Annotated in this window: 46 protein-coding genes and 2 pseudogenes; 25 read left to right on the top strand and 23 right to left on the bottom strand. The window is 43.0% G+C overall.

Annotated elements, in window-relative coordinates; genetic code table 11:
- The first annotated feature begins 475 nt into the window (after positions 1–475).
- The 9 genes from AB4482_RS02860 to AB4482_RS02820 all read left to right on the top strand — a co-directional run bounded on the left by AB4482_RS02860 (position 476) and on the right by AB4482_RS02820 (position 9,103).
- Positions 476–844 (top strand): late competence development ComFB family protein, encoded by a 369-nt coding sequence (locus tag AB4482_RS02860; protein WP_017060104.1) that lies wholly within the window; start codon positions 476–478, stop codon positions 842–844.
- A 40-nt stretch (positions 845–884) separates the two neighbouring features.
- On the top strand, positions 885–1,166 hold the full coding sequence (locus AB4482_RS02855; protein WP_004731023.1) for an HlyU family transcriptional regulator: 282 nt from the start codon (positions 885–887) through the stop codon (positions 1,164–1,166).
- Between the two features lie 300 nt (positions 1,167–1,466).
- Positions 1,467–3,014 (top strand): Re/Si-specific NAD(P)(+) transhydrogenase subunit alpha, encoded by a 1,548-nt coding sequence (gene pntA, locus AB4482_RS02850; protein ID WP_136974587.1) that lies wholly within the window; start codon positions 1,467–1,469, stop codon positions 3,012–3,014.
- A 10-nt stretch (positions 3,015–3,024) separates the two neighbouring features.
- Positions 3,025–4,422, top strand: a complete 1,398-nt coding sequence (gene pntB, locus AB4482_RS02845) for a Re/Si-specific NAD(P)(+) transhydrogenase subunit beta (RefSeq protein WP_017064580.1) — start codon at positions 3,025–3,027, stop codon at positions 4,420–4,422.
- 288 nt (positions 4,423–4,710) lie between these two features.
- Positions 4,711–6,183, top strand: coding sequence for a sensor histidine kinase VxrA (vxrA, locus tag AB4482_RS02840; protein ID WP_017065947.1), 1,473 nt, complete (start codon positions 4,711–4,713; stop codon positions 6,181–6,183).
- Positions 6,158–6,817 carry a response regulator transcription factor VxrB gene (gene vxrB, locus AB4482_RS02835; protein WP_017060099.1) on the top strand — a complete coding sequence of 220 codons (660 nt, stop codon included), beginning with the start codon at positions 6,158–6,160 and terminating at the stop codon, positions 6,815–6,817. The genes vxrA and vxrB overlap by 26 nt, the downstream gene beginning before the upstream one ends.
- Positions 6,817–7,704: a DUF2861 family protein gene (locus AB4482_RS02830; protein WP_029235234.1), complete on the top strand. Its 888-nt coding sequence runs from the start codon at positions 6,817–6,819 to the stop codon at positions 7,702–7,704. Before vxrB ends, AB4482_RS02830 begins: the two co-directional genes overlap by 1 nt.
- Positions 7,705–7,754: 50 nt before the next feature.
- Complete coding sequence (locus AB4482_RS02825; protein WP_017069084.1) at positions 7,755–8,909, top strand: conjugal transfer protein TraF; 1,155 nt, start codon at positions 7,755–7,757, stop codon at positions 8,907–8,909.
- A gap of 41 nt (positions 8,910–8,950) precedes the next feature.
- Entirely contained in the window at positions 8,951–9,103 is a 153-nt protein-coding gene (locus AB4482_RS02820) for a YoaH family protein (protein ID WP_004731009.1), read from the top strand.
- 545 nt (positions 9,104–9,648) lie between these two features.
- Here AB4482_RS02820 and AB4482_RS02815 read toward each other — a convergent pair.
- The 3 genes and pseudogenes from AB4482_RS02815 to AB4482_RS02805 all read right to left on the bottom strand — a co-directional run.
- A pseudogene (locus AB4482_RS02815) lies at positions 9,649–10,137 on the bottom strand (GGDEF domain-containing protein); the annotation flags it as partial.
- A gap of 1,030 nt (positions 10,138–11,167) precedes the next feature.
- Positions 11,168–11,479: a stress response translation initiation inhibitor YciH gene (yciH, locus tag AB4482_RS02810; RefSeq protein WP_008221404.1), complete on the bottom strand. Its 312-nt coding sequence runs from the start codon at positions 11,477–11,479 to the stop codon at positions 11,168–11,170.
- Positions 11,480–11,482: 3 nt separating this feature from the next.
- Positions 11,483–11,851 (bottom strand): DUF3319 domain-containing protein, encoded by a 369-nt coding sequence (locus AB4482_RS02805; RefSeq protein WP_017060095.1) that lies wholly within the window; start codon positions 11,849–11,851, stop codon positions 11,483–11,485.
- A gap of 100 nt (positions 11,852–11,951) precedes the next feature.
- Here AB4482_RS02805 and AB4482_RS02800 point away from each other — a divergent pair, with 100 nt between their 5' ends.
- Positions 11,952–12,920 (top strand): tyrosine-type recombinase/integrase, encoded by a 969-nt coding sequence (locus tag AB4482_RS02800; RefSeq protein WP_102320805.1) that lies wholly within the window; start codon positions 11,952–11,954, stop codon positions 12,918–12,920.
- A gap of 143 nt (positions 12,921–13,063) precedes the next feature.
- Here the strand turns inward: AB4482_RS02800 and AB4482_RS02795 are convergent, their stop codons facing one another.
- Together AB4482_RS02795 and AB4482_RS02790 are read right to left on the bottom strand one after the other, a co-directional pair.
- Complete coding sequence (locus tag AB4482_RS02795) at positions 13,064–14,059, bottom strand: D-alanine--D-alanine ligase (RefSeq protein ID WP_102320806.1); 996 nt, start codon at positions 14,057–14,059, stop codon at positions 13,064–13,066.
- A 179-nt stretch (positions 14,060–14,238) separates the two neighbouring features.
- Complete coding sequence (locus tag AB4482_RS02790; RefSeq protein WP_017069919.1) at positions 14,239–14,802, bottom strand: SPOR domain-containing protein; 564 nt, start codon at positions 14,800–14,802, stop codon at positions 14,239–14,241.
- A gap of 216 nt (positions 14,803–15,018) precedes the next feature.
- Here AB4482_RS02790 and AB4482_RS02785 point away from each other — a divergent pair, with 216 nt between their 5' ends.
- Positions 15,019–17,700: a bifunctional acetate--CoA ligase family protein/GNAT family N-acetyltransferase gene (locus AB4482_RS02785; protein WP_017069918.1), complete on the top strand. Its 2,682-nt coding sequence runs from the start codon at positions 15,019–15,021 to the stop codon at positions 17,698–17,700.
- On the opposite strand, the gene AB4482_RS02780 is transcribed toward AB4482_RS02785, so the two are convergent.
- A complete protein-coding gene (locus AB4482_RS02780) occupies positions 17,692–18,579 on the bottom strand; it encodes a LysR family transcriptional regulator (protein WP_372170522.1) in 888 nt (295 codons plus the stop codon). The two genes, AB4482_RS02785 and AB4482_RS02780, sit on opposite strands and share 9 nt — an antisense overlap.
- A 224-nt stretch (positions 18,580–18,803) precedes the next feature.
- Here AB4482_RS02780 and AB4482_RS02775 point away from each other — a divergent pair, with 224 nt between their 5' ends.
- The gene (locus tag AB4482_RS02775) at positions 18,804–20,951 is read left to right on the top strand and encodes a TonB-dependent hemoglobin/transferrin/lactoferrin family receptor (protein ID WP_010429656.1); all 2,148 of its coding nucleotides are present in this window, start codon (positions 18,804–18,806) and stop codon (positions 20,949–20,951) included.
- Positions 20,952–21,309: 358 nt separating this feature from the next.
- Here AB4482_RS02775 and galE read toward each other — a convergent pair whose 3' ends face one another.
- The 4 genes and pseudogenes from galE to AB4482_RS02755 all read right to left on the bottom strand — a co-directional run.
- A complete protein-coding gene (gene galE, locus AB4482_RS02770) occupies positions 21,310–22,323 on the bottom strand; it encodes a UDP-glucose 4-epimerase GalE (RefSeq protein WP_372169982.1) in 1,014 nt (337 codons plus the stop codon).
- An 82-nt stretch (positions 22,324–22,405) separates the two neighbouring features.
- Positions 22,406–24,388: a diguanylate cyclase domain-containing protein gene (locus tag AB4482_RS02765; RefSeq protein WP_372180514.1), complete on the bottom strand. Its 1,983-nt coding sequence runs from the start codon at positions 24,386–24,388 to the stop codon at positions 22,406–22,408.
- Positions 24,388–24,924, bottom strand: a complete 537-nt coding sequence (locus AB4482_RS02760; protein ID WP_017071502.1) for a YfiR family protein — start codon at positions 24,922–24,924, stop codon at positions 24,388–24,390. The genes AB4482_RS02765 and AB4482_RS02760 overlap by 1 nt, the downstream gene beginning before the upstream one ends.
- A gap of 10 nt (positions 24,925–24,934) precedes the next feature.
- Positions 24,935–25,129: pseudogene (locus AB4482_RS02755) on the bottom strand (hypothetical protein); the annotation flags it as partial.
- A 170-nt stretch (positions 25,130–25,299) separates the two neighbouring features.
- Here AB4482_RS02755 and AB4482_RS02750 point away from each other — a divergent pair.
- The 3 genes from AB4482_RS02750 to AB4482_RS02740 all read left to right on the top strand — a co-directional run bounded on the left by AB4482_RS02750 (position 25,300) and on the right by AB4482_RS02740 (position 27,859).
- A complete protein-coding gene (locus AB4482_RS02750; protein WP_017060084.1) occupies positions 25,300–26,043 on the top strand; it encodes a 5-oxoprolinase subunit PxpA in 744 nt (247 codons plus the stop codon).
- 120 nt (positions 26,044–26,163) lie between these two features.
- Positions 26,164–26,916 carry an allophanate hydrolase subunit 1 gene (locus AB4482_RS02745; RefSeq protein WP_372133276.1) on the top strand — a complete coding sequence of 251 codons (753 nt, stop codon included), beginning with the start codon at positions 26,164–26,166 and terminating at the stop codon, positions 26,914–26,916.
- The gene (locus AB4482_RS02740) at positions 26,909–27,859 is read left to right on the top strand and encodes a biotin-dependent carboxyltransferase family protein (RefSeq protein WP_171732626.1); all 951 of its coding nucleotides are present in this window, start codon (positions 26,909–26,911) and stop codon (positions 27,857–27,859) included. The genes AB4482_RS02745 and AB4482_RS02740 overlap by 8 nt, the downstream gene beginning before the upstream one ends.
- A 180-nt stretch (positions 27,860–28,039) precedes the next feature.
- On the opposite strand, the gene AB4482_RS02735 is transcribed toward AB4482_RS02740, so the two are convergent.
- The 3 genes from AB4482_RS02735 to AB4482_RS02725 all read right to left on the bottom strand — a co-directional run bounded on the left by AB4482_RS02735 (position 28,040) and on the right by AB4482_RS02725 (position 33,141).
- Positions 28,040–29,494, bottom strand: coding sequence for an FAD-dependent oxidoreductase (locus AB4482_RS02735; RefSeq protein WP_017060081.1), 1,455 nt, complete (start codon positions 29,492–29,494; stop codon positions 28,040–28,042).
- A gap of 532 nt (positions 29,495–30,026) precedes the next feature.
- Positions 30,027–32,465, bottom strand: coding sequence for an ABC transporter permease (locus AB4482_RS02730; protein ID WP_372133279.1), 2,439 nt, complete (start codon positions 32,463–32,465; stop codon positions 30,027–30,029).
- Between the two features lies 1 nt (position 32,466).
- Positions 32,467–33,141 carry an ABC transporter ATP-binding protein gene (locus AB4482_RS02725; RefSeq protein WP_372133282.1) on the bottom strand — a complete coding sequence of 225 codons (675 nt, stop codon included), beginning with the start codon at positions 33,139–33,141 and terminating at the stop codon, positions 32,467–32,469.
- Here AB4482_RS02725 and AB4482_RS02720 point away from each other — a divergent pair.
- The 5 genes from AB4482_RS02720 (at position 33,140) to mrdA (ending at position 41,182) form a co-directional block, all read left to right on the top strand.
- The gene (locus AB4482_RS02720; protein WP_017069908.1) at positions 33,140–33,763 is read left to right on the top strand and encodes an arylesterase; all 624 of its coding nucleotides are present in this window, start codon (positions 33,140–33,142) and stop codon (positions 33,761–33,763) included. The genes AB4482_RS02725 and AB4482_RS02720 overlap by 2 nt on opposite strands.
- A gap of 81 nt (positions 33,764–33,844) precedes the next feature.
- Positions 33,845–35,044, top strand: coding sequence for an enoyl-ACP reductase FabV (fabV, locus tag AB4482_RS02715; protein WP_372133286.1), 1,200 nt, complete (start codon positions 33,845–33,847; stop codon positions 35,042–35,044).
- Positions 35,045–35,223: 179 nt separating this feature from the next.
- Positions 35,224–37,131 (top strand): GGDEF and EAL domain-containing protein, encoded by a 1,908-nt coding sequence (locus AB4482_RS02710; RefSeq protein WP_017060077.1) that lies wholly within the window; start codon positions 35,224–35,226, stop codon positions 37,129–37,131.
- Positions 37,132–37,251: 120 nt separating this feature from the next.
- Positions 37,252–38,907 carry an ABC-ATPase domain-containing protein gene (locus tag AB4482_RS02705; protein WP_017060076.1) on the top strand — a complete coding sequence of 552 codons (1,656 nt, stop codon included), beginning with the start codon at positions 37,252–37,254 and terminating at the stop codon, positions 38,905–38,907.
- A 376-nt stretch (positions 38,908–39,283) separates the two neighbouring features.
- Complete coding sequence (gene mrdA, locus AB4482_RS02700) at positions 39,284–41,182, top strand: penicillin-binding protein 2 (protein ID WP_136981853.1); 1,899 nt, start codon at positions 39,284–39,286, stop codon at positions 41,180–41,182.
- A 145-nt stretch (positions 41,183–41,327) separates the two neighbouring features.
- Here the strand turns inward: mrdA and AB4482_RS02695 are convergent, their stop codons facing one another.
- Positions 41,328–41,948 carry a DNA-J related domain-containing protein gene (locus AB4482_RS02695; protein ID WP_372169973.1) on the bottom strand — a complete coding sequence of 207 codons (621 nt, stop codon included), beginning with the start codon at positions 41,946–41,948 and terminating at the stop codon, positions 41,328–41,330.
- Between the two features lie 575 nt (positions 41,949–42,523).
- Complete coding sequence (locus AB4482_RS02690; RefSeq protein ID WP_372169971.1) at positions 42,524–43,363, bottom strand: isopenicillin N synthase family dioxygenase; 840 nt, start codon at positions 43,361–43,363, stop codon at positions 42,524–42,526.
- A gap of 201 nt (positions 43,364–43,564) precedes the next feature.
- Here AB4482_RS02690 and AB4482_RS02685 point away from each other — a divergent pair, with 201 nt between their 5' ends.
- Entirely contained in the window at positions 43,565–44,173 is a 609-nt protein-coding gene (locus tag AB4482_RS02685) for a DUF2238 domain-containing protein (protein WP_372169969.1), read from the top strand.
- 107 nt (positions 44,174–44,280) lie between these two features.
- Here AB4482_RS02685 and AB4482_RS02680 read toward each other — a convergent pair whose 3' ends face one another.
- From AB4482_RS02680 to AB4482_RS02660, 5 genes are all read right to left on the bottom strand, one after another.
- Entirely contained in the window at positions 44,281–44,532 is a 252-nt protein-coding gene (locus tag AB4482_RS02680) for a hypothetical protein (protein ID WP_017067298.1), read from the bottom strand.
- Positions 44,533–44,553: 21 nt separating this feature from the next.
- Positions 44,554–45,459 carry a DMT family transporter gene (locus AB4482_RS02675; RefSeq protein ID WP_372169967.1) on the bottom strand — a complete coding sequence of 302 codons (906 nt, stop codon included), beginning with the start codon at positions 45,457–45,459 and terminating at the stop codon, positions 44,554–44,556.
- Positions 45,460–45,508: 49 nt separating this feature from the next.
- A complete protein-coding gene (locus tag AB4482_RS02670) occupies positions 45,509–47,200 on the bottom strand; it encodes an SgrR family transcriptional regulator (RefSeq protein WP_372169965.1) in 1,692 nt (563 codons plus the stop codon).
- A gap of 153 nt (positions 47,201–47,353) precedes the next feature.
- The gene (locus AB4482_RS02665; RefSeq protein ID WP_048660191.1) at positions 47,354–47,587 is read right to left on the bottom strand and encodes a DUF3389 domain-containing protein; all 234 of its coding nucleotides are present in this window, start codon (positions 47,585–47,587) and stop codon (positions 47,354–47,356) included.
- Between the two features lie 95 nt (positions 47,588–47,682).
- Positions 47,683–48,108, bottom strand: coding sequence for a hotdog fold thioesterase (locus AB4482_RS02660; protein WP_017060067.1), 426 nt, complete (start codon positions 48,106–48,108; stop codon positions 47,683–47,685).
- 139 nt (positions 48,109–48,247) lie between these two features.
- Here AB4482_RS02660 and AB4482_RS02655 point away from each other — a divergent pair, with 139 nt between their 5' ends.
- A complete protein-coding gene (locus AB4482_RS02655) occupies positions 48,248–49,036 on the top strand; it encodes a M48 family metallopeptidase (protein ID WP_136974604.1) in 789 nt (262 codons plus the stop codon).
- 136 nt (positions 49,037–49,172) lie between these two features.
- Here AB4482_RS02655 and AB4482_RS02650 read toward each other — a convergent pair whose 3' ends face one another.
- A complete protein-coding gene (locus AB4482_RS02650) occupies positions 49,173–50,255 on the bottom strand; it encodes a site-2 protease family protein (protein WP_372180510.1) in 1,083 nt (360 codons plus the stop codon).
- Between the two features lie 358 nt (positions 50,256–50,613).
- Between AB4482_RS02650 and AB4482_RS02645 the strand changes: the two genes are divergently transcribed.
- The 3 genes from AB4482_RS02645 (at position 50,614) to AB4482_RS02635 (ending at position 55,083) form a co-directional block, all read left to right on the top strand.
- A complete protein-coding gene (locus AB4482_RS02645) occupies positions 50,614–51,861 on the top strand; it encodes a porin (protein WP_372180509.1) in 1,248 nt (415 codons plus the stop codon).
- A 14-nt stretch (positions 51,862–51,875) separates the two neighbouring features.
- Entirely contained in the window at positions 51,876–54,296 is a 2,421-nt protein-coding gene (locus AB4482_RS02640; RefSeq protein WP_372180508.1) for a VolA/Pla-1 family phospholipase, read from the top strand.
- A 229-nt stretch (positions 54,297–54,525) separates the two neighbouring features.
- The gene (locus AB4482_RS02635) at positions 54,526–55,083 is read left to right on the top strand and encodes a PhnA domain-containing protein (RefSeq protein WP_017060062.1); all 558 of its coding nucleotides are present in this window, start codon (positions 54,526–54,528) and stop codon (positions 55,081–55,083) included.
- A gap of 83 nt (positions 55,084–55,166) precedes the next feature.
- Here AB4482_RS02635 and AB4482_RS02630 read toward each other — a convergent pair whose 3' ends face one another.
- Positions 55,167–56,318, bottom strand: a complete 1,152-nt coding sequence (locus tag AB4482_RS02630; RefSeq protein ID WP_017069662.1) for a BamA/TamA family outer membrane protein — start codon at positions 56,316–56,318, stop codon at positions 55,167–55,169.
- Between the two features lie 261 nt (positions 56,319–56,579).
- Complete coding sequence (locus AB4482_RS02625) at positions 56,580–57,485, bottom strand: LysR family transcriptional regulator (protein ID WP_017060060.1); 906 nt, start codon at positions 57,483–57,485, stop codon at positions 56,580–56,582.
- Positions 57,486–57,671: the final 186 nt, after the last annotated feature.

Genomic DNA, 57,671 nt, shown 5'->3' with positions numbered 1-57,671 from the left:
TATGTGGTGAGCCTAACTATATTGATGATCTTATTATTTAATACTATGCGTAGGATACGGTTAAACAAGCGATTGCCAAGCTTTTTGCCTAAATTAGAGCAAAAACATAGTCATAGGTCGCTATTGGTGCAATCATTTTTATATGTATTTTGAGTTGCTATTAACCTTAGAACGAACTACACAGTATATATGAGAAATTAATTAGTCGTTATAGATACTTAACAAAATCTGCTCTGCTGCTCTTACGTTGGCGCTGTCACTTAAAGGGCTTGATGATCAGTTATCATTGAGTGACCTTTTCATTAAGCGACGAAGATCTGTAATGAAGTCAGAGTAAGATTAAATAATGCCTAAGTTTCAACTATGGACAGTAAAACCTATAACTGAGTTATAGAAAGCTATTAGGAATTGCATGGTTTCAAGTGACTTTAGAAACGACTGCGACTAGAAAAACCGCTACAAATGGAGGTGTGGTATGCAAATTAGTGTTGATGTACATAACTATATGGAAACTCTGGTCGGTCATGTATTGGCTACCGAGGAATATGTGTCTAGTTATACCAACGAACAGTTGGCCGATCTCGCGTGCTTGGCTTTGGGCCAGCTAAAACCTATCTATATTCGTTTTGATATCGATTTTCTGTCAGCATTGCCAGAAGACAAATTGGTGCTCTATAAACGCAATAGTGAGATCGCGGTCAAAAATGCAGAAAGTATGATTATTGACGATCGAAGACGTGAACGTGACGACAATGTGCCTGTTATATTTAGTCAACACAATTTTGACGATGACGTAGAATTGCAATGGTATGAAAAGCCGTTGTTGAACCGTAAACAGTCATGATAGTTTAGGGTGAATACGGTCATTTAAGGAGTAAAAAAACGTGGGATTCTTTTCTAGATTATTTGGTGGCAAAGAAAAAACCGAACAAAAAGTAGAGATTGAGCCAGTCGAATATAAGGGTTTCAATATCTATCAAGATGCCATTGCAGAATCTGGTCAATACCGTGTTGCTGGGCGAATCGAGAAAGAATTCGATGGTGAAATCAAAACTCACCGTTTTATTCGTTCAGATGTTGTTTCAAACAAACAAGATGCCGATGAATTGATGCTCAAAAAATCGCAGATGTTCATCGACCAAATGGGCGACAATATATTTAGCTAACCAATTAGGGTTAGAATTGATGTTGGTCATAATTTAGAGAGCTTTCAGTGTATATGCTGAAAGCTCTTTTTAGTTTTATGGATAAAGAACAGCTAGTGAGTTGTTATTAAAAGGATTATTTGCAAGTGGTTTGACCTCTTGGTTCGAGACGGTCGTCATTTATCCGAATGAAGCGCTCAAATTCCGTCCAAATCGTTATAAGTAATAACTTTTCCTGTTCTTTGAACAAAACGCTTGAAGTATTAGTTGTCGTTAGATACAAACGAATAAGTCATTCGTGCCAATAGTCAAGGAATAGCTATGCAAATTGGTGTACCAAGAGAAACGCTCGCAGGTGAAACGCGAGTCGCTGCTTCGCCGAAATCGGTAGAACAGCTTCTAAAATTAGGATTTGAAGTTTGTGTTGAATCACAAGCAGGTGCGTTAGCAAGTTTTGAAGATGCAGCTTATGAACAAGCTGGAGCAAAAGTTGTCACCGCAGATGAAGCTTGGAAATCCGATATTATCTTTAAAGTTAACGCTCCGATCGTTGACGAGTCTAAAAATGAAATCGATCTTCTTAAAGATGGCGCAACATTGGTCAGCTTTATTTGGCCTGCTCAAAATCCAGAGTTAATGGAACAATTGTCCAGTCGTAACATCAACGTGATGGCGATGGATTCTGTACCACGAATTTCAAGAGCTCAGGCGTTAGATGCATTGAGTTCTATGGCAAACATCGCGGGTTATCGTGCTGTTGTTGAAGCGGCGCATGAGTTTGGTCGATTCTTCACGGGCCAGATTACGGCTGCGGGTAAAGTTCCACCAGCAAAAGTACTGGTTGCAGGTGCTGGTGTTGCTGGACTAGCGGCAATCGGCGCTGCGGGTAGCTTAGGTGCGATCGTTCGTTCATTCGATGTTCGTCCTGAAGTTAAAGAACAAGTTGAGTCGATGGGCGCTGAATTCTTGGAAGTGGATTTCAAGGAAGACACCAGTGCTGGTGACGGCTACGCAAAAGAGATGTCTGAAGCATTCAATAAGAAAGCGGAAGAGCTTTATGCAGCTCAAGCAAAAGACGTTGATATCATCATTACTACGGCGCTGATTCCAGGTCGCCCGGCTCCGAAGCTGATTACCAAAGAGATGGTAGACAGCATGAGTGCAGGTAGTGTGATTGTAGACCTTGCGGCGGCCAATGGCGGTAACTGTGAATACACGGTTGCGGATCAAGTCATTACAACGGCTAATGGTGTGAAGGTGGTTGGTTACACTGATATGGTTGGTCGACTGCCGACTCAATCATCTCAACTGTATGCAACGAACCTAGTTAACCTTCTGAAACTGCTTTGCAAAGAGAAAGATGGCAACATCAAAATCGACTTTGAAGATGTTGTTCTGCGTGGTGTTACTGTGGTTAAAGAGGGCGAGGTCACTTGGCCAGCTCCACCAATTCAAGTTTCAGCTCAACCACAACAAGCTAAGCCAAAAGCGGCCAAACCAGAGCCTAAAGTTGAAGAACCTGTTTCTCCAATTAAGAAAGTGGCGGGTATGGCGGTAGCTGTTGGTGCATTCGCTTGGGTAGCTTCGGTTGCTCCAGCTGCGTTCTTATCTCACTTTACCGTTTTTGTTCTCGCTTGTGTGGTGGGTTATTACGTAGTTTGGAATGTAAGCCATTCTCTGCATACGCCTTTGATGTCCGTGACTAACGCGATTTCAGGCATCATTGTAGTAGGTGCACTGTTACAGATCGGACAAGGAAGTGGCGTCGTCACGTTCTTATCATTTATTGCCGTATTAATTGCAAGTATCAATATCTTTGGTGGCTTTACCGTGACCAAACGTATGCTTGAAATGTTCCGTAAAGACTAAGGAGTAACAGATGTCTGAAGGATTAGTACAAGCAGCTTATATTGTTGCTGCTGTATTTTTTATTATGAGCTTGGCTGGGTTATCGAAACAGGAATCTGCGCGTGCAGGTAACTATTACGGTATCACGGGTATGGCAATCGCGTTGATCGCAACGATCTTTGGCCCTCACTCTGCTGGTATTGTGTGGATCATCATTGCTATGGTGATCGGTGGTGGTATTGGTATCCACTACGCAAGAAAAGTAGAAATGACTGAAATGCCAGAGCTGGTTGCAATTCTGCACAGCTTCGTAGGTATGGCTGCAGTACTTGTAGGTTACAACAGCTACATCGATCCACCTGCTGCTGTTTCTATCAACCCTGCAGATATTCATGCAGAGCACGTTATCCATCTAGTGGAAGTGTTCCTTGGCGTGTTTATCGGTGCGGTGACGTTCACGGGTTCTATTGTTGCGTTTGGTAAGCTTCGTGGCGTGATCTCTTCGTCTGCATTGAACATCCCTCATAAGCACAAGTGGAATCTAGCGGCTATCGTAGTTTCTACACTGCTGATGATCATGTTCGTTAAAGCAGACGGCAGCATGTTCGCACTAATGGTGATGACACTTATCGCATTCGCATTCGGTTACCACCTAGTGGCATCGATTGGCGGTGCAGATATGCCAGTAGTTGTCTCTATGCTGAACTCGTACTCTGGTTGGGCAGCAGCAGCGGCAGGTTTCATGCTTGCAAACGATCTGCTTATCGTAACTGGTGCATTGGTTGGTTCGTCGGGTGCGATTCTGTCTTACATTATGTGTAAGGCGATGAACCGCTCTTTCATCAGCGTTATTGCTGGTGGATTCGGCCAAGAAGTGGTTGTGTCTGATGGCGATGAAGAGCAAGGTGAACACCGCGAAACATCAGCTGAAGATGTGGCTGATATGCTGAAAAACTCTAAGTCAGTAATCATCACTCCTGGATACGGCATGGCAGTAGCTCAAGCACAATACCCAGTGCATGAAATCACTGAGAAGCTACGAGCGCAGGGCATTAATGTTCGATTTGGTATCCACCCAGTTGCTGGTAGGTTACCGGGTCACATGAACGTACTGCTTGCTGAAGCGAAAGTGCCTTACGATATCGTTCTAGAAATGGACGAAATCAACGATGACTTCGATGAGACAGATACTGTATTGGTAATTGGTGCGAATGACACCGTAAACCCTGCAGCACTTGAAGATCCAAACAGCCCAATTGCTGGTATGCCAGTACTTGAAGTTTGGAACGCTCAGAATGTTATCGTATTCAAGCGTTCGATGAACACAGGTTACGCCGGTGTGCAAAACCCACTGTTCTTCAAAGAGAACACGCAGATGCTGTTTGGCGATGCTAAAAAGAGTTGTCTAAGTATCTTAGAACATCTATAGAGATCACCTCTAAACAATATGTAACAACTCGATAAGGAGCTCATTTGAGCTCCTTTTTTATCTTACGAAAGCGACTCTATGTGTGATCTCAGTTGATACGAAGTTGACGAAGCCTGATGCAAAACTTGTCGCAATTGAGGTTTGGCTTGCCAATCAGCCTACTAGTACGTATGTACAATGTGGCCGTAATATATTGGCCTTTATCTCTGTAGCTCGCCATTCTCAAAGTTTTTCATGCGGTTAAAAATTTATCTTTGATAGCGAATGGTATATATTTGGTTGATCTATATGAATTTGCGTTGGTTTGTGATCATCAAAAGAACATTTACTCTTCTTATCGCTACGTTGTCTGTGTCTGCAAACGCATTTGCTGACTCTTTACCTGAGCGTATCGATAATTTCACCAAACTCTTTGATCATGAAACGGCAATCGAATCTTACGATATTCGAGTGCTACAGGCTGATTATCCAACACGTTTGATCATGCCGTCTTCTATGCTGCCACAAACAGCAGAGTACCCGTTAAAAGACATTCAGCGCTTGTACCAGTTATCAAAAACCTGTAGTGGTAAACTGCCGTTAAGCCCTTTGATTACTGAGCCTTTAGTTTTTACTCGTGCAATGTGTAAAGGCACCAAGCTTTCTGACCGTTGGTTTAGCCGTAGTGGTTTGATTCACCCTGGCGGCGGTTCTTATGCGGCACGATACGTTGAGAAGTACCCAGAAAAATTCGACTCTCTGAAGCGCTTTATGCATATTCAAGAGCGACCAAACACCGAACACGATGAACTACTGTCTCGCTTGCAACAAATGGATAGCGAAGCAATCACCGCGCTGTTAGCGGGTGCCAGTATGTTTGTTGAGCTTGATGAGATGTGGGTAAAACGCGGCGACAGATATTACCTGTATAAAAAATCAGTCTGGAACGAAAATGCCACGCTTGCTGGGTTATCGTTTAGCTTGTCTTCAGAAGGTAAAAGCTGTTTTGTCCAGCGTGGTAATGTGTGTTGGGAAATAGAAGATCATTCAGAGCTTCTGCAAGTCGCCATGTTTATCTTGGTTATTGCCAACATCATGCTTGTCTTAGGTTGGGCGATTTACCGCTGGAACAGCAAGAAACAAGAGATGAAGAGTCGCATGCTGGTTCTTCAAATCCTAACGCACGAATTAAGAACGCCGATTGCGAGTTTGTCATTGACGGTGGAAGGGTTCAGGCGTGAGTTCGAACACTTACCAGAATCGGTATATGATGAGTTCCGTAGGCTGTGTGAAGATACACGCCGTTTAAGACAGTTGGCGGAAGCAAGTAAAGATTACCTGCAATCAGATAATCAACCGCTCGCAACAGAGTGGGTGCCAAGTGTTGAAGAGTGGCTCCAATACAAAGTTGAAGAAGACTTTGCGCCGGGGATTGAACTCCGTGTAAACAAAGATATAGCTGCAAAAGTGAACGTATATTGGTTGGGAACGTGCATCGATAACCTAATCAGAAATGCCGTGAAATACGGTGTGGCTCCAGTAATTCTAGAACTGAATACTTCTGACAAGAAGCTGACATTCAAAGTTATAGATAATGGAGACTTGTCTCGCAAAGATTGGGGGCAACTAAGAAAGCCATTCGTAAGTAAGAGTGGACTCGGTTTAGGTCTGACGATAGTGGAATCTATGGTTGGAAAAATGGGCGGTCACATGACGCTTATCGGCCCCCCAACAACATTTATTTTGGAGATACCTTGTGAAACAGACATTGCTTCTCGTTGAAGATGATAAAAATTTAGCTGACGGTTTATTAGTTAGCCTTGAGCAAGCTGGATATGAATGTTTGCATGCAGAACTGATCTCTGAAGTTGAAGGCTACTGGGAACAAGCGGATCTAGTGATTCTAGACCGTCAACTTCCTGATGGCGACTCAGTAGATTCACTTCCAGGTTGGAAGAAAAAGAAAGATATCCCAGTTATTTTGCTGACGGCTCTCGTGACAGTAAAAGACAAAGTAGCGGGCCTAGATTCAGGTGCAAACGACTACTTAACAAAGCCATTCGCAGAGGCTGAGCTATTTGCTCGAATTCGTGCTCAACTTCGCCTGCCAGATTCTGAAGAACAAGATGCATCAAAAGTTATCGCTCAGAATCTTGTTATCGATAAAGCGACACGTGAAGTGTTTTTCAATGAACAGGAAGTAACGTTAACGCGCACTGAATTTGACCTTCTACTGTTCTTGGCAAGTAACCTTGGACGTGTGTTTACACGTGATGAACTGCTTGACCATGTATGGGGTTACAACCATTTCCCAACAACACGTACGGTAGACACGCACGTTCTGCAACTAAGACAGAAACTGCCGGGTCTAGAAATTGAAACGCTGCGTGGCGTTGGTTACAAGATGAAAGCGTAATGAGAATAGCCTTACTTCCACTATTAATGTTTTCTTGCGTAGCGAATACCGCGCAAGCAACGGATTGGTTTAAGAGCAGCGATGCTCTGACTCAAGTTCATAAACATCTGCTAGATAATGATTTACCTCAGATGTTTGACTCATTAGTGGAAGTTTGGCAAATCAACTCGTCTCAATCACGAGAAGATCACCTCAATGAACTGTTCGATCAAGCATTGAACAAAGATTGTGGTAAAACTCTCACCAGAAAAACACTCCCAGATTGGATTAGTTCAGTCGTCGTTAAAAGACACATCATTCAAAGCCCTGGCCGAGATACCTTTCGTGTATCGATTAATGTTGAATCCGAAAACAACATTCAAGACATTACCTTCGAGAAGTGGGTCGATAAGATCGTTTCTTCGGACAGTGAGTTAACCAAAGACAGTGAAGTGGTTAACAACGCATCGGTGAGTCTATACCGCAAGCGTTACAATTTAGCCTCTCAACTTGAATCCGGTTTATACCGTTTAAGCGTTAAAGGTGATGGCGGAAAGTCTTGGAGCACTTGGGTTGTTTTGGGTGAAGTTGCCATGCGTCAACAAGTTCGCTGGGCATCAAAAGACACGTGGCGAATCGATAAAAAAGAACTACTCAATCCTTATTGTCCGCTCCCTAAGCTCGAAATCGGTTTGTACGATTACGTTGATGAACACTATGAACAGGTCTGGGGCAAGAGCTACGAATCTGATTATCCAATGAACCTTACTGGTGAAGAACTTCCTAATGATCGCTATGTTTTAGCGGTTTCAATGGTGCATTCACGCTGGCAAGGCGACATAGCGATAGAACAAGCACAAACTATCAGTAAAACTTATGATATTTCTAGCGAAGAAGAGTTAAAGTAATTTAAAATTGTGCCGTTAACTATGTAAGGGATCTAACAAAGATAAACGGCATGAAAAAAACTACAAAACTACTCGCAGCGTCAATTGCATTCGCCAGTCTTCCTCTTTCAGCAGCAAACTACGCCATTGAAGCGCGTGGTGATGCGATGGGTGGTGTTGGTGTTGTTTCAGCAAACTTCCTAACTGCTCCATTCTATAACCCAGCACTTGTTGCGATTTATCGTCGTAATGATGACATGGGAATGATCACGCCAAGTTTTGGCGGTAATTATAATGACCCTAATAACTTAGTTGATGATATCGATAATTTAGTTGACAGCATTGAGTCAGGTACTGTGACTGGTTCTGATCTAGATGCTCTTAATGGTGATAGCCTGAATGTTGATTTAGGTGGTGTTGTAGCATTCGCTCTACCAAATCAGTATATTGCAGCAAACGTATTTGCAAAAGCATACACTGAATCATTTGTAACCCCTGATACATCTAGTGACGCTGCTAATAGTGACTTGGTTAATGCTGAGTTAACTGCTGTTAAAGCTGTTTCTATTGGCATTATGGAAGCTGGTATATCATTAGCAAAATATCAAACGTTCATGGGACAACATTTGTCGTTTGGTATTTCTCCAAAACTCCAAAGAATCTATACGTATAACTACATTGCCTCGGCACAAAACTACGATCTAAGTGATGTTCGAGAAAACGACACCGCGGAAACTACATTTAATATTGATGCAGGTGCGCTTTGGTTTTACGGCCCATTTAGAGTGGGTTTTTCTGCAACGAATATTATAGACCGTGAGATTGAAACTAAATCCGTTAGCCAACAGCTAACAAGCAGCACAGGGGCTACAAGAACAGTAACATCGAGTCATTCTTATAACCTGGGGCCTGTCTACACTGTTGGTGCGGGGATCGTTTCTGATTACTTTACGTTGAGTGTTGATTATGATTTGAATGAAGCAGAGAAGTTTACTTCGTTCGAAGACAACGAACAGATGATTCGTGTTGGTACTGAAGTCGACCTGTTACGTCAGCTTAAGCTAAGGGGAGGGTATTACAAGAACCTGGCTTACTCTGATTCAGAAGGAACAGTGACAGCTGGTGTTGGTATCTCGCCATTGAACTTGTTTCAGCTAGATCTAAGTGCTAACTACACAAATGAAAATGCAATGGGTGCATCAATCAATTTCCTTGCTAGTTACTAACAGTCCTTATATAGTTCTGCTCCTAAATAAAGGAGCAGAGCATGCTAAACGACTTACCAACCCTTTCTCACGAAGAACAACAGAAAGCTGTTGAACGAATTCAAGAAATGATGACCCAAGGCATCAGCACAGCGCAAGCTATCAAAATCGTTGCTGAGCAAATCCGTGAAGAAATGAGTAATAAAGAAGAGTAGGGCATCAGCCCTTCTTTTTTAATACGGTAGTGCACTATAACTAAATATATTACCCTCTAGTATATTATCTCGTACATACCTACTCTTTAGTTTCTCTAAATCCCGACCTGTCCAAACTCTTAAATACTTTTTATTCAACAAGTTACGTCAGAGTAATTAACTTATCAGGCTTTACTTGGCTTTGAGTTGTAATTAAATTACAGCAAGATCTGAAAGTAAAACAATCGCCACTTTAGGTGTCAGTATTTGTGTCACCATGTCTAAATGGCTAAATATATGGTGTTTTTACGGCTAGTGACGTTGTGACTTGTATTTTGAACGGATGAGAATCCATGAATGTTCAGAAGCAGACAAATGAGGATTTTATCTAAAAACAGTGCGAGATAAGTAGCGACGGTAATATTCAAAACCGATACCGCGAATGGCTTACCACCGCTTAGAGCAAGCTTCGTTGCCACATATGTGCTTTACAGAATAAGTATTTAAAAAGCTTACGAGGCGTAAGGTGTTGTGTAGAAGTCGATTAAGGAATGCGGCGCGTATCAATTTGAGAATGCTAAATTGATGTGTTTTCTATTGGGGAATGATAAGTCTAAGCGATAGGACTTGTTAGAAATAGGGTCGCTTTGAGCGCTGTAGTTGTCGTCGTGGTTACGTATGTAGAATCGAAACCTTGGCTCCTCTTGACCTTCATATTCTATATTGATGGTGACCGAATCGAACGTTGAGAGATCGAGCCCTTTATTTTGGGTCGATATAACGAACTCAATTTCACAGAAGGGTAAGCTATAGGTTTGTTCAAAGTCACACTGTAACTCAATTCCATCTTCTGACTTATGTAATGAGCCTACGGTGCCACCATCGTAGTCTCTGTCTGTATTTACGCGCGTAGGTTATCTGTCAGGTGTGATGATGTAGTTCTTATCCATGAGCGTATTAAAAGAGATCAACGACACTAGCGTGATTGCTAGGCAAAAATACGCGCCCAGCGACAGATATATGCCTAAATAGCGTTGTTTTTGTTCGGTATTTATACGAAAGGTAACGTTTTAAGGGGATAATAATTTAACTGTGTAAATATACAGTTGTTATTTGGGTTCTTTATTTTGTGTTTCCATAGGACCAAGCTTTACCTGTACAGCTAGCTACAGTGTCACTTTACTTATTGATTACATGTGTCGATAAACATTATAAGCTTTCTAATCTCAGGCGGTAACACCATTGCGACTTCAAAGCAGGCATATCAGTTAGAGAAAACAAGTAAAGAAAAACTAAGCGCAATGGGTTTAAAGTAACTCTTAGGTTTATTACCAAAGCTACCTAAGTCCAATTGAACGTAATTTCAGGGCAAACCGTGATTATGGATCTCCCAAGTATCGGTGTTGTGTACCAGCAATAAGTGTAATGAATCTATGCAAACTGAACACAAAGTACTAACTCTAGAGAGAATCGTTAAGAAGGTTTGAAAAATCTGTGTGCGGGTCTACATAAGACACACGAACTTTATTAGTTGATGGATTTAAACGAGAGCTAAGCATGTGCAGTTGATAAGAAACATTGGTCGCGTGTGTGAAATCTGGAATAGAAACAACAGCAATGCTTACAAGAATTGCACACAGCGCAGCGAACCGTTAGTGCAAACAGAGAAGTGGCATATAAGTTAAACCAGACGGACAAAGTTTCGCGTCAATTAGATTTTCTGAATGAAGATTGAATTGTGTAGACGCTGGCCGTACATATAATTATTAGATTTCAAATGCGATAAGAAAACTCTGAACGGCGCAAGAAGCGTGAGAGTCAGTTGGAACAAAGATTTTAAGGACAAAAGATGAGAATACTACCTTTAGAATTAACTACACGTATTATTAACTGCGTATTATGTACGTTATGTTAAATGGATTTTGATGTTTATAAGGCAGGTATCTTTGTGTGATGCCCTGCCTTTGTATTGTGCCGATATTCTCTAATTTATACTGTGTATTTAACCATACTAGCTATTTACCATAAAATACCTAATAACCAGTGATAATAATCTTCGATTTTAACCCTGGTATTAGTTAGAGATTAACCGCCAGCAAATTTAACTTTGTAGCCTTTCTTTTCAAGGTGCGCTTTGATCTTGTCGCGCGCGTCACCTTGAATTTCGATGTTGCCATCTTTTACTGAGCCACCGCAGCCGCAAACTTTCTTGAGTTCTGCTGCCATTAGTTTTAATGGTGCGTCATCTAGGTCTAAGCCAGTTACGACAGAAACGCCTTTGCCTTTACGGCCTTTGGTTTCTTTTTGGATTCGAACGATACCATCGCCTTTAGGACGTTGGACTTTCTCTTCTTCAGGCTTAATGCGACCTGTTTCTGTTGAATATACTAGGCTCATAATTTACTTCTTTTGTTGCTCTGCTTTTTGTTTTGCGAGTAAGTAAGCTTCTATATGGCGTTGGATTGCAACCTTGCCGCCTTTGATTAAGCGACCGTTAAACATGCAATACCACGCATTAGGCTCACCGGTGTCATTCTTGATTTGGTAGCCGTTGAAGTTTTCAGTCGAGCCACCAGTTCCTCTCGACTTATTTAATGACATGAATTCTTTTGGATCAATAATAGATGCGGTATCAATCCACCAATCAATACTCTTTTTCACGGCAGCTAGGTTGCCCTGAATAACGTTGTTTTTTAACTTAGCACGCCAAACTGTGTTGTTAGCATCTATCGATTGAAGATGGACGCTTCGGTAAATTGAATTAGCCATATCTATTAATCATCTTTCTGTTTTCACTGCATTAATCATAAGTATACTAATAATGATATCAAGCATAATATGGTAAAAACACCTGTCGAGGTATGGTAATTTGAGAAAAAAAGTCCCTATTTTAACTGACTCTGTGATAATTAATTCATTTGTTGAAAAATTAAACAGCAACGCGACAATAGAAATTATAGATGAGTTGACAGGATTTCAATACTCTCGCAATTCACTGTTGGGCATTTACAGTGATTGGAATCGCTATCATGCGTTCTGTACCAAACATCGTATTAACACACTTCCCGCATCTATAACCGCTGTTCGTCGTTTTCTTGAAACGGAGTCTAACGATAGAAAATACGCATCGCTAAAACGTTACACTGCAACGCTTAGCATGTTACATACTGTGTTGAGCTTTGCTAACCCGATCAAGCACAGGCAAGTTCGCTTTACCCTACTCCACTTACAATCTCAAATGGCCGGTGACGCTAAACAAACCAATGCTATGACATCTGTGCATCTCACTGATTTGAATACGTTACTCTCCCATGAGAAAGCAAACCTGAAAGAGATCAGAGACATTGCTATTTATAACGTGATGTTCGAGTGTGCTTTAAAGCGCTCAGAGCTTAAGTTGTTATCGATGAGTGATGTTGAGTACGTTGAAGATCATTACCAAGTAACAGTCAAAGATTCGGCTTATCAGTTGTCACAAATAGCCAGTGTTGCACTTCAACGTTGGCTTTCGTTTACTGGTATACAAGATGACTTGCCAGTATTTCGTGCGATAGACAAGCATGAGAATATTGGTTTGCAGCCTTTAGATGATTCGTCCATCTATAGGATATTGAGAAGAGCTAGCGACTTACTTCAACTGCCAGAAAATCACCATTTCTCTGGAAATTCGATTCGTGTTGGTGCTGCACAAGAGTTGTCGAAACAAGGTCTTAAGGTTAGAGAGATTCAGGACTTTGGTCGCTGGCTTAGCCCTGCCATGCCAGCCCAATATGTGGGTTTCACGGGAACGGCTGAGAGTGAGAAGATGAAGTTTAAGGCGCTAATACCTTGGCAATAAACGGTTCGTAATTACTTGGATATAAGTTGTGGCTAAATGATAGATTCGTAAAAAACGGCTAGCTTTAAAAACAAAAAGTGCCTTGGCGAAAGCTTAAGGCACTTTTGGGTTCAGCTCTAAGTGAACGAAAACGAGTTAGAAACCTAAGAAAGGCTTGTTCTCACGCAGTTTTCTAAGAACTGGCTGAATTTGTGGCCGTCATGCTCAACCATTTTAGGGAACATGGAGATTGGCGTCATACCTGGGAAGGTGTTGACTTCGTTCAGGTAGATCTCGTTGTCTTGCGTTAAAAAGAAGTCGATACGAGACAAGTGACGAAGCTTCATCTGGGTGAAGACTTTTCGTGCGCTGTCTGCAATCAATTCACGCTGTTCGTCAGTTAAATTACTTGCTTCAACTTCAGTGATCGAGTGGCTGTCTGCACTGTACTTCTCTTCGTAAGAGTAAAATGCGCCATTCGGTGCAATCACCTCACCCGGCTTGCTGATGTGTAGCTCGCCATCGATTTCATAAGCAGCAATTTCTAGCTCTCTAGGCACCACTGATTTCTCAACCAATACTTGGTCCGAGAAAGTGAACGCCTTGTTGATAGCCTCGCTTAAATCTTCTACTTGGTTAACTTGGTAACAACCTACAGAAGAACCTTGACGAGCCGCTTTCACAAACACTTTACCCCAGTTTTCAAATGCTTGAGTTGCTTGTGAGTGAGCTTGATCATTGTTGTCTGATAAGAACAGGTACGGCGTGTTTGGAATACCAAGTGCGTCGTACCAAAGCTTTGACGTGATTTTGTTAAAGCTGTTGTTGCTTGCTTCTGGACCACAACCTAGGTATGGAATTTTAGCCATTTCAAACAGTGATTGAATGTCACCTGTTTCACCAGGGAAACCGTGTATGCAAGGCACAATGAAATCGACTTTAGATGCTAAATTGTCACCGCGTAAGGTTTGGTCGTTAATATCAAGATAAACCAATTCACCTGAATCAAGACACCAGCCTTCGTTCTTAATTTCAACTCTTACAACGTTAAAATCTGCAACGCTATTAAGTTGATCAAAAAGGTAATTGGCTGAAACTAAAGATACTTCATGCTCTGAAGATCCACCGCCGCAAAGTAGAAGGATGTTTGTGGTGTTCATGGGTAAATTCGGTCCTTGAAACTAGGAGTACTGACTTCAATGATAAACAAAAGTCGAGATAGGTACAGTGTTTTGATTGTTAAAATTGCGTTCGAAAGATCGAGCGATTAACTATTAAACAAAACAGCGAGTCTTAAAACAAAAGAAGGAGCATTTGCCCCTTCTTTATGAATCAAAACTTAGTTCAACTTGTTAAGCGTTGGGTATTCAGAGTTCTTGATGTCATCAATGCTCTTAACGAACGGCTTCAAGTTTTGGAAAGTGTTCGGCAGTGTTGAGATTGCCTTTTTAGCTTCTAAGCGTGTTGCGTAGTCACCATAAAGTACCGTGAACCACTTAGTGCCGTTAACCATTTTGTAGTTTTCCCAAACTGGTTGAGAAGTCGTAGGTAGCATTTTCACGAAAGAATCGACTTTACTTTGGCTGCCAACAGCAACAACTTGAACTGTGTAACCAAAACGTTGGTTCATGTCTTGTTGTTTCTTGGTTGGGCCTGTCACTACTGCAACTGGCTTAGCTTGAGTCGTTTGAGCGACTTTCTGTTCAACAGGTTCGGTTCTGATAACGTTGACAACATTTTCTTCAACAACGCTTGTTTGCTCAGATTGAGATACAACTGGAGCTTCAACTTTTGCCGTTTTGTACTCTTCTTGATAACTATCTGAAGTGACATTGGTAACGTAGTCGTCAGATACACATGCAGCCAAGAGCAGTGGCAAAGTCACAATTGCAAATTTTTTCATGGAAAGCTCTATATCCTTAATAATAATTACTATAAATCATGCCGATACGTCGGTTTAGAATCAAGTTAACTTTGGGATTATATACCATTAGTGGGTGACCTATTTCACAAACTTTATGCAGGGTTTGCTTATTCATCTGAATTCGGTGAATTTGCCATCAACCTGTGAGTGCAAAGTAAGTTACGATGAACTTACGTGCATTGCTAGGATATGTCTATGAATCATCTTGATCCCCTACTTAAACCCCGTTCAATCGCTGTTGTTGGTGCTTCTCAACGAGAAACACGCGCAGGATATATTGTTATGAACAATTTGTTGCATGGGGATTTTAAAGGTGCGGTGATGCCGGTTACGCCGAAATATGATTCAGTGGCCGGTGTGCTTTCTTACAAGAACATTTTGTCGTTACCGATTGTTCCTGACCTCGCAATCTTGTGTACCAATGCGACCCGTAATGTCGCTATTTTTGAAGAACTGGCTGAGAAAGGTATAGCCTCTGTCATTGTCCTTTCTTCAGACATGCAGCAAGAAAGCGATAATGGTGAGACGTATGATGAACGATGCCTAGCGATTGCCAAAAAGCACAACATTCGAGTGTTGGGTTCCAATAGTTTGGGGGTGATTGTTCCTTGGTTAAATTTGAACGCCTCATTCTCTCCAGTGACAGCATTACCCGGTAAGATCGCCTTTGTTTCTCAGTCGGCAGCTGTGTGTACCACTATTCTCGATTGGGCTAATGACAAAGAGATCGGTTTTTCGGCGTTTATCTCTATAGGCAATGGTAGCGATATCGAATTCTCGGAGTTATTGGATTATCTCAGTACCGACTCTCACACCGAAGCGATATTGCTTTATGTAGACAGCATTACTGATGCGAGGCGCTTTATTTCTGCAGCGCGTGCGGCTTCGCGTAACCGACGAATTTTGGTGTTGAAAGGCGGTCGAACGGCGAAAGGCAGAGCCGCAGCAATGGCTCACACTGGCGGTGCCGACACATTAGATATTATTTATGATTCCGCAATCCGACGCAGCGGCATGCTACGAGTTAAGAACTTACATGAACTGTTTGCTGCGGTAGAAACACTGACTCATTCAGTACCATTGCGAGGCGAGCGCTTGGCTATTGTTACTAATGGTGGCGGCCCTGCGATTATGGCTGTGGACACCCTATTTGACCGCGGTGGTAAGCTCGCAGAGTTTTCAGAAGAGACACTTGATAAGTTGAACAAGGTTTTGCCATCGAGTTGGTCTCATAGCAATCCTATCGATATTGTCGGCGACGCTGGTGATCAACGTTATATCGACACTATAAACATCTTACTCGATGGCGATGAAGCAGACGCGATTCTTATCATGCACAGCCCTTCAGCGGTCGCACATTCCGCTAAAACGGCAGAACGAATTATTGAAGCGATTAAGAAGCACCCTCGCCACAAGCGCTTTAACATCCTGACGAATTGGTCTGGTGAGCTAACAGCAAGGCCCGCACGAAAGCTGTTTACCGAAGCGGGTTTCCCAACTTATCGGACCCCTGAAAGCTCTGTGGTCGCATTCATGCACCTAGTCGAGTACAGACGTAACCAACGTCAGTTAATGGAAACGCCGACCACTGCAGAAAAAGTACACATTGAAGATCTAGCAGATGCGAAAGGTTGGATAGAAAGAAAACTACTGGATAAAGATACAGTTAGCCTTGATACTCACCAAAACAGTCAGTTTTTCAAGAGCTTCAACCTCGATGTGTTACCAACTTGGATCGCTTCTGACCCAAGTGAAGCGGTACACATCGCTGAAACGATCGGTTATCCCGTCGCAGTAAAATTACGTTCGCCGGATATTGCACATAAGTCAGACGTACAAGGCGTGATGCTCAATTTGCGAAACAGCAGTGAAGTTGCCAATGCGGCTCAGGCAATTCTCGATCGTTCTCAATTATCCTTCCCTACAGCAAACATCCACGGCTTGTTAATTCAAGGTATGGCTAAGCTCGCGGGCGGCCAAGAGTTGCGTATTAAGGTTACAACAGACGAAACCTTCGGCCCAATCATATTACTTGGACAAGGTGGTTCGGAGTGGGATGAGTCGATTGATGCCGCAGCTGCTTTTCCACCGCTCAACATGACACTGGCGCGTTACTTGATTATTCGAGCGATAAAAAGCGGCAAGATTCGTCTACAAAAACTCCCTAACCCCATCGATATAGAAGGTTTGTCTGAGTTATTGGTACGTATATCGCAAATGGTAGTGGATTGCCCTGAAATACATGATTTGGATATCCATCCAGTACTGGCCAATGGTGACAAGTTCACGATATTAGATGCCGATATCATCTTGAAAGCGTACGAAGGCGATCCTCAGGAACGTCTTGCGATTCGCCCTTATCCGGTCGAGCTTGAAGAACGTATCCAGCTAAAAGATGGAACCGAAGTGTTGTTACGCCCTATTCTTCCCGAAGATGAACCGCTTCATGCTGACTTCATTAACCGTGTGTCTAAGGAAGATCTCTATAAGCGTTTCTTTAGTGATGTCGGTGAATTCAATCATGAGGCGTTGGCGAATTTCACTCAGATTGATTTCGATAGAGAAATCGCCTTTGTGGTCGTTCGCGAGGAACAAGGCGTTCCAGCGATCATCGGCGTGTCCCGTGCGCTGATTAACCCTGAGAACACAGACGCCGAATTCGCAATATTGATTCGTTCTGACCTTAAAGGTGTTGGTCTAGGTCGCATTCTTATGACCAAGGTTATCGATTACTGCCGTGCGAAGCAGACCAAGCAGATGTCGGGTATGACGATGCCAACCAATAGAGGGATGCTGACACTAGCTCAAAAGCTCGGTTTTAAGCTAGATATCAGTTTTGAAGATGGTACTGCAGATATGGTGTTACCGTTACTTTAACGCCCATGTCTTTTTAAGATGTTGGATACACCAAGACTTGGCGTCGCCCATTTTGTTGCGTCGCCAAGCCATAACAATATCGATCGGTTGTGGTTCTGTACCGGAGATCTGCTGTAGTACGCCAGATTCAATCAAAGGTTTAGCGACACTATTCGGTAAGGTGCCAATCCCTAGTCCTGATGTCAAAGCCTCTACTTTCGCAGGAAAGCTTGTCACGGTTAAACGAGGCTGTTTCTCTAGAATATTGATGCTTAGTGCTGGCTGATCGCGTGCGGTGTCTGCAATGGCAATAACCCTGTAACTTTCTCTCGCCTTCTGATCGAATTCACCAGAACGCTTGTGAACATAGTGGCTTGATGCCGCGACCCACACCATCTCCATTTTACCAATTACGTCACTTTTCATATCGTTTGGAATTGTCTCGAGCTTAGGGCATATCAATAAGTCAGCACGACCATCTGTGAGAGATTCCCAACAACCCGCTAAGATTTCCTCTTGCAAACGAACGCGTGTTTTACTGATTTTTCCTAGTTCATCTACCAGTGGGAAAAAGTTAGCAATCGGGATAATGCCATCAAAGGCGATAGTTAGATCTAGCTCCCAACCATTAGCAAGAATACTCGCATCGTTAACGAGTTGTTCAGTCGCACCAAGAATTATCCTGCCTTGTTCTAGTATTAACTGCCCCGCTTCCGTGAAATTTGCACGATGCCCAGACCGATCAAAAATCATGATGTCTAGCTCTTGCTCCAACTTCTGAATTTGGTAACTCAATGATGATGGCGCTCGGTCCATTTCATTCGCTGCTGCGGCGAAACTTCCACGACGATCGATAGCATCTAGTATGTGTAATGCTTCAAGTGTTATTGGGCTATGCATAGCTTTCCTACTTTATAAATGAGACTTGAATCACAAAAACAGAAGCATTCAGGCTGTGAATGGAACTGTAAAAGTCTTTTTAATACAGATATTTAAGAGTATTAATTATGAGTTAGTTGATAAAATTGAAAATTATTTAAATGCAAATAATAGTAATTATCATTTAGATCCAATATTATATTTCGCAAATCAAGATAATACTATGGAACTAAGGTAACTATCAGATGTATAAGCAATCCCTGCTCTCTGCTTCAATCGTTTTAGCGCTTTCATCAACGTCAGCCTTTGCTGAAGATTATGCCCTATTTGATGAGGTTGTTGTATCCTCGACGCGCACGAATCAAACACTTATCAATACAGCGGCTTCTGTTGCAGTCATCTCCGATGAGCAAATCGAAGAGAACATGGCAAAAAATGTTAACGAAATCTTCGAATACACTCCAGGTGTAACGATGAACTCGAGCTCTCGACAAGGTGCACAAACCATCAACATTCGTGGCATGGAAGGTAAGCGCGTAAAGATTTTAGTGGATGGCTCATCGCAACCAGGTTCATTTGATGGTGGCCCTTACGCATTTATTAACTCTAGCGGTATTTCAATCGATCCCGATATGCTGAAAAGTGTCGAAATTATCAAAGGTGCGGCTTCAAGTTTACACGGAAGCGACGCTATTGGTGGTGTTGTCGCCTTTGAAACTAAAGACCCTTCTGATTTCTTAAAAGATGGAGAAGACTTTGGCGGTCAAGCGAAACTGTCTTACTCTTCAGAAGATAACTCTTTCAGTGAGCACGTTGCATTAGCTAATCGATTCGATGACCTAGAAACATTGGTAGCCTACACTCGTCGAGATGGTGAAGAGTTGCAAAACTTCCGTAACCCTAACGACTTAGAGAACTACGCTGTAGAAGGTCAAGATACTTCAGCAGATAATCTTTTGGTTAAGTTGCAATATCAGTTAAACGAAAGTCATCGTATCGAGTTTTTAGCTGAGCTAATCAAAGATACTTCAGACTCTGACATCTACCACTCAAGCTACGATAGCTATACAGGTGCTGATGACACAACGCAAAATCGATTCGCTATTAAGCACATTTGGTTCGCTGATGGCACAATTGCCGATACTGTAACGAGTAAAGTATCGTACATTTCTAAAGAAGAGAATGGTGTAACTAAGCGCTTTAAACCTGCAGGCCCAGGTATGCCACCTTGGGTACCAGCTAACAACGACAACTTACAAACAAAAGACTACGAGTACACTGAAGATAAGCTTGAAATCGAGACTCAGCTAGATAAAGAAATTAACAACCATTACCTAGTGTATGGTGCAACTTATACACATAGTGACATCAGCAACACCAATATGGAGTATAACTCTGATCCTGCTACTGATAACCAACTTTATGTATATACTCCAGATGCTAAGGAGCAAAAATTTGGCTTGTTTATTCAAGACGAAATTAGCTTAGTGAATGACAAACTTATTGTTACCCCTGGTGTACGCTTTGACTATTTCTCAACTGATCCTGGTAACAACACCACTGAGACGTTGAGTGATTTCTCAGATTCTGCGGTAACTGGTCGTTTAGGTTCAACATACAAACTTACAGATACAGGCACTATTTTTGGCCAAATTAGCCAAGGCTTTAGAGCCCCTTCTTTTGATGAACTTTACTATACATATGATAACCCTGGACATGGGTACGTAAATGATCCAAATCCAGATCTTAAATCAGAAACCAGTATTTCATACGAGCTAGGCTATCGTCACAACACTCAAGCTTCATCATCTGAAATCGCGGCCTACTACAGTGACTACGATGACTTTATCGAGACAGTGGTTACGAAAAAGGTTGGTGGAACAACGCACTATTCTAACGTTAACTTGGATTCGGCAACGATAAAGGGGATTGAATTCTCGAACACGTTACTTTGGGATGTCTTGGTTGGTGCGCCTAAGGGTATTTCAACTCACTTCGTAGCTTCATACACAGAGGGTGAGGACGGAAACGGAAATGCACTAAATAGTGTTAACCCTTGGAATGCGGTGTTAGGTCTTAACTATGATGCGCCAAACCAAAATTGGGGTACTAGCGTTAAGTTAAACTACACAGCTGACAAATCTGGTTCAGACATCAACTTCGATGACGAAAGTGGCGGTAACGCAGGCCAGGCTGAGCTTCCAAGCGCAACAGTTGTTGATTTAACAGCTTACTACAAACCAATGAAGGATCTGACGATTCGTGGTGGTGTGTTCAACTTAACTAACGAAGAGTACTACCGTTGGAATGATATTCGCGGTGATGATGAACTTTACAAAGAGAACACTCAAGCGGAAAGAAACTACGGTATTTCAGCTAAATACGAATTCTAACTCGTTAGAAAACTTAACGACAGAATCTGATACAGCAGAAACTAAAAAGCCAGCTTAATTGCTGGCTTTTAATTTATTTCACTAAAAAATTGTATAAAAAAGGTAATAAGTGAAATTACTTCTCTGCCATCTCTTTTTTAACCATTACTGCAGCAGCAACGATGAAAGTGATGATTAGGCCTAGTTCCATGATTAACTCCAAAGAAAATTAACATTAAACATATAATTCGCGTGGATAATAACACAACAGATACAGAATGATACTTTTTAACCACTAATTTACTTTTTATTCGATTAAGATCAAAAAAGATGCCCGAAAGCATCTTTTAATTTTTGAATCATTCACGAAACCACTAGGTTAACCAGGGAATCCATTCGGGTTTGTTGACTGCCAGCGCCATGTATCTTCGGTCATTTCAGCCAATGTGCGGCTTGCATTCCAGCCCAGTTCTTTCTGAGCTTTAGCTGGATCTGCCCAACACTCTGCGATGTCACCAGGACGGCGTTCAACTAGCTTGTAAGGGATCTCTTTACCGCTTGCTTGTTCGAATGCTTTAACCATGTCTAACACACTTGAACCGTTACCCGTACCAAGGTTGTAGATATGAAGACCGTCTTTGCACCCTACTTTCTCAAGCGCTGCGATGTGGCCATCAGACAGATCCATTACGTGGATGTAATCGCGAACGCCAGTCCCGTCTTTTGTTGGATAATCGCTACCAAATACAGATAGGAATTCACGGCGGCCCACTGCTACTTGAGAGACAAATGGCATTAGGTTATTTGGAATACCTTGCGGGTCTTCACCTAGCTCACCACTTGGGTGTGAACCTACTGGGTTAAAGTAACGCAGCAGCGTAATGCTCCAATCTGGATTGGCTTTTTGGAAATCGGTTAAGCACTCTTCAACCATTAGCTTACTACGACCGTAAGGATTGGTTGCGCTTGTTGGAAAATCTTCTGTGATAGGCACACTCGCAGGATCGCCGTAGACCGTTGCTGAAGAGCTGAATACTAAGGTTTTCACACCAGCGTCACGCATTGCATCAACAAGAACTAACGTGCCGTTCACGTTATTGTCATAGTATTCAAGAGGCTTAGCCACAGATTCACCAACCGCCTTTAGGCCAGCGAAATGAATAACGGCTTCAATGTTGTGTTGCTTCATAGTTTCAGTCAAAAGTGCTTTATCACGAACGTCACCTTCAATGAAATTAGGGCGAACACCTGATACTTTTTCGATACGCTCTAGCACGCTTGGTTTACTGTTATACAAGCTATCAAAAAGTACAGGTGTCATACCTGCGTTGATCATCTGGATACTTGTATGGCTACCAATGTAACCCATGCCACCTGTAACTAAAACATTCATGTTTAGCAGACCTTTTAATTAAAAATATTCAACCTATCACTTATGATACAACAATTTAGGGTGAGCTCACAAACACCGGTGCCTATTTACCCTCACGAGCGAACACAAACTGACCTTTTCCTTTGCGTTTCGCTTGGTACATAGCCTCATCAGCAACCTTTAGAATCACGTCAATATCACGCTCTGAGCCATCAACTAAATTGATACCTAAGCTCGCCCCAACATGAAGTGAACGCTGTTTATAATTCACTTCTTGCCCGATCAGATCCAACAATCGCTCGGCTAACTTCGCTAATAAGACTTTGTTTGTCTGTTTAATAATAAGAACAAATTCATCACCCGACAAACGTGCAACCAAATCCCCCGCTCTTACCTGAGATAATAACCGGTTTGACACTTCTTTAAGGATTTCGTCACCCGCATCGTGACCATAGTTGTCATTCACTTCTTTGAAGCCATCCAAATCCAAGTAAATAACCGCAAAATGCTGATTTGAATAGTGGCTCGACGTGACAACATCATCCATAACCTTATACAGCTGCGCTCTATTCGCTAACCCGGTTAATGCATCGTGATGAGCCAAGTGTTCGAGTCTTTCCATCTCTTTAACGTTGGATAAATCAGACAGCGTTAATACCATATCAAACTCGTCTTTCTCGTTGTCTGAGGCAATTCGATTCACTTTGACAAACATTGGAACTAACGTGCCGGACGCGCTTTTCTCCCACACTTCGCCTTGCCATTGACCATAGTTTTCTAACGAACTGCGAATTGTCGGCATCAATGATGAAAATTGCTGCCACGAAAATACTTCAAATGGTGTTTTGCCCACCAGCAGATCAGAGTGATAACCGAGAAGTTGTGTGATCGCCGGGTTAACCATGGTTATCACATTGGATGAGTTGAGCACGATCAAGCCGTCTTTACTGTTTTCGAAAACACCCGCAGCAATACGTTGGCGACTCATGGCCGTTTCTATGTCGGTGACATCTTGGATTGCATAAAGAATACGACCATGTTTTGTCAAAGAACGACTGCTCACACGAAGCCAGCGTTTTGATTGAAAGAGATCGGTGGTTTCCAGCAATTCGTCATTAAGTTCAATATTGGCATCAATAACATCTTGTAAGTAACCCGTTTGCTTGGTCGCGATCAACTCTTGGATCAACAAATTCTCAAGAAAGGCTTCCGAGCATTTAAAAATATCCCGAGTAGCTGCGTTCGCATGAAGAATGAGCCCTTTTTCATCCACCACCAACAAAGAGTGCTGAACGGTTTCAATGACCTCATTTGCGAATGATTTTTCTTCTTGTAACTTGTCTAACGTAAAATTGATTTGGTTATCGCGATGTTGAAGCCTTTCTAACATGGTATTGAAAGCTCGAACCAGATCGCCGATTTCATCGCGGTTCGTTACGACTAATTTAGGCTGCTTCGAACGACGCTCAACAAAGGCTTGCATCGCCTCATTGAGGTCAAACATCGGTTCGATAATCAAGCGTTGCACCAATTTGACCACTACTCCGCCTAACATCACCAGAAACAACAGGTAGACGACCGCAACCTTGAAAATATTCGTTAAGATCGAATTAAACGTCTCTTTCGATATTGTTACTCTCAAGTTCGCGATCACTGCGCCATCCAGTGTCACTGGAACGAGCAAGAAGATGAAATGCTCAGAGATGGCAAATTGATGATCGGCGATATCGTCTAATTCTTCTGCGTTTGGCCTTGGAACCAGAGTGTTGCTCACCTGATAGCTGGCAAAAAGCTGTTCGTTGATGTCATAGAGCTTCACTCTAACAATATCTTTATCTGCGACGAAAGCTGACAATATTTCCTGAGCCGATGACTTGTCTTCAAATAAAATCGCGGCTTGCAAGTTATAAGCAACACCTTGTGCTAGCACTTTAACACGCTGAATAAGACTCTCTTTCTCTCTCTCAAACGTGACAGTGTAATTTACCGATTGGATCGTTACAAAAGTGACTGCGATGAAGATGATAATGATAATGGGTAATATCAGCTTGTTTTTAATCGATATGTTATTAATGAAAGACAACATTATTGGCCCTCCACTATAGCGATTCGTAACAGGTTCGAGCCAATGACGTAGTCACCGCGCCTTGCGTTCTCTAGATTGATCTTAGGTTTGAGCTTATTATCGATGTGCGTGAGTTCAATGATTCCACCTAAGTCCGTAAAGTTAGGGATATCACTGATTGTCACAGTATGTGGCGAGTGCTCTTGACTAAGAAATTGGTCATTTTTACGGTCAGACAAATACGTAATATCACACTTAGAAGTAATCGACTGTTGAACTCGGATAGCGAGCGAACGAATAGATTTTCCTTGTGTAATCGACGTCAGTGCTTTGCTTACCTTCTCATCTCCAATCACACAGAAGTTAACCGTATTCATGGTGCTCTCGTCGTTCCAACGAATAAAGTTGGCAATTCTAAAAAGGTACACCGCTTTCACTTCATAAGGCTTGAAGCTAGCCGCCGATGTATTCAAAGGCACAATAAACATAGCTAAAGTGGCAAGGCTGAGTTTAGTAAAACCGAGCTTAATACGGTACTTGAGCCACTTAGAATTCATGAGAGACCCTCACATATACGGACTCTTGGTTGACACAAATCTCGGTAAGTTTTTGTGTCACTTTCGAAGCCGTTTCCATTTCGACATCTAACATAGACAACTCTTCAAGGCTCATCGACATCAGCTGGTCTAGAGAGTTTTCTTGAGCAGAGACAAAAACAGGTATCATTAATGCTAGTCCTAAGCAAACCTGGCGGGATATCATGTGCTCACCTAATATACAGATAGATATTAATCCTTTAATCAATAGTTCAACTATATATGAAATGCCATACTGGTAAATCTACGGTGTCGAAAGTTTGAGTTAGGTCACTGTTTATTTATGGTATTTATAAGACCGTCATTACTTACCTCAACGTAAAGGATTAGCACCACGTGACAACGAAGATTTTGCTTAATTGCGACATGGGAGAAAGTTTCGGCAATTGGAAGATGGGCGATGACGAGTCGGTCATGGAATGGGTCGATATGGCAAACATCGCTTGTGGCTTCCACGCGTCTGATCCGCACGTTATGTCCAAGACGATAAAACTGGCGCAGCACTATCACACCCAAATTGGTGCTCATCCCGGTTATCAAGATCTCGTTGGTTTTGGTCGCCGTTCTATTCCACACACCATGGACGAAATCAGTGAGCTGGTTTGTTATCAAGTCGGTGCATTACAAGCCCTTTGCCGCTATCACCATACCACTGTTGGCTATGTGAAACCTCATGGCGCTCTTTATAACGATATGATGGCAAACATTGATGTGTTCAATGCGGTAGCCCAAGCCGTCGCTGAATTTAACATCCCGTTGATGATTCTCTCTTCATCAGACAATCAACAGTATTTGGATATTGCTGACGACCATGACTTGCCTCTCTTGTTTGAAGCGTTTGCCGACCGTGCTTATTTAAATAACGGACAATTAGCGCCACGTACTCAAAAAGGCTCGGTTTACGTCAATCAAGACGATATCTATAACCAAGTTATGCAAATCATTAACTATGGCTCGGTTACGACTTTAGAGGGCGAAAGACTGCCTATTGAAGCTGATACTATCTGTGTTCATGGTGATAACCCTCAATCCATCGCATTAATTAGAAAAATCAGACAAGACCTCAACGCTTTTAATTAGTATGAAGCGTGTGATTGGTATGACGCATGGTCTAATCGCTCGTGAGATCTAATTGATTTGTATTGGCTTGGACACGGAAGTGAGACACGCCAAGTAAGCAAACAAACGTATGGAAACGAAATGACGACGAATCAGATTGAATACAATATAGCGCCAATCGCGGAATGCAGCGTTTTGGCGACCTTGACGCTATCGCCTTCAAATAATCAATCTAGCGCCGAATATGCGCAATACATAGCTCACTTTTCCGATGCCATTCGCCAAAACTTAGCATCGGTGTTGATGAATGTGACACCGGCTTACCAAACAATATTGGTCGACTACCTCCCTTATCGAATATCAGAACAGCAGCTCATTGAACAGCTCAATAATTTGTTGAGTCATGCTCTGTCGTCCTTTTCTAGTGTTAGTAAAACTCGCGATACGATTGAGCTTCCTGCCTATTACTCACCAGAAACGGCGCTCGATTTAGACCGATATCAAAACAAAGGCCTGTCGCTCGACCAGATAATTCAACATCACACCTCACAGACATACAGCGTCAGTGCGATTGGGTTTACGCCTGGCTTTGCCTTTATGTCGGATGTGGTTAATGAGCTTGCCTTGCCCCGTCACTCCACACCCCGCTTAATTGTGCCCAAAGGCAGTATCGCCATCGCGGATACGAAAACAGCTGTGTACCCTTCGGATTCACCGGGCGGTTGGAATATTATTGGCAATTGCCCACTTCCGTTGTTCGATCATAGCCAGTTGAAGAACGCCGATATCACGCAAAGACCACTGTCTCTGCTTAATGTTGGTGATACCGTCCGTTTCATAGCGATTTCAAAAAAAGAATTTGTAGAGTTGGGTGGAGGCATCGTAAATGGCTAAGACAAAAACTAAACCAACACTGACAGTGATTAAGCCCGGCCCGTTGAGTTTGATTCAAGACTTTGGGCGATTTGGTGTTGCTCATCTTGGATTAACGCAAGGTGGACCGGTTGATGACTACTCTTATAGCTGGGCTAACCATCTATTGGGCAACCCAGTCAACCAAGCGGCGTTGGAAATCACGCTTGGGCAATGTGCGTTGAGAATCGATTTTGATTGCGAGATGGCACTATGCGGGGGTGATTTACAAGCGAAACTCGATGGTAAACCACAGGCTAACTGGAGCACTTTTCAAGCTTTTAAGGGGCAAGTTCTCTCATTTGGTTTGCCTAAAAATGGTCTAAGGGCGTATTTAGCCATTAAGGGCGGTTTCGATGTTCCATCAACTCTTGATAGCTGCTCTACAGTCACTCGTGAAAAGATTGGTGGATTAACGCAAGATGGCGAGCCATGCCAGCAAGGGCAACAAATCGCTTTTACCCAACACCAACTCTCTCATCCATTTAAAGCGTTGAGTGTTACCTTCCGATACACACCTGATTACAATCTACCCGTGAACCTACGAGTGATTGAAGGCTATCAAAGCGAGCTATTCTCCGAGTCAGCAAGAGAGATTTTGTATAACGCGCAGTATCACGTTGACCAAAACTCTAATCGGATGGGTTATCGACTCAGTGGCGAGCCCGTAGACTCGCCTGACATTTCGCTATTGTCAGAAGGCATTGCCCTAGGTGCGATTCAAATTCCACAAGATGGACAGCCTATCGTGCTGCTTAATGATAGACAGACCATAGGTGGTTATCCGAAGATAGGATGTGTCGCCAGAATCGATTTACCACGCTTGGCGCAAGCAAAACCTGGACATGCGATATCGTTCAGCAAGGGCGATCGCTTGGGCTTACAAGATGTTTGGTGCCAATGGGCTCAGTTTTTCGGCTATTAGTTTTTGCGATGTGTTATGTGCTAAATGCTATGTAGCTGAGAATAATCAACTAGGAAGATGTCATTTAGATGAGGTTCGGTATCTAAGCAGATGTTGAAATGAAGATTCGGCTTACCTATTACAGTAAGCCGAATTGAAGAAATTAAACGCAGTCGATGATGATAGACCAATTATAGGCTATTAAGCGTGATCTTGACCTGACACCTTGGCAAGCGCTTCTGGGTATCCACGTTCTTGTGTCAAATCTATCGCTCTGTTTTCAATATCATTTAGATTAAGTGACATTGTCACTGAGTGTGTGTCTTCAATAGATGCCGCCTCTGATACATCAAACCATTGCTCAGCGACCTTTTGTGCCGCTTCTAATGTTGAAGAAGCTTTTACTACTTCAAGTCGAGCATAGCGATCCCCACAGAATGAAACGTCTGAAGCTCTTAAGCTTGGATCGGTTCCCGGAATCTGTTGTGCACCAAACAAAGGTTTACCACCGACCAATGCAGAACTGAAACTTGGGATGAACTGAGACATATGCGTTATTGCCGCGCGAGTTCTTAATTCAAGCTGATCTTCACTCCAACCCGATACGATTTTCTTAAGCAGCTTCGAAGGCAACTGTGGCTGTGACGAGTCTGTTGACGATGAAACAAGCCCACCCTCAAACAGAGTAATCCCTTCTGTCATGCCGTGAAGTTGGAACACACCATCAGCATACGGCGTTAATTGCGCCATGCCTTGCGGTGTGCCTCTCGGGCCATGGAAGATAACTTCTGGCCACTCTTCCTTACATTCTTGCGAATATGGCCACTCTGTAACGTATGCAGCTTTAAACTCAACAAGTCTTTGCTGCTTAGAGCCAACAAAGTCATCTACGATACCCGTTTCAAACCCACTCGCATTAATCAAGTAATCGGTCGTTAGTTGGCAGCTTTGGTTTTCGGCATCGGTATAAGTCAAAGACCAACCTTGACCTGTCGACTCAACAGATTGTAATCGGCTGTTGGTTAACACAGTACAGTTAGCTTGTTGCCCCAAAGAGAGTTGAGCGGTCGCAGAAAGTCGGAATACGCTCCAGCCATACTCTTGGACCATCGCAACAGGATACTTTAGGGTCTCTAAATCCGTATGCTTGGCGAAAGGAATACACCAATCATCAAGCGATGTTGGTTTCAGAGGCTGTGTTTTCGCAGAAAGTGCTAATAAATCTTCTTTGCTGTACAGCTTATAATACTCTTCCGGATCACCGAGCACTTGGTTGCTTTTATCTTGTTTAACAAGATCGGCATAAGCGCTTTTGATTATCTTGAGACGAGGAAGCAGATCCAACGGCTCTCCACCATCACTGTGCGGAACGGCGATGATTGTCGGACGAATATTGATCGTATGAGGGAATAAGCGGACGGTATCAATTGACTGTGTGAGCAATTGAAGACACTGCTCTACAGAAATATCTCGATACAAATTGCCGCCAGCGTGCAGGTGGCAAATTGGTGGACCATTAACCAAACTCGGCCCTTTTTCTAAGATAGTGACCTTAAAACCCAACTCACTAAAGTGAATCGCGCTCGTTGTTCCGGCAATACCACCACCAACAATGGCAATAGAAGGTTGATTTGTATCCGTTTTGTTGTGGTTCATCGTGTTCTGTAGAATAGGATTAACTGCCTCTATTCTACTTTTGTTCTGCGATGAATTAAAACACATTTTTATCAAGGTCTTAGATAGGCGGGATTTAATATCTATGTAAAAAACATAAATAATCTCTTGACTCAATAACTCCAGATAGGGTTTTAAAGGTTATTCTAACAGTCAAATTTGTCCTAAGTGACGCCACATAAAGGCTGCCTCAGTACTCTTAAAACATAGCGGTTAACTTATCCCTAAAGTTATCCACCGTTTTTGTGGATAACTGTTGATAACGTTCTTGCTAAGTTGCGCAAACCCTTTGTTTACAGGGACTAACCGCTGTTCATTAAATCGGCATTATTGGGTAATTAGTTTTAAAAAATGCTAAAAACAGTGGAATCTAAGGTGCGATATTTTTTACTTATGCTACCGGTTGGTTAAATAAAAAACGGTCTAAAGCGACGTATTATAAATAGTGCATGACTAAGTATAAATAATCTCACTTTTAGACCGTTTTAAGCGCTTGGCTAGATCTCGCTAACGACTAGCCAAAATCCTTGTTTACTGGTGCCAACAAACGTTTGATTAAGCTATTCACTACCGCGGCTAATGTGATGAACGTTAGCACCGGTAGCGCTATCCACAACATCGGGTGAAGTGAAGGTTGTAACTCAAAACCAAAGTTCATCACTCCTGCCACGCTGAGCTCAGAACCAAGGGCTGCAATTGAGCCTGCGACTAACGCCATTAAACCGTACTCACACCAAATAGTATTGAGAATTCGCTTCTTACTCGCGCCTAATGTTCGATACAAGCGTATCTCTTGTTGTCTTTGAGATAAGCTCAATCGCAATAGAGTGAAGATAAGCAACAGCCCCGCCACCACACCTAACGCCGCAAGTACGGTAATCGACCAAACAATCTGCTTAAGCAACTCTTGGATCTTGCTACCCATCTTGCGAATATCCATCAAACTCACGGTTGGATGATTTCGAGAGAGTTCATTGAGCATCTGATTGTGTTGTTCTTCTAATCTGAAGCTCACGAGCCAAGTAGAAGGGATTGAACTCAAGACATCTGGAGTAAAAATGAAGTAGAAGTTCGGCTTCATTTCTCGCCACTCGACTTTGCGGATGCTATTCACCTTGGCAGAAACATTCTGGCTGTTGATTGTGAATGACAGCTCATCGCCAATCTTTAGATCCAGTTGCTCCGCGACATCCGATTCCACAGATACGCCATGCTCTTGCGTCCAGTTACCTTCTAACACTTCATTGTACTCGGGCAAGCTATCTCCCCAAGTGAAGTTGATCTCTCGACTTAGTGCATCTGTTTCGCCTGAGGTATCGCTGTATTCCGACGCTTCAACACCGTTTATCGTCGTCAGTCGTCCTCGGATAATTGGAAACGCTTGAGTACGCTCTACTTCGTTTGCATCAATCGTCTCGAGATAACTGTCTTTTTCATAACTTGCAATGTTAAGTGCAAACGCATTCGGTGCGTTCTCTGGCAAGGTTTGCTGCCAATCTGACAGTAAATCACTTCTTACCAACCAGATGATAGACAGCAACATCAGTGAAAGCGCTAAAGAGCCAAATTGAATCCCAGTTGCTAAAGGTGTGCGATTAATTCGACTCAATGCTAAACGCATAGACGTAGATGTCGGCAACTTACTAACCAAACGCAGAACAAGCGTACTAACGACCGCAAGCACTAAGAACAGGCAAGCGATACCCGCTAGAACTATCCATACCAATAGATTGTCGCCATACATCAGCATCATTGGAATAGTCGGTACCAGTAACAACAAATATTTCTTGTAGCTTTCATTAGACTGGTGACTTGATTGAATAACGCTGATTGCCGAGGTATTGACCAAGCCAATTAACGGGATACCAAGAGCAGGAACACCAATTAAGATGCTTGATAAAATCGCCAAGATCGCAGGTTCAATACCATAGCTAGGAAGTGGCGTTGGTAATAAGTCGCCCAGAGGTATACGAAGCAAAAACTCTAAGCCGATACCGATAGTTATTCCCAGTACTGCACCGATAACCACTAATAGAGATACCTGCACAGACAACCATTTAACGATCCACTGCTTGCTTGCACCTAAACTCTTAAGCATCGCGATGGTTTTACGGCGACTCGCAACATAATGTTGGCAAGTGAGTACCAAAGTGGTCGCAGCCATAATCACAACAATTGCAACGGTTAACGAAAGATATTGAGTCGTGCTTTCGAACATGTCGTTAGTACGGCTCGCAGAATCTTGAGTACGCCAGCGATCGCTTGGTGTTAATTCTACGCTGTCTTGCGCGGCTTGCAGTTTTGTATCATCACCGTTGAGAAACAGCCTAAAACTAACACGACTGCCCGGTTGAATCGCTCCCGTGGCATCAATATCGCTTGTATGAATCAGAACGGCTGGCATCTGTTGGAATGGGTTAAAGCTTAAGCCTGGTTCTTGAGTGATTCGTCCAGTTATCGCTAAATCGGCATCGCCAATAGTGACAACGTCACCAATCTCAACCTCTAACTGTGCAAATATACGCTCGTCTAACCAAAGTTCCCCTGGCTCAACATGGTTACTTGATGCTTTATCAGCGCCCTCTAAGATCATTTCACCGCGTAATGGGTAATTACTTTCAACTGCTTTTACCGTCACTAACTGCATTGAGTTATCACTGAATGCCATGGTTGAAAAACGAGTCAACTGAGAGCTTTCTAACTGTTCAACTTGAGTGAGGTCTAACAAGGATTGTGGAACAGGGTTTGCTGAGATAAACACGCTATCGGCAGTAAGCGCATCTTTGCCCTGCTTAACAATTACCTGTTCCATACGTTCGGCCAGCGCCGACAATGCAAATACACAAGCAATAATAAGCGTTAAAGCGATTGAAACTGGCCACAACTGACCGTGTCGAATCTCTTCGATACTCCATGAAAACAGGCGTTTATTCAGTCCGTTTGATGAATTCAATTTAGACTTCCTCTATCTGACCGACATGCATCTTAAGTGTTCTTTGGCAACGTTGTGCAAGCTTAGGATCGTGTGTCACCAAAACTAACGTTGTGCCATGGGATGAGTTCAATTCAAACAACAACTCGACAATTTTGGCAGCCGTTTGTTGGTCTAGGTTACCTGTGGGTTCATCGGCAAAAAGAATTTTTGGCTTAATCATAAATGCGCGCGCCAACGCGACCCTTTGTTGCTCACCACCCGATAGTTGAGACGGCAAGTGATCAAGCCTGTCTTTCAAGCCTACTGATTCAAGCAGAGCAGTCGCGCGTTCGATGTCTTCGTCTGCTCCCTTCAACAAACAAGGTAACGTGACATTTTGCAGCGCAGAAAGGCTTGGAATTAACAAGAAGCTTTGAAATACAAACCCTACCGATTCACTGCGGATCTTAGCCCTTGCCTCATCATCAAGCAGTGAAAGTGGCTGTCCTAATAAACTGATTTCGCCTTTCGTTGGTACATCAAGACCAGCTAACAGCGTCATTAGGGTCGATTTACCTGCACCAGACGTGCCTACGATCGCGACCGTTTCGCCTTCACGAATATCGATATCAACGCGCTCTAGGATTGTTAAATGTTCTTGATTAGTAGACACTGTCTTGGAAACAGCTTCTGCTTTAATGATGGATGTATGCATGACTCGACTAATTTCCTTTTTATTTTTTATTTTATTTTCAACCGCTTCTTTAGCTCAAGGCTCTGCGTCAGCTCAAGATTCAAAGTTATTGGTACTTGGCGATAGTTTGAGTGCTGGTTACAACATGGACATCAAACAGAGTTGGCCAAGTTTGTTGCCAGACGCGCTAGCAAAACATGATAAAGCGGTTACCGTGGTTAACGGGAGTATCTCTGGTGACACAACGGGCAATGGTTTAGCTCGTTTGCCTCAACTACTTGAAGAACATGCTCCAGACACCGTTCTTATCGAACTTGGTGCGAATGATGGACTTCGTGGTTTCCCACCTAAGCTGATGTCTGCAAATCTTGAGCAGATCATTGAGCAGATAAAAGCTGCGGGCGCCAAACCTATAATGATGCAGATTAAAATCCCACCAAATTACGGAAAGCGTTACAACCAGCAGTTTGAATACGTTTTTGCAGCGCTTGCTGATCAACAAAACGTGCCACTTTTGCCGTTTTTCCTAGAGCATATCATCCTCAAACCTGAGTGGATGATGAACGATGGACTGCATCCAAAACCAGAAGCTCAACCTTGGATTGCTGAATTCGTCGCCGAAGAATTATATCAGTATCTTTAAGTTTTAATGGTCTAGCTCAATAAATTTTACACAGCTTTACGTTAGCCTGAGTGCATATCACCGTTAACTGTAAGGTTATTTATGCTGATCGAACCTGTTATCAAGGGTGTGGTAGCCAAAAGCGCTCACCCTCTTGGCTGTCAAGAAGCCGTAAAGCAACAAATCAAGTTTGTTAAGAGTGCGCCGCAAATCAAAGATGGCCCTAAACGAGTACTGATTATCGGCGCTTCCTCAGGCTTTGGCCTTGCCGCTCGTATTGCCCTTACCTTTGGCGGCGCAAAAGCTGACACTATCGGCGTCTCATTCGAGCGCGATCCAAACGAAAAATCCCTAGGTAGTGCTGGTTGGTACAACAACATCTACTTCAAAAAAGAAGCCGAACGAGAGCAACGCACTGCTATCAACATCGTTGGCGACGCATTTTCGCAAGAAACACGCTCACAAGTTGTCGAAGCCATTGAAACCTACTTCGAAGGTGAAGTCGATCTCATCATTTACAGCTTAGCCGCAGGTGTGAGACCAAAACCAGACTCCGATGAATTTTGGCGCTCAGCTATTAAACCGATTGGCGAAAGCGTTACTGGCGCGACGATTTCCCTTGAGCACGACGACTGGGTGACCAACACGCTCGACGCTGCAACAGAAGAAGAAGCCGAAAGCACACTCAAAGTGATGGGAGGCGAAGATTGGGAACAATGGATAGATGAGCTCATCAACGCAGAATCTATTGCTCCGGGTTGTAAGACAATCGCGTTTTCTTATGTGGGTCCAGAAGTCACACATCCTATCTATTTAGACGGTACATTGGGACGCGCTAAGATCGACCTTCACCAAACCAGCCACGCTCTTAATCTAGAGTTAGCTAACTTTGATGGCAACGCTTACGCGGCGGTATGTAAAGCCCTAGTCACTAAAGCGAGCGTTTTCATCCCTGGATTAAGCCCTTACTTACTTGCTTTGTATAAGGTGATGAAAGAGAAAGAGACCCACGAAGGTTGTATCCAACAAATGCAGCGTCTGTTTGGCAGTAAACTTTATGGTCAATCCAAAGTACCACTTGATGGTGAGCGATTGATCCGTATGGATGATTGGGAATTAGACCCAGAAACCCAAGCGCACGTAACTGAACTGCTAGAAAAGATGGACGAAAATAACTTCCAAACCTTAGGGGATTACCAAGGGTTTAAAGAAGAATTTCTACAATTAAATGGGTTTGCTCAACCATCGGTAGATTATAGCCAGAAACTTAATACAGAAGATTTTATAAAGTTAAAGCCTTAATCTAAAATTATCTCATTACTGAGACCCGGATTCACATTTGAAAACCTCTGCATAATTGCGGAGGTTTTTTCGTGCAACATTTCTTATACTTAGTTAACGTAAGATTCACAGTTTTCTTTGGTTCATCATAATTAACACAGGATGTGTTGATGCATTTAGCATAATTGACTCGGAGTCATATGAAGAAAATAAAAACTCTCGATTTAGATATCCCAGACGATATGGAGCACGGTTGGCAGAATATTGTCGACCTCTTAGCTCAAATTACTCAAGTGCCCGCAGCACTAATCATGCGTGTTCACGCCAATTACATTGAAGTTTTTTCAACCAGTCGTAGCGAGAACAACCCATACAACAAAGGTGATTCTGAAACGCTGGGGAATGGGCTGTACTGCGAAACAGTGATGGAAACTCAACGACAGCTTCTTGTGCCTAACGCGCTTGCCGATCCTAAGTGGGACAACAACCCAGACATCAAACTCGGCTTAGTCTCCTATTGTGGTATTCCATTACTTTGGCCTAACGGTGAACTGTTTGGCACCATTTGTATCTTGGACTCGAAAGAGAATCACTACACCCCTACTTATATCAAACTGTTAGAGAGCTTTCGGACTTCGATTGAATCTCAGCTTAAAACCCTATTCCAACACGCCAAGCTTACCCAAATGAATCGCGACCTAAAAAACCGCGTTTACAATCGCACTAAAGATCTCGCGAGCCTTAATTACTCGTTGAATCAAGAAATTGATAAACGAAAAGCGGCTGAACAGAAGATTAACTTCCAAAAGAATCACGACCTCGGCACCGGCTTTTTAAACCGAAACGCATTTGAATCTCGCTTAAACCACAAGCTACTGTCACAGAGAAGGCTGACAGACAGCTCATTTGCAGTCGTTCATATTGGTTTTACCAACGGTAGACGCATACAAGCACGCTACGGCTATAACGCGTTAGACCAAGTGCTTGTTGAATACCGAAAACGCATCGACTGTATTTCTGATATCGATGTATTAACTGCACGCCCTACTTCGGTTGACCTCGTATTGGCGTTTAGCGTTAAAGATTTACACCATCGCCTTGAAGAACTTTGCCAGACGCTCGTTAAAGTTGGTCATTCAGAATTCGACATCGAAAGTGACAAAGTGCATTTGCACGCGTTTATTGGGATTGCAATTACGAACGACGAAGATGACGCGGAAAGCATTCTGCAGAAATCTTCTGAAGCGATGTTAGCCTGCAAAGATTCAGGACAAAAGTTCGCTTACTACTCTCAATCCCATACCGAAGAACAAACTCACATTAATAAGATCGAAGGCTATTTGCTTCAAGCCGTTCGTAATGATGACCTTATGCTCTACTTTCAACCCAAAGTTAGCCCGTTGACGCATCGCTGGGTCGGTGCTGAAGCTTTGCTTCGTTGGCGACATCCTGTTTTGGGTGATATCTCTAACGAAACCCTGATCCACATGGCTGAACAAAACGGTTTGATTTTCGAAGTGGGCAGCTTTGTTTTACGCAATGCGATTGAAAAAGCCAAAGAGTGGTCCGAATACGTTGAAGATTTCAAGATGGCTGTGAATGTGTCTGCAATTCAACTCAAGAACGTACACTTTGCGGAACAAGTGGTTCACCTACTCGAAACCTATCATTTAGAGCCTCGTTTCTTAGAACTTGAAGTTACGGAGAGTGGACTGATAGCAGATGAAGTGGTTGCCAAGAATACCTTGGGATCTTTGCACGATATTGGCGTTACATTGTCACTAGATGACTTCGGTACGGGCTACGCCTCCTTCAGTTATCTGAAGAAGTTCCCATTCGACACCATTAAGATTGATAAGAGCTTTATCGACCAAATGCTCAACTCACACGAAGACTCGGAAATTGTTCGTTCTATTGTCCAAATTGCCAAAAAGCTCGACTTAAAAGTGACGATTGAAGGCATAGAAACGGAGGTTCAGGAGCAATTTATTATTAACGAAGGCTGCGATGTGGGCCAAGGTTACCTTTACGGAAGACCAATGCCGAGCCAAGAATTCGAACACAGCTTAATCAATCAAAACTATTTGGGGACAACTCGTTACGCTTAAAGCGAAAAAGAGCAGTTAGTTTTGGATTTAGGCCTACTTTCTCTTTACTCTAAAGGTGGTGATTTTTATAATCGCCGCCTTTCTGTTTTTATCTTTCCCCTTATATAGGCATTCCTCGTTATGGATCAGTTGACTGCAAAGCTTAAAAAGCTCGAAAAACAAAACTACCGTGCATATCAACAAATTAAAGGTCAATACGACTTTGCTGATTTTGAATTACACATCGACCACATCCAAGGTGACCCATACGCGTCAGCTTCTCGTTTTCGTGCAACGCGCGCGTGGTCTTTGACCGGGTTAGATTGGCTGAAAGAAAAATCTTACGAATACCAAGTAGCCGCTCGTGACTTTATCGCACGTAGCTTCTCTGAGTTCGCGAAACAAGAGTCGACCGTTTCTATCGCGCTGACGGGTCAAACCGTATTAGACAACACAGCTGTTGTATTCACAGACCACGGCATCGAAATTCGTTTCCGTATTAATTTACCAGCTGATGGTCGTAGCATTCTTGCTAAGAAAGCGAACAACATCATCACTTTCTACTTACCGAAGTTTATTCGTCGCGCGACGCTTGAGCGTGAGTTAAACATCGATGCAATGATCAAACATTGTGAAACGATTGAAGACCAAGAAGCGCTGCGTGCTCAATTGGATGAAAACAACCTAGCCGCTTTCGTTGCAAACGGCAGTGTGTTACCTCGTATCGCGGGTAACTGCGACCTTCCAATGAAAGACGCGGTACCTTTCGCGGCTCCAGAATCATTGAGTGTTACGTTAAATACTCCAAACCAAGGTGACGTGACCGGCCTAGGCATTCCAAAAGGCATTACGCTGATCGTTGGTGGTGGTTTCCATGGTAAATCGACACTGTTGAACGCCGTTGAACGTTCTATCTACAACCATATTCCTGGTGACGGTCGCGAAGGCATTGTAACTGCGATTGATACGATGAAGATCCGCGCTGAAGATGGTCGATGTGTGCACAGCTTGAACCTGTCAAACTACATCAACCATTTACCAATGCAGAAAGACACATCTGACTTCAGCACACAAGATGCGTCAGGTTCTACGTCTCAAGCGGCTTGGTTACAAGAATCGATTGAAGCCGGCGTTCAAACTCTACTTATCGATGAAGATACGTCAGCGACTAACTTCATGATTCGTGACGAGCGTATGCAAGCGCTAGTGTCAAAAGGCGATGAGCCAATCACACCACTTGTCGACCGCATTGGTCAGCTTCGTGAAGAGATGGATATCTCTACCATTGTTGTAATGGGTGGCTCTGGTGATTACCTAGATGTCGCGAACACTGTGATTCAAATGCACGACTACCAAGCGGTAGATGTGACTGAAAAAGCAAAAGACGTGATTGCTCAGCACCCTACTCAGCGTACTAACGAATGTGAAACTGCTTTAGAAACGTTTGTACCGCGTTCATTGAACCGTGCTTCACTGATGAACATTCTGACTGACGGTAAATTCCGTGTTAATGCTAAAGGCAAAGAGTCACTGCGTTTTGGTAAAGAGTTTGCAGACCTTTCTGCGCTTGAGCAATTAGAATCACCGTCTGAAGTGAATGCGATCGGTTGGGCTTGGTTCCAATTCGCACAAACTCCAGGTTGGTCAAACAACCCTGCTAAAGAGTTTAACGCTATTTTAGAAAACGAATGGCACGCTAACATGCCTAACTACGGTGACCTAGCGAAACCAAGAACGTTAGATGTGATGGCTGCTCTGAACCGTATGCGTAAATCTCAGTTCAAGCCTTCGAACTGATTTCGTTAAATATCGGATTTATTGTGCTTCTAGGTTTTTGAAGTTTTAATCTTCTAATTTACTAAAGCTTCTAAGCCACTAAATAAGCAAATTAACCTTCTACGGCTCTCATTCTGAGGGCCGTAAATTTATCTAACCTCTTTTGACCTAACCCCTAGTGTCGTCAAAACTCTTGAACTTTATAAATTCATAAAACCAATCTTTACATCAATTACTTATCATCTTTTGTAATGAGAAAATTAAAGGCACTGTTTACCGCCATCTAATGCTGTCGATCCCTCAAAACATGACACAGCTTTTACAAAACCCTAGTGATATTCAGATAAAGTCCCGATTCGACAAGTGTAACCAAATGTAACAGACCCTTGAGGCTTCAATGAATCATAAACGCGTTAAGATGCGTGACCATAAAATCGAAGTGAACCTATTCAAAAACCGCGTAATCGTCGCGTTTTGTGGGATCTTGATGTTCACTCTTGTCTTAGTCGGCAATCTATACCGACTTCAAGTTGAAAATTTTAAAAGCTATCAAACTCGTGCCGATGGCAACAGAATCAAAGTATTACCTATCGCCCCTACTCGTGGACTTATTTACGACCGTAACGGCGTGTTACTTGCAGAGAACAAGCTTGTCTTTGATCTAACCATGATTCCTGAGCAAACCGATGATGTCGATGCAATGCTCGCCAAGCTAGACAAATATGTCCCCCGTGATGCAGAGCAGATCGCTCGTTTCAAAAAACGCTATCACAACACCCGCCGTTTTAAATCTGTGACTATTCTAGAGAACTTAACGGAGGAAGAGATCGCCAAGTTCTCCGTGCACCAGTACCAGTTCCCCGGCTTATCTATCGATACCAGCTTAAAGCGTTTTTACCCGAATGGTGAGGTGCTTACCCATGTTCTTGGTTACGTGGCGCACATCAATGATAGCGATCTCAGAAAGCTTGAAGAACAAGGGATAGAAGCGAATTATCAAGCTACAACAATCATAGGAAAACTGGGTGTTGAACGTTATTACGAAGATATTCTGCACGGCACCAAAGGTTATCAAGAAGTCGAAGTAAACAGCCGTGGGCGAATAGTCCGAACCATTGAGTACGTGCCGCCAGTAGCTGGTAAAGATATCGTGTTAAATATTGACCTTGAGCTGCAAAAATACGTCTTTGAGCAACTTGATCACCGAACTGGAAGCGCGGTTATTCTCGATCCGAAAGACAACAGCGTGTTGGCGATGGCATCAAGCCCGAGTTACGACCCTAACCTATTTGTCGACGGCATTTCGAGTAAGAACTACCAACGTTTATTGAATGATCCGGCTCACCCGTTGGTTAACCGCACCACTCTAGGCGTTTATCCTCCTGCCTCAACCGTTAAACCATTTATGGCTGTGGCAGGACTGCAAGAACATGTCATCTCTGAAGATACCATCCGTAACGACCATGGCGTTTGGAGAATTCCTGGCTCTAAACGAAACTCTAAATCGTGGCGTGACTGGAAACGTTGGGGTCACGGACCTGTCGATGTCACTCAAGCCATTGAAGAGTCGGTAGATTCATTCTTCTATCAAACCGCTTTCGATTTGGGTATTGACCGAATTTCAAGTTGGATGAACCGATTTGGATTTGGTGAACCGACAGGCATTGATATCTATGAAGAAAGTACCGCCAACATGCCGACTCGAGAATGGAAGATGATGCGTTATCGCACCCCTTGGTATCAGGGTGACACAGTTCCGATTGGTATTGGCCAAGGTTATTGGACATCGACACCTATGCAACTTGCTAAAGCAACGTCAGTATTGGTTAATCATGGTAAGGTGATGCCACCTCATATCTTAAGAGCCACCTTAGATCATGGTGAAGATTTCAGTACACAACAACTTGTCGAACCGGAGCCAATGCCCTCAATCACCGAAGTACCGGATAGAATTTGGGATGTGCCAATCAATGCGATGCGACTCGTAAACCACGGTAATCGAGGCAGCGGCAGACGTGCATTTAAGGGAACTGAATACACGAGCGGCGGTAAATCAGGAACTGCACAAGTCTTTGATCTTGCGAAAGACCAGGTCTACAACTCGAAGAAACTCGCTAGACACTTGCTTGACCATGCGCTTTACACGGCTTTCGCACCGTATGAACACCCTGAATATGTCGCAACTGTGGTCATTGAACACGGTAACGGCGGTTCAAAAGTCGGTGCGCCTTATATCCGTAAAGTACTCGACTATGCCTTTGAACATAAAAGTGGCGAGAGCAAAGATCACTCCTAACACCAATAACTTAAGTCGCTACAGCACATAACGTAGTTACCCAAAACATAACGTAATGACGACAAAGCCCCACTTGTATCACTCACAATGTGGGGCTTTCCGTTTTAGGGTTCTGAGCAATTAGACAGCTAGAAATGCCTCTCGATTATGGGCTTCTTAATACATGCCATGCTTCACAGAGCGTCTGAAATTTTGCGGTGTTGCCTTCGTCTCTGTCCGGATGCCATCTCAATGCCAGTTGTCGCCAACGTTTTCTAATTTCATGGTGTGTCGCGCCTAAAGGTAACTCAAACAGGTTCAATGCTCGACTTCGATCCATATCGAGTTCATCACCACCCACATACTTTCTATACCGAGTCCAAAATTCGTTCAACAGCCTTTTGACTTCACCTTCATCCGCTTCATAGTTAACCCAATTAATGTAGTATTCTCGAAGTGGGTCTTGATGATCGATGCTGTGACTGCTTCCGTGATAACGACCATTCATCAATTCGATGTCCATCGCTTGGACTTGGAGCCAACCATCTGGGTGTAAGGTTTCTTGAAGCTGATAAAGCGCATTCATGATAAGGAAGTTCTTTTTAAACAACTCTTTCTCAGGCACAGCATCCAACACTGGCACAAACCCAAGATCGTTCAGATGAGCTGCCAATGTGTGTACTTTCCATCCGCTTGGCTTTTGCTTAAGCACTTCCATTATCGGCCAAAGCAATGGGTTTTCCATATGGCAATGAAAGTTTGCTCTCACATCTTGATAATTCGACATAGTTGACTCAGTTAGCTTCTCTGAATTAATGGATTTCTAGAACTGTGGATACTATAAGTAACCTGTTTCGCATCCGTTGCGTATCTTCTTTAATTGAAAGCGATTTTCTAAGATTTGTCGAGCTTAAGGACAAACAACTTTCTAACGTTTGGCTTAAAGGCACCTTTTATCGTCAAAACTGAGTACCATTTCGTTGAATACAACCATTAGGGCGTGTTGACCTTTCGCGGTTAAATTTTGTTCGAGATAAAAGCGTTTTAATCGCGGCGAGGGAGAAGTAGCCTAGTCATTCTAAGCAAATCTCCCTCAACAAAGAGTAAAACGCTTTTAGCCGAACCCTTCGGGCAGCGTTTGCTGGTCATTTCTACTACGTTATCGGCTTCTCATGTAGGCTAGCTACACATCGATGCCTCTGCCTTGTATAAATACCCAGCAACTCGCTGCAAAAATCAGCTCGAAAGATCAACACGCCCTAGTAATAAAGCCGCAATTCTTTGGTACGGATACAAAAAAGGTCAGCGACTTAGCTGACCTTTCACATCTATCCCAATTTTAGGGACGAAGCATTGAACTGACTAGATAACGCCAAGCTCTCTTAGACGTTCCATTAGGTATTCGTTTGCTGTGTACTTTTCAGATAGCACTACTTCTGGTTTCGGGTGAAGGAATAGAGGCAAAGAGATACGAGACTTCTCTTGGCGTTCACCTGATGGGTTGATTACACGGTGAGTTGTCGATGGGAAGTAACCACCAGATGCTTCTTGAAGCATGTCACCGATGTTGATGATCATGTTACCGAAGTCACATGGAACATCTAGCCACTCGTCATTTTGAGCTTTAACTTGAAGGCCCGGCTCGCTTGCAGCAGGAAGAACCGTCAGTAAGTTGATGTCTTCGTGTGCCGCAGCGCGGATTGCACCTGGCTCTTCATCACCTTGCATTGGAGGGTAGTGAAGAACACGAAGCAGAGTCTGTTCACTGCCGTTGATCATTTCTGATAACGCTATAGAGAATTTATCTTGTACTTCTTTAGGAGCATGAGCTTCAACCCAACCTAGCAGCTCTTGAGCAAAAGCATTCGCACGTTGGTAGTAATCTAGAATCTGTTCTTTCAGCTGTTCAGGGATTTGGCCCCAAGGGTATACGTGAAAGTACTCTTTGATGTCTTTTACAGTGTGGCCTTTAGCAACTTCAGACACTGAAGGTGGAAAATATCCATCTTGTGTTTCAACATTAAACTGGAAGTTCTCTTTCTCTTCAGAGATGAAGAATTGGTACCAGTTTTCGTAAATTGACTCAACAAGCTCTTTCGGGATTGGGTGGTTCTTAAGAACACCAAAACCAGTTTCACGTAGAGAGCGAACAAATTGTTCTGCTGCGTCGTCAGCAAGGTAATCGACAGTTTCCAGTTTCATGACTTTCTTTCTTGTTATGTAGTAATAGAGCGATTTTAAGGATCGCTTTGTTGTAAATCAAACTTTTGTGAAACTCTAGCAACCGTTTGTCTAGATACTGGGCGATAACACCACTTTTCAACAAATCTGGTGATTAAGACCCAATTGAACACTGTTCATTATTGTGTAACACTATTAAAAACTTCGACGAGAGATCTTGATATGACAATCACGCCACTTGCTCAAAATCGACCATTGCTGTCATTGACGACGCTGTATCTGACTGTGTTTCTATTTTCAGCGTTCGCTCCCTCTTCAAGAGCGGTGTGGATTGCCGAAATTGTCCCAGCGCTCGCAATATTGGTGGGTATTTGGTGGTTATCAACAAAGCTCACCTTCACTAAGACAGCTTACGTTTTGATGTTTATCTGGTTGATTTTGCATACGATAGGCGCAAAATATACCTTCGCGGAAGTGCCATTTGATTGGTTCAATAACATGATAGGTTCAGAACGGAATAACTTTGACCGTGTCGCGCATTTCTCTATTGGCCTTTATGCTTACCCACTCGCTGAGTACTTGATTCGTAAAAAACTGGCTCAACCGGTGCTTGCATGTTTCCTTGCGTTATTTGCGATCATGAGTGTGGCTGCAGGTTATGAAATTATCGAGTGGTGGTACGCGGAGATTGCAGGTGGTGATGAAGGTATCGCGTTCCTTGGCTCACAAGGTGATATTTGGGATGCACAAAAAGATATGCTGTGTGACACCACGGGCGCAATTGTCTCGCTATTACTTCTTAAGCTTCAATGGCGTGTCAGAGCTTACTGAGCTCAATTCTTTACTCTGAGTATCAAAAGCAATGTTGAAATGCCACACACAAACTGCGCTGTGGCATTTTTAGTTTCAGCATTGTTTGCTCGTTTTAATGTGACAGGTTATTTCATCGTTACCTTACCACCAACAAACTTGTAGGCTGGCGTACCTCGAACCAAAGTGTCACGCGCAAATTCAATCCCGCATTCAGGGCACACACATGGCTCTGTCGTGAAATCTTCAACGATACGCTCCTTAAAACATTTCACGAGTGCACCTTTGCCACCTTTCCGATACTTAAAAAGCTGCGTTTTACATTTGGCACAGAAAATCTGAACCGTCTTGGTCGGTTGTTTCTTGTTTGGTTTAGCCATAGAAGTTAATGATTGAACTCTTTATTTCTTAAGTTTAGGGGCGACAAGAACCAAGCTTATCCCTAGAAGTATAACGGTTAATGAGACTATAAATTGCATAGTGACAGGTTCAGATAACAGTAATACACCACCAAGTGTTGCGATAACTGGAACAGAAAGCTGTGCAATAGACGCAACCACGGTATTCAGTTTTTTCACTACGTAATACCACAAACTATAACCCACACCGGAAGCCACCGAGCCCGATATAACCGCGTAAATCAAACCTGGTTCAGTGATAGACACTTGCGTTAACGCATTAGGTATCAAAATTAATAAGCTCAATGCCACAAGGATAACTAGCGAACTGAATCCAAAGTTAGCGGTGGTCGATTGCAGTGCGTTTGACGATTTCTTTCCTGCCAATGTGTAAATGCCCCACCCAATTCCGGCCAGAGACATCAAGATAATAGAAACTAAGTCGGGTACTTGAGTCGATTCCGTTGGCATTAACAAGTAAACAAGCCCTGCCACAGATAACAAACACCCGCCCCACTCAATGAGTGACATTCTGTTGCCAGAAAGCAAGTGCGCGGCAATCATCGTAAATTGCACTGCGACAAACAACACCAGCGCACCAAGACCTGCGCCAAGCTCTAAGTAAGCAAACGAGAAACCAAACATATACACGAGCAGTGACAGTATTGATGTTAATTGAAACTGTGATTTGAGTTTTGCATATGCCGATGTGTTGTTTGTTAACTCACGTTTAGACTTAGATTGGGAAGATAACGTTAATAAAATCAGAAGCGTAAGCGCACCAGATAAGATGCGAACGATCGAAAAGCTCAAAGGATCAATCGTTTGATCCATTAAGGCCCAGCGACACAAAACTGAATTAGCAGCAAATGCCACCAGCGTAATAAATGTAACCATCAGAGTTTGCATCGTTTTTTCCTAAATGAGTTATTTGGTCCTAACTGAGTTTTCTTGGATTTCAATCAACGTCAGGCTTCACCCAAACTTGGCTAAAGTCGAACCAACCTAATGCATTACATTTCGCGTTTTGCAACGTACCACATTGATCTTTATTAACGCCTAACCAGCAATGGAACATCGGGATCAATTGATTGCTTTGGACCAGTTGTTTACCTAACTGTCGTGCTGGGAATTGCTCGAATTCACCAGAACGCCAACGGTCAATCATGTGACACCATTGGTCGAAGTCCTCTGCCGGGCTAGATTCATCAAGAAAACTGTAGTCCATTAACCAGCCAGCCAAGGCGTCGTCTCTGTTATTGGCGATGCCCATAGGGTTAATCCAAACATCAACATCATCGGCGTGCGGAGGATCGGTTTCGTAACCGTAAAGATCAACATCGACGTTGTATTGCTTCAGCATCGTGACAATCGCCTTGGCAAGCGTTGGAAACATTGGATGTTGGCATTGATACGCCAATCTTATCGTTGGTTTGGAATTTGCTGGTGGACAAACGGGCACTTTTAACTTTATGTCATACCAACCGGGTTTTATCCCATAAGCGTGTAACACGCCCAAATCGATAACAGTCTCTTTTGGAATATGAACAAACAGATCCGCCGCATTCAACGCGTTAGATAAAAACTGTGCCCATGCGGGATCTTGTGCAATACCCTTCTTTCTATTGAGCAGTAAATACGTGCAACCAGGATCGAGTTCTACTTCATCGCTATCGCCACGGTCGGCCATAACAGGCTTAGATAGGCTTGGGTAAACCATTGAAGAATAAGCCTCATCCACCACCCAAACTTCAACGCGATCAATTAACGGTCTGAAACCAAAGTACCCATTGAAAGCGGTTAACACGAGTTGTTTCTCGTCGTTCTTTTCAATGCGATAAGGTCCCGTTCCAATCGGTCGAATATCGTAGTCTTCACCACGTAAAGTGATCGGTAATGTGACTTTAGCGACCGATTCCGTTAGTGCGAGGGGAAAATACTTGTCTGGACGTGTGAGAAAAACATCTACTACACAATTTGCAGGTGAAGAGACATCTTTGATATGCGAAAACATGTTGAGAGGTTCGAGTGCAAGCAGTGTATCCACAACATGATTGGTTAACAGAGGTTCCCCGTTATGGAAACGAACACCGGGTCTCAAGAAGAATCGCCATTGGTAATCGCTGATTTTTTGCCATGAATGAGCAAGATCGGGTTGAAGTTGGTCATTCTCATCTAGACGAGTCAACCCACTGAATACCTGACAAGCGATATGTTGCTCTGAACGACGCATCGATTTGGTTGGGTTAAGCATTGAAAGCGGCCGGTAATAAGGCAAACGAATAACTTGTTCGCCTTCTTGATACTGTACGCCCAAGTAGTTTTGAATAACTTGCGTGAGTTTGGCAGCATTGTGATCAAGCACTGACAGCGCCTGTCCAATTTTTCCTTCCTGCAAGTAGCGTCTTGCTAAGTTCTCGCTGACATCACAACGATTCTGTTTAAAGATAAGTTGAGATAACTTTCCTCGACCTGCTGCAGGTAACCATTCTACCCACCCTTCTTCTTCAAGCTTGTTGAGTACCATTCGGGCATTACGACGGGTACAACAAAGCACATCCGTGATGTCGTCGAGTTGAACATCAGAATCTTTACCATCGAAGTATTCAAACAGGGTTTCAAATTGAACGCGAAGTCTTGGGCTGCTCATAAAGAGGAAAACTTATTCAAAGGACATTGAATTCAGTTTCCCTATTTTATGGCGTAAAATCAATATTACTGACACAATTTTATTGTGAATTATGAGTACGACATCCTAAGATGTTATTCAATCTTAAGGGTTAAGTGCCTTTACCGTAAAGGATTATATTACATCGCAGCCAATTTCATTAGCGATTTCACGGAGCTGCTGTTCATCGTCTAATTTTATCGACCATTTACACTCAGAACCGTTAGCTGAAATAACATTTGCCCCTTTTCCGATCAATTGAATTGCATCAACTTGGGCTTGCAGCGTGACTCTATGCTCCCCATCTAAACGAACAACCAATTCATGTGCGGTTGCGATGACTTTTCCACTTTTAAACGTTATGACCATGGGCTTCTCGGGTTACTTCTTTAAATACTGATTGCTTGTTCTAAGTACTGATTACTTCTTCTAAAGACAAAACCAGCGTACGACTGCCTAGTCTGTTATCGCTTATGTTTCTTAACGGCAATGGTTAAACGGCTGGTACAAACTAAGCGTTGACGATCATCAGTGATATTGATCTGCCATACTTGAGTAGAGACGCCCAAGTGAATAGGCTCAGCAGTACCAATGACATGCCCTTCACGCATTGACCTTACGTGGTTCGCATTGATATCGAGCCCAACGCAATAATAGCCTTCTGGTACGCAGAAGTTTGCAGCCAATGAGCCAAGCGTTTCTGCTAGCACAACCGATGCGCCGCCATGAAGCATACCCAGTGGTTGGTGCGTAAAATGACAAACCGGCATGGTTGCCACCAAAGAGTTGTCATTTACTTCGGTGTAAACAATGTTGAGGTGTTCAATTAAGGTATTTTTTGAGGTCGCGTTGAAGGTATCTAGGTCAACGGGCTTTTTCCAAATACTCATGTGGGTTCCTTAATTATTGATCTTGTTATCGCGTACATAGCTTTTTTCTATATTACCGCTGTTAGTTATCTTACAGCTCTTAGTTATTACGCAAGTTGATGTTAACATGCATAAAAACTGAATACACAGAGGATATTGTATGACGTCATGGATGAAGTTTGCCTCGCTTCTCACACTTGCAGGCCTAACCGCGTGTAGCGCTTCTCCGACAGGCAGAAACCAATTGCTGCTTTTTTCAGATAAAGACATGTCTCAGCTTGGAGCACAGTCTTTTGAACAAATGAAGAAAGAACAACCCATCAGCCAAGATGCCAAAACTAACGCTTATGTACAGTGCGTAGCGAACAGCATCACTCAATATATTCCTAAACAAGGTTTTAGTGAATGGGAAGTTGTTGTGTTTGATAGTGACCAAGTGAATGCATTCGCCCTACCTGGCGGCAAAATTGGTGTATACACGGGCTTACTCAAGGTCGCAGTCAATCAAGACCAACTCGCGACGGTTATCGGTCACGAAGTGGCACACGTTCTTGCAGACCACAGTAATGAGCGCCTGTCTCAGTCTCAACTCGCTAATACTGGCTTGTCTATTACTAATGTCGCGTTAGGTGCATCAGAGTACAAACAATATCAAGGTATGACGATGGCCGCGTTAGGATTAGGCGTTCAATATGGCGTTATTCTACCGTATGGGCGAACTCAAGAGTCTGAAGCCGATGTTGTTGGTTTAGAGTATATGGCTCAAGCAGGGTTCGATCCAAACCAAAGTGTCAACTTGTGGCAAAACATGGCGAAAGCATCAGGGGGTAATCAACCGCCAGAGTTGCTTTCTACGCACCCTTCCCACAGTACGCGTATTAAAGATCTACAAGCAACGATAAAAACGCTTCCTCAATCAGGTTCACCAAGACCAAATTGCAAAGCGTAATCTAAGTAAGAATCGCCTAGCTGGTGTAAATACAAAATGCCCTATCCATATTGGTTAGGGCATTTTCAGTTTCTTGCTTGCTAACAGTTCAAGTGCACTAAGCAGCTGGATAATTCCAACAACAGAAACTCACTCGTTAAGTACCAAGAATTTGTAATGGTAGGCTTAATAGCTGATCACCAGTAGATGCAAAATACCAGATAACACCAATCAAACTGCTCACTAAACCTACATACCAAACGAACGACACGACTTGCTCGTATTTGTCTAACGGTAACAAGTGACTGTGATGACGTCCTTTCCATTCAAACAGTATTTCAACACTGCCCATGATCAATAAGAAACCAAACAGGGTTAAATTCAACTGATAACTCAATACCACACCAGCAACGGCAGCCGCGACACAAAGTACAATGCCAAGCACACTGTTCATCGAGAAACTGATACTTTTAAGAACATGTCCGCCATCGAGAGGCAAAATCGGCAATAGATTGAACAGGTTTAATAGAGCATTAAATACTGCAAGGCCGGCAAAGAACATTTCGCCAGTCGCCCAATACAGCACCATAAATACTAACGACAATATCAGGCCGAACAATGGCCCCATGATTGAGATAACCACATCTTGCCAACGCGTATTAATCTTTTCATCGGATAACGCCAAGCCACCAAGAAATGGTATCAAATAGATCCCTTTGGTTTTCATGCCGAAGTATTTCATCGCTCTAATATGACCGTACTCATGGAACATTAAACAGGCGATTAAGGCCAAAGCGAACTGAATTGAAAACAACCATGAATAGGCCGCTAAACTCGCAGAAGCAAGTACGACCTTGATTAGCTTGGCGCTTTTAAGCGCTTTCATACCAAGCGACACCAACCCAATTAAGCTAAAACGCTTCTCTGGTTTAGGAGCGACAACAGGAGTTTGTTGTTCAATATCTTTGGTGTTTCGATTGCCTTCGGTAATGGTTTGCCCATTCACCGACGCTTTATACGTCATCTCAAACGGTTGCCACTGAACGGTCGATTCAACGTGACACTGCAACGTTTCTTCGCCAGCACGTAGTGTAAATTCGTGTTTTCGGGCGTCTTCTTGGTCTGTGGTCGCATCTAATTGAGATACCAAAGTGTTATCCCAATACAACTGTTGCCACCCTGCCATTGATCCTTCTAAACGAAGCGGTTTACCAAGAAACTCTATCGCGAGTAATTCCAAACTTAAAATTCCAATTTAATGACTTCTAACGAGTGTCGATATTATGCCGATTTAGCGAATGGTGGTAAACAGAAACAAAGTTGTTACATATTGAGCTATTGAACACTATTTATACCGCAACGATGCATAAACACTCTGGTCACACCTCCAACCATGAATAAATTATTGATTATAATTATATTATCGATGTTAAAGTGCCGCCCCTTTAAAACATAACCTCACAAAATAACAACTCTTTCTTTGACTTTATATAAAACATGAATTTAACATGCCATTTACATTAGAGCTTCAACACCAAAAATGCTCAGTGTGTTTTCAAACCATAATAACGAAATTCGATGCCCTAGGAGGGTCAAGGATGAAAACAATACAACGCTCTCTCGTTTCACTTTCAGTACTATTTGCATGTAACTCACTTGCGGCTGGTTTCCAAGTTGCTGAGCATTCTGCCTCAGGTCTTGGTCGTGCCTTTTCAGGTGAAGGTGCAGTAGCTGATAACGCGAGTGTACTAGCGAGAAGCCCCGCCGCAATGACCCTATTTGATACAGCCCAATTTTCAGGCGCGGTTTCTATCGTTGATCCAGAGGTTAACGTTTACGACGTTGACGCTAACGAGCATTCAAAAGATGTTGCTCCATTACAAGTCGTGCCAGCCGCATATTACATCAGCCCAATCAACGAAAAATGGGCTTGGGGTATCGGTATGTTCACCAATTATGGTGTTGCTACGGATTACCCTGATGACATCTCGGCAGGTGATATGGCTGGTGATACGTCGCTCTTATCTGTAAATCTAAATCCAAATATTGCGTATCGCGTGAATGAATCATTTAGCGTTGGTGCAGGTTTAAACCTTGTGTATGCGGAAGCTGAACTTACTCGCCATAAAGGCGAGCTCGCTAACTTTGTTGGTGGAAATCCATCTGACAAACTTATAGGCATGACCGGTGAAACATTTGCCTATGGTTGGAATGTTGGCGCGATGTATGAGCTGAACGAAAACAATCGCTTTAGTATCGCTTACCGCTCTTCTGTTGATCTTGATTTCGATGACGGTGAATTTACCAGCTACGATTCAGGTAGAGCAACATCTCCCAAGGTTGATGGTCGTCTTCAAATCGAGCTTCCTTCTATTCTGGAGCTTTCAGCATTTCACCAACTTAACGAACAATGGGCAATTCACTACGGTTGGCAACAAACTGATTGGAGTACTTTTAAGGAGTTAAAAGCAACAAGTCCAGATTGTACTGACAACGGTGTAGCAGGTCAGTGCTTCTACAAACCTGAAAAATATGAAGACAACAATCGATATTCACTAGGCGCAACGTACCAACTAAACAGTAAGTGGACATTAAGAGCTGGTTACGCTTATGACGAACAAGCTGGTGAAGCAACTTTAAGCATTCCTGATAGTGATCGTATGTGGTATAGCGCTGGCTTCACTTATGTTTGGAGCGAAAATATGACTGTCGATGCAGGATTCGCACTTGTTGTAAGTGATGACGGTGAGTTCACTGAGACAAATGGCGCTCAGCAAGAAAGGACTTTCGAAGCAGAAGGTACCGCTTACCTTTCTTCAGTTCAGCTTAACTACACTTTTAACTAAATCAGGATCGTATCATGAAACGTAACTTTAAGATCTCTCTACTATGTTCAGCGATCCTGCTAGCAGGTTGTGGCGACAACACCGAAAGTTCGGTAACAAGTAACCAACAACTTGAAGCCTATCTAGAAACGTCTTTGGCAAGAGCGACAACTCAAAAAATGCTCTTGCAAGGTAGTAATGCATCAGTTCCTTTAAGCAATAACCTATTATTTGACTCTACAGATGGCACGTTAGCGATCCCAACAGGTGGCGACGATAGCATTTCTAACCCAAAAGCAGCATTAAATTATGCCGATGGTTTTTCGACCAGCATGCCAATTTACATCGAGTTTGAAGGCGACGGTTTTGGTGATACTCCTGGAGTTGTTACTTCCGGAGTGACATTGTTGAAGCTTTCTAAAAAGCTAACAGACACATCCACAGCGGCTCAAGTACCAACACCTGTTGCTAGCTCTGAATACACAGTTTACAAAGTAGGCTCAAACCTAGCAATTACACCTAATACTCCTTTTGATGAGAAGTCTGAATATTTGCTTGTTGTTACTGATGATGTTACAGATGTAAATGGTAACCCAGTAGGTACATCGCAAAGCTATGCGGCTCTCAAAACAGCCACTAAAACTTATTCAACCGGTGACTTAGCTAGTGCGCAAACTTTAATTAAAGGTCAAGAAGCTATAGCTGCGGCTGTTGGTGTTGATGCGGAAAAGATTGTGTATTCAGCTTGGTTTACTACAACTTCTGTTGGTGATGTTCTCGCCTCTACAGCATCGTTGATTGGTGGAATGATTGATGCTGGAGCCCCACTTTCGACTTATTGGAATGGCAGTGCAAACCCAAATACTGTCGATCTGTCAAACGCTTATAATCTTAGCCTAGATTCTTCATCAACAGTTCCGTTTGCCACAGCAATCGCTGCAGATGCTGACTTTAAAAAATATCTTGCCGATGACGATGCAACAGAAAATGCCACTTTGATTGGAGGCATAAATCTCCTTTACTCTAACGCTGGTATCAGCACTACGTCGGTAAACGTGACTAAAGGTACTGTTCAACTCCCATATTTCTTGGAAACCGATCCAACTAAGTTCTCTACAACGCCATTTGCATCAGCATTGGACAGTTTAGCGGTTATCAAAAGCGCACTAACGGATAGCTCTACAAGTTCTTTCGTTGGTGGAGAGTTGGTTAAATTAGGATTAGACCCAACAAACCTTAGCGCAGCTGATGTCACGACTTTAATGGGAAAAACACTCACAAAGGACGCAAGTGGAACAGCTCTAGATAGTGAACGTCTTGTCACTCAATATTCACCAATACCACAAATTAAATCACTCGAAGCTGTTGATGTGCTTTTGTTTACACCCACAACTGGCACGCCTTCAGGTGTAGTCATTTATCAGCACGGTATTACCTCTGTAAAAGAAAACGCGTATGCATTCGCGGCTAATTTAACGGCTGAAGGTCTTGCTGTCATTGCAATTGACCACCCTATTCATGGGTCTCGTTCACTTGCCGGAGGTGCTATTTCAACTAACGATAATGCTCTGTACTACTTGAATTTAAGTGCTTTGCCTGTTGCCCGTGACAATATTCGTCAAAGTGCGCTTGATATAATAGGTCTTCGTATGGCACTTGAAAAAGTGGGTAATGACTTTACTGGTACACCATTAGCCGGAGTTGATGTAAAAGACACAACCGTTAAGTTTATGGGCCACTCATTGGGTGGCATTACCGGATTTACTTCTGTTGCGACATCAGAAATTGCTGGCACACATAAATTTAGCTCGGCGGTATATGCTAATTCAGGTGGTCACATAGCCGAATTATTGTTTGCTTCTGAAACGTTTGGTCCTGAAATCAAACACAATCTGGCTAAACAGTTAAATGCAACGTATCGGGATTCAGTGGCTTCAGCTTGTACTACGGACGACATTGAAGATGGCGATTGCTATACCGCTTTTGCTACTGGAAACCCAACCAGCGCCGCAGCAATTGAAACTGAATTAGTTGCATTTAAAGTCGCCGCTCAAACCCTTATTGACACGGTCGATCCACATTCACTAGCAAACACTGAGGACCTGTCATCATTTAGTTCTAGCTATCCAACGTTGTTGATCCAGTCGCAAAACGACGAAACTGTACCAAACAATGGTAATGATGATAACGATAAACCATTGTCTTACACGGCTTCGTTTGTTGGTTCTGAAGGATTAGATTCAACTTTAGGGTTAGATGACTCTACAAAAGCTAGCACTTCAACTGGAAACCGAGTGTTTGTTCAGTATAACGAAACGGCTAAGCACTCTACGATCATCGGACCGCAAGCAGACCTTTCTGATGCCACTCATACCCGATCAATGAGAGCTCAAGTAGCTGATTTCTTAGAATCGGATAGCCTTGATGCAGCAGCACCGGATGCTTTATTGGAATAACTAAGACTTTAGCTTATTCACTAAACCAAATGCCAGCCTAACCGCTGGCATTTTTGTATCTATCGACATCCCATCGTACCTAGTTAACCGTTTGCATAAAACTTTAAAACACAAATGGTTGATCTCAGCTAAAATTAATCAAGACAGAATACCGTACGACCTCTTTCTTTATTGCAAATAAAGTGGATAATAGCCCCGTAATTTAATACCTAATAAATGTGAGTCCATTATGTCTTCTGAAGCTACGATGCTAGAACGCTGCCAATCTAAATGTGAACTATGTGGTTCTGATTCTTCTCTTACTGCATACGCAGTACCGCCACACAGCCACGTAACAGTGGATCACGGCATCATGGTATGTGACAAATGCCTTGGTGAGATTGACGATCCTAAAGATATCAACCACTGGCGTTGTCTGACTGACAGCATGTGGAGCCAGGAAGCGCCAGTTCAAGTAACGGCATGGCGTCAACTTACTCGTCTGAACACAGAAAGCTGGGCTCAGGACGCGCTAGACATGATGTACCTTGAAGAAGAAACATCAGTTTGGGCACAAATCGGCATGTCTGCTGATGACAAGCCTCTTGATGTGAACGGCGTTGAACTTAAGAAAGGTGACGACGTAACAGTAATCAAAGACCTGCCAATCAAAGGTACTAACCAAGTGATTAAGCAAGGTACTGTTATTCGTGGTATCAGCGTTGGTGACGATCCTAAGCTTGTTTCTGGTAAAACAAACGGCGGTCAATCAATGTACGTAATCGCTGAGTTCTGCCGTAAGAAGTAATCTTACTGTAAGAAAGTGATAGAAAACGAAAAGGCGCTAATTAGCGCCTTTTTTCTTGGAAAAATTTAACCTATTCCGTTGTTCTAGAAACCACTGCCTACGTTAAAGTAGATAGCGCGTTCTTCATGGCTTTGCGCATAATCCATCCCAAGGTGCAAACCGTAACGTCTCGCGATTTGGTATCGAAAGCCGACACCTCCGGCATTGACGGTACTGTCGTGGCTTATGCCGTTATCTTGCTTTGCAACCCCTGAACCGTAAAACCCAGACACCTTCCAACGATGAGTGATGCTATACGTCAATTGGCCTTGGATTGTTTCAATCTCATCTCCTTGGTACCGATAAGATGACACCCCGCGTAACGACACGTACGGTTTCGCTGTCGGTGATACAAACAAGTCTTGCTGTTCGAAGCTTTGATAATTTGCAGCCAAGCCTAACGTCCATTTATTGGCAATTGGGATATAGGCTTCGCCATCTATGTTCAAATTTCGGTAATTGTAATCACTGCCAATCGCATCGTCGTACACCATGTAATCTGCAGACAATTTGTAACCTTTGGTTGGATAAAATAAATTATCTCTTGTGTCATATTCAGCCTCCAACCCTAAACCAGAAGTAACCGATTCGTTACCCAAAATTCGGTCTAAAACCATGTTATCAAATTCAATCTCAGACTTAGCTAATAACTGCTTTATTCCCAACATCCAAGGCGTATGCCCAATCCGGAACTGCACCTTTTGTGAAAGTACGGCTACCGAAGTTGACGTGCCTATTCTAAGGTCATGATCTATGGGGCCCCAGTTGATTGATGTGTACAAATCCAAATTCGCAACACCAAAGCCGCCGCCTCCTGTGTAACGAATGGAATCATTCATCCAAGATCGTCTATGGCCACCAAATACAAACCAAGTTTCGTTCTCTGTCCCTACTGCGCCCACTACTGACATTGCTGAGGGTACTAACTGCGCACCACCATCTATGGCAGAAAGAGCAGCTTGCTTTCTTTGTCGCTTTTCCTCATCCGTCTCATGTAAAAACAAACCAGCCACACCGCCGCCGTACCCCACCGCAGGCTCGGTAATCAAAATTGGGATAGGCAAAAAGCCATATGCGTTTTCCGCAAGGTGATGCCCCATATCAAATTGACCATCAACAGGATCATAAAACGATGCGAAAGAAGATGTTGTAAATAAAAAGCAGGAAAGAAGAACAATGCCGCCGCAGCGAGTCATAAAATTTGCCTCATAAAAAAGACCGGGTAACGAAACCCGGCCGAAAGTTTGCTTCCTTGCAATAAACATAGAAATTAAACACTTATTGCCAATAAAGGGGGTCCTTAATCGACGGGCATAGAATAGGCCAAATAATGGTGTTGCCCTACTCCTATATAGAGGATGTCGCCCTACAAAATTAAAGAGCTTTCGAGATGACAGAAACGCAAAAGGCTCATATAAATGAGCCTCTATTAATAAGTTACCTACATTCTTCCTTTGCTAATATTGACTCAATACTCGATCAACATGTTCTTGTATAACAGATAAAACCGATAATTTTACATCCTTCACTTGCTTAGAATGATTGCACCAAAGCGCAAAACCGAATTTGAATCCTTGGTGCATTTCAGACGACTGTATAGGTTCAATGTCGTAATGGGAAAATTCAGAATGAGCAAACGTTTTTGGTAACAGTGCCCACCCTAAACCGGCTTCAACCATTTTAATAACTAACGCCAATTGATCGACTTCTTCGTTATCGGAGCTGATGGTTACTTTTTCTGACATTCCCTCTTCAATAAACGATCTCAAGATAAACTGCGTTGAATTTCTTAACGCTAAAAGTACATCCTCTTGCGCCAAAGATGAGAACTCACCATTTTTTTGAACGAATGGGGAAAACTCAATGTGACCTAGAAAAGTCGCATCAAAGCTGTGTATACCCCGGCTGTCATGCACATTGACTAATCCAAAGTGGTACTCGCCACTTTGAAGGCCCTTCTTAATATCCTTTTTGTTTCGGATTAAAAAGTTCACTCGCATCATCGGGAAATCACGACGCAGTTTCTTTCGAATATCCAAAAGCATTTGATGAGGTATCACACCAGAATAAGCAAAGGTGATGTTTTCCAACCCGCCATAAGAGAGGCTCAATGCTACCTTATCGAAGGTACGAGCTTGTTCAATGGTTTGTTTAGCGTAATGGTAAAGAAGATGCCCGTCTTCTGTCGGCTTTACAGAGCGCCCAACCCTTTCAAATAGGCTTACCGCGAGTTGGTCTTCAAGGTTAGTAATAACCTGCCCGATTGTCGTTCTGTGTTTATTGAGTTTAACGGCGGCTTTGCTGAAAGAGAGTTGGTCATAAACGGTAACGAACGCGAGAAGTTGTTCAATGCTGAAATTCATTTTGTTGTGCTTACTTTTAATCGTTATGTATTTAAATTATCACAGGTTGGCGAAATATCTACTTTGTCAGAATAATATTAGTGAAAATAATTCGTCAATTTGAAACAAAAAACCTACTTAAGCTAGTAGGTTTTATCGTTGATGTCAAACGAATAACTTAAATTGCATTCGATAACTCGAGCTAGA

Origin of the sequence: Vibrio sp. 10N.222.55.C7 (assembly GCF_041473335.1) — a bacterium.
In the GTDB taxonomy this organism is placed as follows: Bacteria; Pseudomonadota; Gammaproteobacteria; order Enterobacterales; family Vibrionaceae; genus Vibrio; species Vibrio crassostreae_C.
This window is presented reverse-complemented; position numbering and strand designations above follow the sequence as displayed.

Excerpts from the sequence above, each read along its gene's own strand:
- AB4482_RS02860 (WP_017060104.1), top strand. The coding sequence starts at position 476 with ATGCAAATTAGTGTTGATGTACATAACTATATGGAAACTCTGGTCGGT.
- pntA (WP_136974587.1), top strand. The coding sequence starts at position 1,467 with ATGCAAATTGGTGTACCAAGAGAAACGCTCGCAGGTGAAACGCGAGTC.
- pntB (WP_017064580.1), top strand. The coding sequence starts at position 3,025 with ATGTCTGAAGGATTAGTACAAGCAGCTTATATTGTTGCTGCTGTATTT.
- vxrA (WP_017065947.1), top strand. The coding sequence starts at position 4,711 with ATGAATTTGCGTTGGTTTGTGATCATCAAAAGAACATTTACTCTTCTT.
- AB4482_RS02830 (WP_029235234.1), top strand. The coding sequence starts at position 6,817 with ATGAGAATAGCCTTACTTCCACTATTAATGTTTTCTTGCGTAGCGAAT.
- AB4482_RS02825 (WP_017069084.1), top strand. The coding sequence starts at position 7,755 with ATGAAAAAAACTACAAAACTACTCGCAGCGTCAATTGCATTCGCCAGT.
- AB4482_RS02820 (WP_004731009.1), top strand. The coding sequence starts at position 8,951 with ATGCTAAACGACTTACCAACCCTTTCTCACGAAGAACAACAGAAAGCT.
- yciH (WP_008221404.1), bottom strand. The coding sequence starts at position 11,479 with ATGAGCCTAGTATATTCAACAGAAACAGGTCGCATTAAGCCTGAAGAA.
- AB4482_RS02805 (WP_017060095.1), bottom strand. The coding sequence starts at position 11,851 with ATGGCTAATTCAATTTACCGAAGCGTCCATCTTCAATCGATAGATGCT.
- AB4482_RS02795 (WP_102320806.1), bottom strand. The coding sequence starts at position 14,059 with ATGAACACCACAAACATCCTTCTACTTTGCGGCGGTGGATCTTCAGAG.
- AB4482_RS02790 (WP_017069919.1), bottom strand. The coding sequence starts at position 14,802 with ATGAAAAAATTTGCAATTGTGACTTTGCCACTGCTCTTGGCTGCATGT.
- AB4482_RS02785 (WP_017069918.1), top strand. The coding sequence starts at position 15,019 with ATGAATCATCTTGATCCCCTACTTAAACCCCGTTCAATCGCTGTTGTT.
- AB4482_RS02780 (WP_372170522.1), bottom strand. The coding sequence starts at position 18,579 with ATGCATAGCCCAATAACACTTGAAGCATTACACATACTAGATGCTATC.
- AB4482_RS02775 (WP_010429656.1), top strand. The coding sequence starts at position 18,804 with ATGTATAAGCAATCCCTGCTCTCTGCTTCAATCGTTTTAGCGCTTTCA.
- galE (WP_372169982.1), bottom strand. The coding sequence starts at position 22,323 with ATGAATGTTTTAGTTACAGGTGGCATGGGTTACATTGGTAGCCATACA.
- AB4482_RS02765 (WP_372180514.1), bottom strand. The coding sequence starts at position 24,388 with ATGTTGTCTTTCATTAATAACATATCGATTAAAAACAAGCTGATATTA.
- AB4482_RS02760 (WP_017071502.1), bottom strand. The coding sequence starts at position 24,924 with ATGAATTCTAAGTGGCTCAAGTACCGTATTAAGCTCGGTTTTACTAAA.
- AB4482_RS02745 (WP_372133276.1), top strand. The coding sequence starts at position 26,164 with ATGACGACGAATCAGATTGAATACAATATAGCGCCAATCGCGGAATGC.
- AB4482_RS02740 (WP_171732626.1), top strand. The coding sequence starts at position 26,909 with ATGGCTAAGACAAAAACTAAACCAACACTGACAGTGATTAAGCCCGGC.
- AB4482_RS02735 (WP_017060081.1), bottom strand. The coding sequence starts at position 29,494 with ATGAACCACAACAAAACGGATACAAATCAACCTTCTATTGCCATTGTT.
- AB4482_RS02720 (WP_017069908.1), top strand. The coding sequence starts at position 33,140 with ATGACTCGACTAATTTCCTTTTTATTTTTTATTTTATTTTCAACCGCT.
- AB4482_RS02725 (WP_372133282.1), bottom strand. The coding sequence starts at position 33,141 with ATGCATACATCCATCATTAAAGCAGAAGCTGTTTCCAAGACAGTGTCT.
- fabV (WP_372133286.1), top strand. The coding sequence starts at position 33,845 with ATGCTGATCGAACCTGTTATCAAGGGTGTGGTAGCCAAAAGCGCTCAC.
- AB4482_RS02710 (WP_017060077.1), top strand. The coding sequence starts at position 35,224 with ATGAAGAAAATAAAAACTCTCGATTTAGATATCCCAGACGATATGGAG.
- AB4482_RS02705 (WP_017060076.1), top strand. The coding sequence starts at position 37,252 with ATGGATCAGTTGACTGCAAAGCTTAAAAAGCTCGAAAAACAAAACTAC.
- mrdA (WP_136981853.1), top strand. The coding sequence starts at position 39,284 with ATGAATCATAAACGCGTTAAGATGCGTGACCATAAAATCGAAGTGAAC.
- AB4482_RS02695 (WP_372169973.1), bottom strand. The coding sequence starts at position 41,948 with ATGTCGAATTATCAAGATGTGAGAGCAAACTTTCATTGCCATATGGAA.
- AB4482_RS02690 (WP_372169971.1), bottom strand. The coding sequence starts at position 43,363 with ATGAAACTGGAAACTGTCGATTACCTTGCTGACGACGCAGCAGAACAA.
- AB4482_RS02685 (WP_372169969.1), top strand. The coding sequence starts at position 43,565 with ATGACAATCACGCCACTTGCTCAAAATCGACCATTGCTGTCATTGACG.
- AB4482_RS02680 (WP_017067298.1), bottom strand. The coding sequence starts at position 44,532 with ATGGCTAAACCAAACAAGAAACAACCGACCAAGACGGTTCAGATTTTC.
- AB4482_RS02675 (WP_372169967.1), bottom strand. The coding sequence starts at position 45,459 with ATGCAAACTCTGATGGTTACATTTATTACGCTGGTGGCATTTGCTGCT.
- AB4482_RS02670 (WP_372169965.1), bottom strand. The coding sequence starts at position 47,200 with ATGAGCAGCCCAAGACTTCGCGTTCAATTTGAAACCCTGTTTGAATAC.
- AB4482_RS02665 (WP_048660191.1), bottom strand. The coding sequence starts at position 47,587 with ATGGTCATAACGTTTAAAAGTGGAAAAGTCATCGCAACCGCACATGAA.
- AB4482_RS02660 (WP_017060067.1), bottom strand. The coding sequence starts at position 48,108 with ATGAGTATTTGGAAAAAGCCCGTTGACCTAGATACCTTCAACGCGACC.
- AB4482_RS02655 (WP_136974604.1), top strand. The coding sequence starts at position 48,248 with ATGACGTCATGGATGAAGTTTGCCTCGCTTCTCACACTTGCAGGCCTA.
- AB4482_RS02645 (WP_372180509.1), top strand. The coding sequence starts at position 50,614 with ATGAAAACAATACAACGCTCTCTCGTTTCACTTTCAGTACTATTTGCA.
- AB4482_RS02640 (WP_372180508.1), top strand. The coding sequence starts at position 51,876 with ATGAAACGTAACTTTAAGATCTCTCTACTATGTTCAGCGATCCTGCTA.
- AB4482_RS02635 (WP_017060062.1), top strand. The coding sequence starts at position 54,526 with ATGTCTTCTGAAGCTACGATGCTAGAACGCTGCCAATCTAAATGTGAA.
- AB4482_RS02630 (WP_017069662.1), bottom strand. The coding sequence starts at position 56,318 with ATGACTCGCTGCGGCGGCATTGTTCTTCTTTCCTGCTTTTTATTTACA.
- AB4482_RS02625 (WP_017060060.1), bottom strand. The coding sequence starts at position 57,485 with ATGAATTTCAGCATTGAACAACTTCTCGCGTTCGTTACCGTTTATGAC.